Source organism: Methanosarcina sp., from assembly GCF_028693135.1.
Classification (GTDB): Archaea; Halobacteriota; Methanosarcinia; order Methanosarcinales; family Methanosarcinaceae; genus Methanosarcina.
In genome coordinates this window covers 115,344-173,014 of the sequence record NZ_JAQUVZ010000001.1, presented here as the reverse complement: position 1 = coordinate 173,014, position 57,671 = coordinate 115,344, and the positions used below count along the sequence as shown (strand labels likewise).

The 57,671-nt window shown below is 40.7% G+C and carries 41 protein-coding genes (2 of these 41 cut by a window edge); 20 read left to right on the top strand and 21 right to left on the bottom strand.

Translation table 11 applies throughout. From position 1 onward, the window contains the following. From PHF18_RS00635 to PHF18_RS00615, 5 genes are all read right to left on the bottom strand, one after another. Positions 1–635, bottom strand: the 5' portion of a protein-coding gene (locus tag PHF18_RS00635) for a nucleotide sugar dehydrogenase (protein ID WP_300097127.1). It extends 793 nt beyond the left edge of the window; 635 of the gene's 1,428 nt are visible here — the first part of the coding sequence; the start codon lies at positions 633–635; its stop codon lies beyond the left edge, outside the window. 42 nt (positions 636–677) lie between these two features. Further along, on the bottom strand, positions 678–1,616 hold the full coding sequence (locus tag PHF18_RS00630; protein WP_300097298.1) for a UDP-N-acetylglucosamine 3-dehydrogenase: 939 nt from the start codon (positions 1,614–1,616) through the stop codon (positions 678–680). 47 nt (positions 1,617–1,663) lie between these two features. Continuing rightward, on the bottom strand, positions 1,664–2,746 hold the full coding sequence (locus PHF18_RS00625; protein WP_300097125.1) for a DegT/DnrJ/EryC1/StrS aminotransferase family protein: 1,083 nt from the start codon (positions 2,744–2,746) through the stop codon (positions 1,664–1,666). A gap of 81 nt (positions 2,747–2,827) precedes the next feature. Beyond that, entirely contained in the window at positions 2,828–3,496 is a 669-nt protein-coding gene (locus tag PHF18_RS00620) for an acyltransferase (protein WP_300097123.1), read from the bottom strand. Between the two features lie 892 nt (positions 3,497–4,388). Next, positions 4,389–4,538, bottom strand: a complete 150-nt coding sequence (locus PHF18_RS00615; protein ID WP_300097122.1) for a hypothetical protein — start codon at positions 4,536–4,538, stop codon at positions 4,389–4,391. A 1-nt stretch (position 4,539) separates the two neighbouring features. On the opposite strand from PHF18_RS00615, the gene PHF18_RS00610 reads away from it, so the two are divergent. After that, positions 4,540–4,737: a hypothetical protein gene (locus PHF18_RS00610; RefSeq protein WP_300097120.1), complete on the top strand. Its 198-nt coding sequence runs from the start codon at positions 4,540–4,542 to the stop codon at positions 4,735–4,737. Positions 4,738–4,897: 160 nt separating this feature from the next. On the opposite strand, the gene PHF18_RS00605 is transcribed toward PHF18_RS00610, so the two are convergent. The 3 genes from PHF18_RS00605 to PHF18_RS00595 all read right to left on the bottom strand — a co-directional run bounded on the left by PHF18_RS00605 (position 4,898) and on the right by PHF18_RS00595 (position 6,903). Further along, entirely contained in the window at positions 4,898–5,764 is an 867-nt protein-coding gene (locus PHF18_RS00605) for a CPBP family intramembrane glutamic endopeptidase (protein WP_300097118.1), read from the bottom strand. 2 nt (positions 5,765–5,766) lie between these two features. Beyond that, positions 5,767–6,654: a DUF1616 domain-containing protein gene (locus tag PHF18_RS00600; RefSeq protein WP_300097116.1), complete on the bottom strand. Its 888-nt coding sequence runs from the start codon at positions 6,652–6,654 to the stop codon at positions 5,767–5,769. Between the two features lie 81 nt (positions 6,655–6,735). Continuing rightward, positions 6,736–6,903: a hypothetical protein gene (locus tag PHF18_RS00595; RefSeq protein ID WP_300097115.1), complete on the bottom strand. Its 168-nt coding sequence runs from the start codon at positions 6,901–6,903 to the stop codon at positions 6,736–6,738. Between the two features lie 689 nt (positions 6,904–7,592). Here PHF18_RS00595 and PHF18_RS00590 point away from each other — a divergent pair. From PHF18_RS00590 to PHF18_RS00580, 3 genes are all read left to right on the top strand, one after another. After that, on the top strand, positions 7,593–8,492 hold the full coding sequence (locus PHF18_RS00590; RefSeq protein ID WP_300097113.1) for a glycosyltransferase family 2 protein: 900 nt from the start codon (positions 7,593–7,595) through the stop codon (positions 8,490–8,492). A 21-nt stretch (positions 8,493–8,513) separates the two neighbouring features. After that, positions 8,514–9,533 (top strand): glycosyltransferase family 2 protein, encoded by a 1,020-nt coding sequence (locus PHF18_RS00585; protein WP_300097112.1) that lies wholly within the window; start codon positions 8,514–8,516, stop codon positions 9,531–9,533. 263 nt (positions 9,534–9,796) lie between these two features. Then, positions 9,797–11,818: a hypothetical protein gene (locus PHF18_RS00580; protein ID WP_300097110.1), complete on the top strand. Its 2,022-nt coding sequence runs from the start codon at positions 9,797–9,799 to the stop codon at positions 11,816–11,818. Positions 11,819–12,213: 395 nt separating this feature from the next. On the opposite strand, the gene PHF18_RS00575 is transcribed toward PHF18_RS00580, so the two are convergent. Continuing rightward, positions 12,214–13,419 carry a glycosyltransferase gene (locus tag PHF18_RS00575; RefSeq protein WP_300097108.1) on the bottom strand — a complete coding sequence of 402 codons (1,206 nt, stop codon included), beginning with the start codon at positions 13,417–13,419 and terminating at the stop codon, positions 12,214–12,216. Positions 13,420–13,620: 201 nt separating this feature from the next. Here PHF18_RS00575 and PHF18_RS00570 point away from each other — a divergent pair, with 201 nt between their 5' ends. The 3 genes from PHF18_RS00570 (at position 13,621) to PHF18_RS00560 (ending at position 21,030) form a co-directional block, all read left to right on the top strand. Continuing rightward, a complete protein-coding gene (locus PHF18_RS00570; protein ID WP_300097106.1) occupies positions 13,621–14,805 on the top strand; it encodes a glycosyltransferase family 4 protein in 1,185 nt (394 codons plus the stop codon). A gap of 937 nt (positions 14,806–15,742) precedes the next feature. Continuing rightward, positions 15,743–18,706, top strand: a complete 2,964-nt coding sequence (locus tag PHF18_RS00565) for a disaggregatase related repeat-containing protein (RefSeq protein WP_300097104.1) — start codon at positions 15,743–15,745, stop codon at positions 18,704–18,706. An 851-nt stretch (positions 18,707–19,557) separates the two neighbouring features. Next, entirely contained in the window at positions 19,558–21,030 is a 1,473-nt protein-coding gene (locus tag PHF18_RS00560) for a flippase (protein ID WP_300097102.1), read from the top strand. Positions 21,031–21,097: 67 nt separating this feature from the next. On the opposite strand, the gene PHF18_RS00555 is transcribed toward PHF18_RS00560, so the two are convergent. Next, positions 21,098–22,282, bottom strand: a complete 1,185-nt coding sequence (locus tag PHF18_RS00555; protein ID WP_300097100.1) for a hypothetical protein — start codon at positions 22,280–22,282, stop codon at positions 21,098–21,100. Positions 22,283–22,786: 504 nt separating this feature from the next. Next, entirely contained in the window at positions 22,787–23,737 is a 951-nt protein-coding gene (locus PHF18_RS00550) for an NAD-dependent epimerase/dehydratase family protein (RefSeq protein ID WP_300097098.1), read from the bottom strand. A gap of 409 nt (positions 23,738–24,146) precedes the next feature. On the opposite strand from PHF18_RS00550, the gene galU reads away from it, so the two are divergent. Then, positions 24,147–25,046 carry a UTP--glucose-1-phosphate uridylyltransferase GalU gene (galU, locus tag PHF18_RS00545; protein ID WP_300097096.1) on the top strand — a complete coding sequence of 300 codons (900 nt, stop codon included), beginning with the start codon at positions 24,147–24,149 and terminating at the stop codon, positions 25,044–25,046. A 131-nt stretch (positions 25,047–25,177) separates the two neighbouring features. Here the strand turns inward: galU and PHF18_RS00540 are convergent, their stop codons facing one another. Next, positions 25,178–26,461, bottom strand: coding sequence for a UDP-glucose/GDP-mannose dehydrogenase family protein (locus PHF18_RS00540; protein WP_300097094.1), 1,284 nt, complete (start codon positions 26,459–26,461; stop codon positions 25,178–25,180). A gap of 250 nt (positions 26,462–26,711) precedes the next feature. Between PHF18_RS00540 and PHF18_RS00535 the strand changes: the two genes are divergently transcribed. The 6 genes from PHF18_RS00535 (at position 26,712) to PHF18_RS00510 (ending at position 32,978) form a co-directional block, all read left to right on the top strand. Continuing rightward, positions 26,712–26,993, top strand: a complete 282-nt coding sequence (locus tag PHF18_RS00535; protein WP_300097296.1) for a hypothetical protein — start codon at positions 26,712–26,714, stop codon at positions 26,991–26,993. A 601-nt stretch (positions 26,994–27,594) separates the two neighbouring features. Next, positions 27,595–28,668 (top strand): DUF354 domain-containing protein, encoded by a 1,074-nt coding sequence (locus PHF18_RS00530; RefSeq protein WP_300097093.1) that lies wholly within the window; start codon positions 27,595–27,597, stop codon positions 28,666–28,668. Continuing rightward, the gene (locus tag PHF18_RS00525) at positions 28,652–29,701 is read left to right on the top strand and encodes a polysaccharide deacetylase family protein (protein ID WP_300097091.1); all 1,050 of its coding nucleotides are present in this window, start codon (positions 28,652–28,654) and stop codon (positions 29,699–29,701) included. Before PHF18_RS00530 ends, PHF18_RS00525 begins: the two co-directional genes overlap by 17 nt. Next, a complete protein-coding gene (locus PHF18_RS00520) occupies positions 29,661–30,626 on the top strand; it encodes a glycosyltransferase family 2 protein (RefSeq protein ID WP_300097089.1) in 966 nt (321 codons plus the stop codon). Before PHF18_RS00525 ends, PHF18_RS00520 begins: the two co-directional genes overlap by 41 nt. 36 nt (positions 30,627–30,662) lie before the next feature. After that, positions 30,663–31,877: a glycosyltransferase family 4 protein gene (locus tag PHF18_RS00515; RefSeq protein WP_300097088.1), complete on the top strand. Its 1,215-nt coding sequence runs from the start codon at positions 30,663–30,665 to the stop codon at positions 31,875–31,877. 93 nt (positions 31,878–31,970) lie between these two features. Further along, positions 31,971–32,978, top strand: coding sequence for a GNAT family N-acetyltransferase (locus PHF18_RS00510; protein WP_300097086.1), 1,008 nt, complete (start codon positions 31,971–31,973; stop codon positions 32,976–32,978). 269 nt (positions 32,979–33,247) lie between these two features. Here PHF18_RS00510 and PHF18_RS00505 read toward each other — a convergent pair whose 3' ends face one another. The 3 genes from PHF18_RS00505 to PHF18_RS00495 form a co-directional block, all read right to left on the bottom strand. After that, positions 33,248–34,708 (bottom strand): lipopolysaccharide biosynthesis protein, encoded by a 1,461-nt coding sequence (locus tag PHF18_RS00505; RefSeq protein WP_300097084.1) that lies wholly within the window; start codon positions 34,706–34,708, stop codon positions 33,248–33,250. 92 nt (positions 34,709–34,800) lie between these two features. Continuing rightward, the gene (locus PHF18_RS00500; protein ID WP_300097082.1) at positions 34,801–36,738 is read right to left on the bottom strand and encodes a hypothetical protein; all 1,938 of its coding nucleotides are present in this window, start codon (positions 36,736–36,738) and stop codon (positions 34,801–34,803) included. Between the two features lie 660 nt (positions 36,739–37,398). Continuing rightward, complete coding sequence (locus tag PHF18_RS00495) at positions 37,399–37,542, bottom strand: hypothetical protein (protein ID WP_300097080.1); 144 nt, start codon at positions 37,540–37,542, stop codon at positions 37,399–37,401. 842 nt (positions 37,543–38,384) lie between these two features. Between PHF18_RS00495 and PHF18_RS00490 the strand changes: the two genes are divergently transcribed. Continuing rightward, positions 38,385–39,926 (top strand): glycosyltransferase, encoded by a 1,542-nt coding sequence (locus tag PHF18_RS00490; protein WP_300097078.1) that lies wholly within the window; start codon positions 38,385–38,387, stop codon positions 39,924–39,926. Between the two features lie 658 nt (positions 39,927–40,584). Here PHF18_RS00490 and PHF18_RS00485 read toward each other — a convergent pair. From PHF18_RS00485 to PHF18_RS00475, 3 genes are all read right to left on the bottom strand, one after another. Next, complete coding sequence (locus PHF18_RS00485) at positions 40,585–42,681, bottom strand: disaggregatase related repeat-containing protein (protein ID WP_300097076.1); 2,097 nt, start codon at positions 42,679–42,681, stop codon at positions 40,585–40,587. Between the two features lie 498 nt (positions 42,682–43,179). Beyond that, complete coding sequence (locus tag PHF18_RS00480) at positions 43,180–44,790, bottom strand: right-handed parallel beta-helix repeat-containing protein (RefSeq protein ID WP_300097074.1); 1,611 nt, start codon at positions 44,788–44,790, stop codon at positions 43,180–43,182. Positions 44,791–45,799: 1,009 nt separating this feature from the next. Further along, positions 45,800–47,530 (bottom strand): disaggregatase related repeat-containing protein, encoded by a 1,731-nt coding sequence (locus PHF18_RS00475; RefSeq protein WP_300097072.1) that lies wholly within the window; start codon positions 47,528–47,530, stop codon positions 45,800–45,802. 2,135 nt (positions 47,531–49,665) lie between these two features. Here PHF18_RS00475 and PHF18_RS00470 point away from each other — a divergent pair. The 3 genes from PHF18_RS00470 to PHF18_RS00460 all read left to right on the top strand — a co-directional run bounded on the left by PHF18_RS00470 (position 49,666) and on the right by PHF18_RS00460 (position 53,819). Then, positions 49,666–50,571, top strand: a complete 906-nt coding sequence (locus PHF18_RS00470) for a polysaccharide deacetylase family protein (protein ID WP_300097070.1) — start codon at positions 49,666–49,668, stop codon at positions 50,569–50,571. Positions 50,572–51,868: 1,297 nt separating this feature from the next. Further along, a complete protein-coding gene (locus tag PHF18_RS00465) occupies positions 51,869–52,021 on the top strand; it encodes a hypothetical protein (RefSeq protein ID WP_300097068.1) in 153 nt (50 codons plus the stop codon). Then, complete coding sequence (locus PHF18_RS00460) at positions 52,014–53,819, top strand: hypothetical protein (protein WP_300097066.1); 1,806 nt, start codon at positions 52,014–52,016, stop codon at positions 53,817–53,819. The genes PHF18_RS00465 and PHF18_RS00460 overlap by 8 nt, the downstream gene beginning before the upstream one ends. Before the next feature lie 395 nt (positions 53,820–54,214). Here the strand turns inward: PHF18_RS00460 and PHF18_RS00455 are convergent, their stop codons facing one another. Both PHF18_RS00455 and PHF18_RS00450 read right to left on the bottom strand, forming a co-directional pair. Next, positions 54,215–54,784, bottom strand: a complete 570-nt coding sequence (locus tag PHF18_RS00455) for a metal-dependent hydrolase (RefSeq protein WP_300097064.1) — start codon at positions 54,782–54,784, stop codon at positions 54,215–54,217. 158 nt (positions 54,785–54,942) lie between these two features. After that, positions 54,943–55,647: a (5-formylfuran-3-yl)methyl phosphate synthase gene (locus PHF18_RS00450; RefSeq protein ID WP_300097062.1), complete on the bottom strand. Its 705-nt coding sequence runs from the start codon at positions 55,645–55,647 to the stop codon at positions 54,943–54,945. Between the two features lie 114 nt (positions 55,648–55,761). On the opposite strand from PHF18_RS00450, the gene PHF18_RS00445 reads away from it, so the two are divergent. After that, positions 55,762–56,499, top strand: coding sequence for a HisA/HisF-related TIM barrel protein (locus PHF18_RS00445; RefSeq protein WP_300097060.1), 738 nt, complete (start codon positions 55,762–55,764; stop codon positions 56,497–56,499). A gap of 139 nt (positions 56,500–56,638) precedes the next feature. Beyond that, on the top strand, positions 56,639–56,935 hold the full coding sequence (locus PHF18_RS00440; protein ID WP_300097058.1) for a hypothetical protein: 297 nt from the start codon (positions 56,639–56,641) through the stop codon (positions 56,933–56,935). A gap of 209 nt (positions 56,936–57,144) precedes the next feature. Here the strand turns inward: PHF18_RS00440 and tmk are convergent, their stop codons facing one another. Further along, positions 57,145–57,671: the 3' portion of a dTMP kinase gene (gene tmk, locus PHF18_RS00435; RefSeq protein ID WP_300097056.1), read on the bottom strand. The gene runs 91 nt beyond the window's last position; 527 of the gene's 618 nt are visible here — the last part of the coding sequence; the start codon falls outside the window, past its right edge; it ends in the stop codon at positions 57,145–57,147.

Here is a 57,671-nt window from a genome sequence, read left to right as displayed (position 1 = left end):
GGGGAGTAAAGCTCAACAGCCCTTTTTGTGCTTGCCTCATTAATTCCGCCTACTATCCGGTCGTGTTCTCTGATGTTTCTCAAAAGCCTGCCTACCATTACCCTTTCAGGGGCATGGGCAAGGGCAAAATCTTCGCCTGCTTTCAGACCGGACTCTTCCTCAAGGATCTGTTTTGCCATTCTTTCAGTTGTTCCCGGAGTGATTGTGGATTCGAGGACTACAAGCATACCCGGCCTCAGGTATTTTCCTGCGTTTTTGATCCCCTCTATGAGTGCGCTGAAATCGGGTATCAGGTCTCTGGGATTTGCAAAAGGAGTCTGAATTGCAAGTGTAACTGCATCAAGTTCGGAGATCCTTGAGAAATCGGGGGTACACTCGAACTTGCCTGCTTTTACGACCTTTTCAATGAGTTCTTCAAGGCCTGGCTCTTCCCCTTTGAGCGGGCTTTCTCCCCTGTTGAGCATATCAATCTTGTAGCCTGAGCTTTTTGAGTTGCGCTGGAAGCCCAGTACTTTATCAAAACAGGGAGCATCTGCGAATAAGACGGCTGCAGGGATTCCTACATAACCCATGCCAAGTACTCCTATTTTTTTGATAGGGCCGCGTTCCTTTAGAAGTTTTTCCAATTTGCTCATGCTTTATCACTTTCCAGTATTGTTTTTAGGATATTCTTCCATTTATTGCTCTACTTCAATTAGTCTCTCTTCTTCGTAGGACCTGATGGCTGCCATTGCTACTTCAAGGGCATGTTTACCATCTTCACCACAGGGATTAGGTTCTTTACCTGTCTTAACGCAGTCTATAAAGTAAACGAGCTCATTTTTCAGGGGCTCGCTTGGCTCGACTTTGGCTTTTCTGATCCAGCCATTGTCATGAAGTTCAACTGTCTGGTCTATGTAGTCCAGGTAGGCTACACCCTTAATTCCTATTGCTGTCAGTTGTCTTACCTTATGAGGGGTAAGCCAATTTGTTTCTACAACGCCTGCAAAATTATGGTCCATACGCAGGATAATTGAGGCATGGTCTTCAAAAGAGTGGATATCTGCACCAGCAATGGCGTAAACACCCCTGATCTTTTTGCCGTAAAGGTATGAAATGACGTCTATATCGTGAACCCCGATATCCAGAATTACTCCAACGTCCCTTATCCTTGGGTTGTAAGGTCCAACTCTCCTGGTAGAGATGGATACTATCTTGCCAAGGGTGCCCGAATCTATGATTTCTTTGAGCCTTATGACGGCAGGGTTGAAGCGTTCGATGTGCCCTACCATGAGCACCTTATCTGCTTTCTTTGCGGCTTTAATCATCAGGTCCGCGTTTTCAACCGTGTCTGCAACTGGTTTTTCTACAAGGACATGAAGACCCGCTTCCAGGGCATCAAGAACCACCTGTTTATGCAGTTTTGTGGGCACAACAACGCTTACTGCATCGAGGCCTTCGGCAAACATTTTTTTATAATCCGTAAAGGCTTTCGTTTTAAACTGAGTGGCCATGGCTTCGACTCTGGTCTGGTCGACATCCGATATTCCGGCAAGCTCCACGCCCTCCATCTCACTGTAGATTCGGACGTGGTTCTGGCCCATGGCGCCTGTGCCTATTACTCCTACTCTGATCAAGGTTTCACTTCCTGTTTCTGAGAATGCGATTACTGTCCGGGAATTACTCAATCGTTTGCATAAAATTCTCTGGTTGCCTTAACTATCTTCTGCACATCGTCTCTGGATAAAGCCGGATGTACAGGGAGGGAAAGAACCTCTTCTGCTGCTTTCTCCGAGACCGGCAGGGAATCTTTGTACCCCAGTTCCATATAATAGGGCTGTTTGTGGATGGGTATTGGGTAGTGTATCCCGGTTCCGATTTCATTTTCCTTCAGGAAAGTTGCCAGTTCGTCCCTCTTTTGAGCTCTGATTGTGTACTGGTGGAAAACGTGGGTATAACCAGGTTTTGTTATCGCAGGTACAATTTCTGAAATGCCTTTGAGTCCGGCTGAAAGCATGGCCGCATTTTTCTGCCTTGCAGCAGTAAACCCGCCCAGTTTTTCGAGCTGAACAAGCCCTATTGCAGCTGCAATGTCAGTCATGCGCAGGTTAAAACCCAGCATTTCATGCAGGTAGCGAACTTTTGAGCCGTGAGCCCTGATCATCTTTGATTTTTCTGCGATTTCCTTGTCGTTTGTTGTAATCATCCCGCCTTCACTTGTAGTCATGTTTTTAGTCGGGTAGAAGCTGAATGCTCCGGTCCCGAAACTGCCAACTTTTTTTCCGAGGCATTCTGCGCCATGGGCCTGGCAGGCATCTTCAATCACGACAAGCTTGTGGTCTTCAGCGATTTCCATTATGGCTTTCATATCTGCAGAGTGTCCGTAAAGGTGGACAGGCATAATGGCTTTCGTTTTTGAAGTAATCTTTTCCTGGATCTTTTCGGGATCTATATTATATGTATCCGGTTCAATATCTGCAAAAACAGGTTTTGCCCCGGTGTAAAGAATGCTATTTGCAGTGGCAATAAAGGTGAAGGGGCTTGTAATCACTTCGTCTTCTTTTCCAATGCCGTGGGCAAGAAGCGCGACATGCAAGGCGGCAGTGCCGGAGTTTACAGCAGCTGAATACTCGCAGCCTGTGTACTCAGAATAAGCAAGCTCAAACTCTTCGACTTTTGGTCCCTGTGCAATCATGCCTGAACTCAGGACCTTCGTCACTGCATCAATCTCTTCCTTGCCCATCAGGGGCTTGGCGATTGGGATCATTTTTGGACCTCTTATAATAATATCAATAAAATTTTATATTACTTTACTTTGATTTTTTGATAGATTTATATTCGGTTTAGTTCATATCCGGTTTAATTCTTTAAGATCTTCTGGAAGTTCTCGTATTCTGGCAGGTACACCGACCGCCAGCTTCCATGGGGGCACATCTTTTGTCACAAGAGCTCCTCCGGCAACCATTGCTCCCTCCCCGATTTCCACTCCCGGAAGCAGGGTCGCGTTAGCGCCTATTGATGCTCCTTTTCTCAAAACAGGGCCTTTAAGTTCGTATTTTTTTCGGATAGGGTATTTATCATTGGCAAGAACAGCACATGGTCCGATAAATACATTGTCTTCGATAACCACATTCGTTGGGATATAGACGTTTCCTTGAATACTGACATTGTTTCCTATCTTCACATTTCCATCTACGATAACGTTCGTTCCGATAAGTACGTTGTCTCCAATTTGTGTGTTTTCCCTTATCATTACATTATGTCCGGTCTTGAAGTTTTTTCCGGTTTTTACGCTGGAAAAAATTGTAGACCCTGCTCTTATAATCGAGTTTGGACCTATACTGCAACCCGGAAAATCAAAGTCCTCTATCTCCATATCCTGTTTGAGAATCTCCATAAGGACTCTGTGTTCTGGATACCCCAGTATTACATTCTCCAGAATTGCCGTATCCTTTCCGATTACAGAGGTACCGTAAACTTTAGATGAACTGTGGATTTTGAATTCTTTTGAGTTCATATTCTTCCCCCCGTTTTTCTTCTGTACTTTATAACTCATTCGGAGTGCTTCGAATCAAATTAATGCAACACTCTTCTTATTTTTAACTGCATTTGGGTTTTCCTGTCCACGGATTACCCGGAAAATTTATTATTCTGAGCTGGACAAGATGACGATTTTGGCTTTTCGTTATTCCCTCTACTCACTCCCTATAAGTTTCTAACTGTGTTTAATTTCTTAGCTGAATATACCTTATAATTATTTAAGCGATTTGGTTTATTGTCTATCTACTATTTTTTCCTTATTTCTTCTGCTAAATTTTCCTTTTATTTTAGTGTCTCGTCAAAGGTAAAATATCGTATAAAATCGGTTACAACTATTCAGAATTGTTCAATCCTTGAAGACTGCCACGACACTAGTATATTTGCATTAATCGTCGCATTTAAGCCTCTTAAATCCCTTTATCGTCTTTAATTATATCGACTTTATCCTGTTGTTTTCATCCTGTTGTTTTTATCCTATTGTTTTTATCCTGTTGTTTTTATCCTGTTGTTTTTATCCTGTTATCTTCTCCTGTTATCTTCTCCTGTTATAATGCCATTATCCTGATGCAGCCATTATTAGTGATAAATAGTCCTCACCGTAAAAATCTACACTCCTCAAACCAGTTCAGGTGCATTAAATTGGTGTTTAAAGGTGTAATTAATTCGTGAGTTTACCATATTATAGTTCTAATTTTTATATGGAAGTTCATCTTCTTAAAAATATTGGGTACATCAACCTTAGAGCCATAGGCCTGATCTGTCCCGTCCCCAATCTTTATTATATTATTAACCTTTTTCTCTTACTCTATGGACCGGGACTTTCAGGGTTTTCAAGATCTATAGCCATCTTTTCGGTTGTTTTTTTCAGATCATAGAGCTTTAATTCCGAAAATTAAAAGGAGGAGGATTTTTATACCAGATTGCACATTTGTCTTTCTGAGATCTGAATCAACTAGAGGAGTTTTGACTACGCTTACAAGTTTAATTTCATCAACTTCAGCTTCTTCGGGTGCGCTCACAATGATGACTACACTAGGGGTTCCTGAAGGTGCATCAGTAGCCGTAGCAACTTTGCTTTTACTGTTACTTCTTCGAGACTTCCTTCCTCTGTCAAAGAACTGGGGAGATTCTGTGAAAACGTCTCTGAATATGGGAATTCTTCCACTTCTGTTTGCTTTCGGTGCAGTTATTCTTTACAAGCTTGTAGATCTCTTTTAATGTCTGGAAAGCCCTTTTAAGCCTTGAATACAACAGCCCCGAGGAAACAATCTTTTTTTTAAAAGCCTCATTAAAGAAATTTTCCTTATCCATTTTTTAAAAAAGTTTTCCTGCTTTTTTTTCTGCCGGTTTACTTTCATATTTTTTTAAAAAAATGAATTTAGAAAAGATGGGGGAGGACTCCAAAGAGGAAGACGTTTATGAAGCCGTGGATCATTGCGACCAGAGGGAGGCTTCGGGTTTTGTAGAACATATATCCTATGATAAAACCTACTAATAAGGCGTAGAATACTTCCCCTATGTTTCCATACCCAGAATGCATTAATCCGAACAGGACGCTTGTGATTATCAGTCCTCCCCGGCTCCCGAGAAGCACTTCGAGCCGGTTCTGCAGAACAGACCTGAAGATTAGCTCTTCAATAAGACCTACTAAAAAGACCATCAGAAAAGTAAGCGTCAGAAGGTTTGGAATTGAAAGGTCGGGGATGAGGTAGTTTGTCTTTATTATGAGGTATTCCCCTACTGCAAGCAGGAGCCCCATAATTATCGCGAGCGGAATATAGAGGGCTATCTTTTTGAAGGTTACTCCAAGCTGTTCTCGGGTAAACCCCTGGTTGGTGAGTGCAATGGTTACTGGAATTGTAAGGAGCCCGTAGATAAAGACAAACGAGTAAAGGGTTTCTTCATAAAATGCCGGCATTGAAAGGTTTACAAGTCTCAGGATTGGTAGCAGGATAAGGGCCTGGTAAGTCTTCTGGATATCCTCGTTTTTTATATACAACATGGAAAGGGAAAGCCCAAGAAGGACGGCTGCATGTACCTCCATAGCTGCTATAACCCTTCCGGAAAATATCATAAATTCCGCAAAGGCAATGGCTACAATCGGTATGATCAGGTAAAGTCCCGCGTTTCTTAATTCCGGCTGGGACGTCGCCCGATTGTCAGGAATATGCATTTCCCGGTACTCTGGGGTTTGTATCTCTATATGTTCAGGGTTTTGCATCTCCTTATTCTCATATGTTTCCATCTTCAGGCCTCCCTGGTAACGTTTATCCAGAGGCGCAGGTCTCTGTAAGGCACATCCTCTTCAGGCTCGTTGAAAAGCAGGAACTCAAGCTCCAGATTCTCTCCTTCAAAAGAGGGGGTTATCTCAAGGGGCTCTTCCAGGGTTGTGTTGTCTTCAAGTTTTATATGTTTCAGGTTTTCAGGCAACTGCAGGGATTTGTTTTCGAGCCTGACATCCATTGTATAGTTTACGGCTCTGTTTTCATGGTTTGCGATCCCTATAATGACTGTTCCACTTTCTCCCTGCACATACTCTGTAGTATAGTTATCAGCTGTTCCCTCAGGTCCGAGGATATAGAATTCTGTAAATGGCTCCTGTTCGTGGGGAACAATGGCTACATAAGCTACAGTTCCTACTAAGGCCAGAATGGAAAGTGCCAGAAAAATCCTTAGCGTCTTTTCCGTTGACGACTCGGTTTTTCCCAGAACCTCAACTAACAGGGAACTGGCAGAAGCCTTCAAAGAGATCCCAAAGGTTTTGTCTTCTGGAAGCTGCATCCTGCGGACATATGCTGCTGCGCACGCAAGGATAATAAACACAGAGAGGCTTACAAGTAGAGGCCCTTCCCGGATCCCGAATGATGTATTACTAAGTACAAGTCCTATAAGAGGTACAATTGCAACACTTATTCCAACAGAAAGTGCCGCCCTTTCAATTCCCTCAAGCCCGGTCTTTGTTGGAAATAGCATGGCTATAAGAGCATACCCTGGTAGAAATAATACCAGTGGCAAGCCAAGGACTGTACGAATAAAACTCTCACTGAGTACAGGAATCAGTACAAAAATATCCGTAAGAACTACAAGGCCTACCACAAACAGCAGGTCAGATGGAAACTTCTGGTTCCCGGCCATATGACTCCTCATAATATGATTTTAATTTTTTTCTGGCTTTCCAGTTTTATCCTTTTTGTATCCAAGGTTAATCTGTCTATTTCACATCTCTCTTGAGGGAGTTTTCAGAAAAACCTTTCCGGCTGTTTTTCTGGCCGGTCTTTTATAACCTTCTGCTGCGAAGAGTTGAGAACTGGAAGGTTGGGGATTGGCCCTACTTTCAATTCCGGAGCCTTTTTTTCTATTTAGTAAAATAGGCTTTTTTTCCATTTAGTAAAGCTTATGTCTCTTCATCATCTCTCTTTTTTTTCAATAGTCCTTTTAACTCAACCTACTCAAATTACTCTTTTGTATAAAATATCTTTCCCTTTCTCTGCATGTTATTATAAAAATGTATTTCTTCTTTATGCCCTCCTTGAGGAATTTTATAGCTCAGATTAATATTCTGCACTTTTTTTGAAAAGGTTTTCTGAATCAGCTTATTCTTTTTCTTTCTGTTAATGTGTCTCACAAGAAAATCTCTAGATTTCGAAATCTGTATAAATTTTTCTTTTCCTGCTGTGATTCTTATTATTTATATCGGAGCTTTTTTAGCTCTTTTCCTGGCGAACGGGATTTTTAAGTGGGCGGATTTATTTTTCGTTATCGGACGGACTGCTAAATTATTTTTCGTGCCTAAATGTTTATATAGTTCATATCTTAAAACAAATACACGTCTGATTCAAAACTATGACTTACTTGCAGGGCATCTTTCCTTTCCCTAAAAGGAACACAATAAACCCCCAAATGATGCGCTGTAGATCTATGTTACATATGATCCATAGAAACCCTTTAAAATTTATGGAGCGATGACTCTGAAAAATGTATTCAATGTATTTGAAAATCTCGCCGTTTTCTCTATAGAAAGGCGCTTCATGAAGATTTTTGATTCTTTTCATCAAAGAGGTAGATGATAGCACATGACCATTACTATTGCAGCCATGCCTGCGTATAACGAAGCCCATTCCATTGCAGAGGTTATCAAAGGCTGCAGAAAATACGTAGACAGGGTGGTGGTCGTGGACGATGGGAGTACAGACGATACTGTCGATATCGCTGAATCCCTTGGTGCCTACGTAGTCCGCCACGAAATTAACAGAGGATATGGAGCAGCCCTTCGAAATTGTTTTGAAACCGCCCGCAACCTCGGCGCAGGTGCTATGGTCATAATCGATTCCGATGGGCAGCACGATCCTTCCGAAATCCCCCAGCTTCTTGAGCCTCTAAAACAGGGATTTGACCTTGTTATTGGCTCAAGGTTCGTCAACGGCAACGGAAAAAATGTCCCTATTTACCGTAAGTTTGGAATGAAAGTACTTGATGTTGCAACTTACATAGCAGGCGGTCTCAATGTCACTGATTCCCAGAGTGGTTTCCGGGCATATGGCAGAAAAGCTATTGATCATATAAATCTGAACGGCACTGATATGTCTGCAGGTTCCGAAATTCTTATTCAGGCAAGAGACCATAAACTGAAATTTACGGAAGTCGAAATTCACTGCAGGTATGATATTGAGGATTGTTCCAGTGAACATCCTTTCATACATGGTCCCAGGGTCCTGTTTCAGATCCTTAAAGATATGGAGTACAGGCGCCCCCTGTACTATTTTGCCGTTCCTGGCCTGATTATGACCTCTATAGGCTTTCTTATGGGACTGACATTTTTGCAGGATTACATTCTGGGAGGATACCTGCGTTTCGGGCCAACGCTCCTTATGGTAATGCTGACAATTATAGGGGCTTTTATGATATTTACAGGAATCATACTGCATTCCATTTCAAGAATGATATTTCTAAATGAACAGATTCGAAAACAATAACTGTAAAAATGGAGTCATTTTATGGAATATCCTTTTGTTTCGGTTGTAGTAGGTATACGTAACGAAGAAAAATTCATTGAAGAATGCATTGAGTCTCTTCTTCATCTCGATTATCCTCAGGATTCTTATGAGATTATTATCGTCGACGGCATGTCCACTGATAAAACACAGGACCTCGTACAGAAATACCCTGTCAGGCTCCTTCTTAATGAACGAAAAAATGTTGCAGCAGCAAGGAACCTCGGGGTGGAAAACGCCCGGGGTGATCTTGTCGCATTTACGGATGGGGACTGTCAGGTCGATCCCAGGTGGTTGAAAACACTTGTCAGTGAAATGATGAATGCCCCGGAAGATGTGGCATGTGTTGGCGGCCCGAACTTAATATTTGACACTGATCCTGTGTTTGGCAGGGTTGTAGGGCATGCCCAGGAAACCTTTCTGGGTTCCGGGGGTTCGGCCCAATCTAAAAATTCCACAAAGAAACATTATGTCAGTTCCCTCCCGAATTGCAATGCGATGTACAAAAAAAATACAATCCGGGAAGCCGGGTATTTTGACGAGCGGTTTGTAGTGGGCCAGGATGGGGACCTCAATTACAGAATAAGCAGAATCGGGCATAAATTCCTGTATATTCCAGAAGCAAAAGTGCTTCACCACAGAAGGGGGACCCTTAAGTCATTTTCCGTACGAATGTTCAAGTATGGTATGTGGATGGGTGAGCTGTTCAAAAAACACGGCGAATTCGTTCGCTGGTATGCCTTTTTGCCTTCGATTGCCATCCTTTTTGCGGTATTTTCACTTATTGTTTCTCTTGTATATCCAGCTCCGATAATCGTTTTACTAATACTTATGTCCTTATATTTCGTTCTGGTCTTTGTTACCTCTATTCAGGTAATATATAAGATGAAATCAAATTACGGCCTCATCGCGCTGTTCGTGATCCCTGTGCAGCACGTTACTTATGGGCTGGGTTTTTTGTACAGTTTTGCAAATTCCCTTCTCCTTTCAAAAACCAGGTCTCTTTCGGGGAATAATGCTTAATAATTTATCCGGTTACCGTAGCCATAGTTGCCGGTACGCAAATGTAATAAATGGTTCGAGATATTGAACCTGGCTTGAAGTACGTTGGAGCAAAAAATTCTTAACCAATATAGACCTCTCTGTAAATCCTATTGGTTTCAAACAAAAAAATCTAAACCTTTTATTTCAGGTCCAATCCTGTAATCCTGTTAGGAGTCAATTCTGAATCCTTTATTTCAAATTTAATACATAAAGTTGTGATCGTTTAAGGTTATGGAGATAGTATGTTCGGATTGAGCGAAGAGGCGGGACTCACGTACACGGGTAATAGCCGTTTAATGAAGGTAATTTCCTTCCTGTTCCCAATAGCAATAATTCTCGCCGTTATATTCACTTTTGTATGGATGTTTGCAACCGAAAAGCCAGGTTATGCAATTCGTGGATTGTTTACAGGAATTCCTGCAGTACTCTCCTGCCTCTTTGTATTGTACATTTACAAAAAAGATGTAAGTCTGCATGATATAGACAGTTTCCCGTCTATAAACATAAAGATCCTTACGTACCTGTTTGGCATATTCTATTCTGGTTCAATAGTCATGCTTCTGCTATCTCAGGGAGACCGGCCCTGGTACTATTTCGTATTTATTCTGGGGATGTACCTTTCTGTTTTCCTGCAAATTTTCTCTAAAGAGGTCAGGCCGTCCCTTATCCTTCTGGAATCTTTTTTAATCATGGTAAACCTTACTTACAGTGTTACCTTCAATTATGATTTTTACTTCGGGACCACTGACATTCTGCCTCATATTTTCCTTTCGGAATTCACTGCAGTAACTGGACAGACCATTTCAACTGCCTTAAGTGACTATGCATTTTTCCCCTTATATCATATACTTGTTGCAGAAGCTGCCGTAATTCTGAACCTCAGCGCAAAAACTTCACTTTTCCTGATAACCGCGCCAATTTATGCAGTAACAGTAATTTTTCTTTACTATCTATTTAATCACATTACACACAACAGACAAATCTCTCTGCTCTCCTGCCTGCTTTATTCTTCAAGTTATATTGTGCTATATTACAGTGCAAACGTTATCACACGCACAATGGCATTCGTAGCGTTTATTCTGCTGCTATATCTGGTTTACAGTGTCAACTTCAAAGAGGATAAATTCTCTTTTAAAGCTCTTTCAGTAATTGTTTTGGTTTTCTTGACCCTGGTCCATAACGTTTCCATACTCCAGTTCGTGTTATTACTCGTCATACTCTTTGCCTCGGAGTATGTTATAGGGTCTGAAAACTATATCAGTAAACCTTTCTTTCTACTGTTAAATGTTACTTATACTGCTTACTGGTTCTTTGCAGCCTATCTGTTTATGCAGAGAGGGTTGACTCCTCGTTTGCAGAGCCATTTCTGGGACACTATAGTTTTAACTGCCGGAGGTTCTGACATACTTGCGGAAAGCTTGACAGGTCTGCTAGGCCTTCTGGATAAATCTGTCTTTTTATTTTTTGCCCTTATCGGAATAGGCTTTCTTCTGAAAAACTACAGGAAAAACTATGCTTCAGTTTTCGGGTTATTTGCTCTGTTAACCCTTCTTTTCTATGTCCCCAACCCTCTCAATACTATCTGGCAGTTTAAGGTCCTGTTCAGGGTTGACCGGTTTATGCTTTTCGTCAGTCCCTTCATGGCTTTCGCAATGGGATATGGAATTTATATATTCTGGAACTATGTGGATAAATATGGCCCTAAAAAGTTCAATACAGTGGCCCTTATAATTCTGCTGTTCTCCACTTTTGTCTTCATCTCGTCAGTCTATAGCATTTCGGATTCAGACATGCTTGGCCAGAGTGCAAAGCATGAATATTTCACTGCTAATGAACTGAGTGGTTTCGAACATGTTTATAAGTACATTCCTGAGGGTTCTGCCGTTTATTCCGATTACTTTACTACAAGGTTCTTTTATCTCCCGTCAATTCCTGAGGACTCTTCGGGAATGAACCTCTCAATTTACGATAATTACCGAATCGATAATGTAAACGAATTATCCAGTTACAAAGGCTATGTAGTATTCAGGACTCAGGAGTTTCTAAGGAGCGGTTTGTACTTTGGCAGCGATGAAAGTAGCACTAAGGAATCTGACAATTATTTCTTTAGGAATACTCCAGAAAACGTAATTGATCTTGAGGCCAATCTTACAAACGCAAATAAAATCTATTCAAACCCGGCAGCGGACATCTTTGCTCCCGTTTCGGCGTTAAGCAAACCTCTTAGAAGTTCTAATCTTAACAACACACTTACAGGCATTTAAATGCCTGTATTTTAGCTTTTTTTGAAATAAGAAAGTTCCATTATCTGAAAGATTGTAAAAGCTAAGATGTTAAAGCTGAAAGATTGTAAAAGCTAAGATGTTAAAGCTGAAAGATTGTAAAAGCTGAAAGATTGTAAAAGCTGAAAGATTGTAAAAGCTGAAAGATTGTTAAAGCTGAAAGATTGTTAAAGCTGAAAGATTGTTAAAGCTGAAATATTGTAAAAGCTGAAAGATTGTAAAAATAGTATGAGATTTTCAGGAGATCAAGCTAAGACAGCCTGGGTATAATTTCGGTGGATCAAAAGAGCAACTTAGAACCTTTTCTACCTGTAAAATGAATTTATCGATGAAGCAGAGTTCTGGTAAAGCAGAGTTCTCTGCTTTTTCCCACAGGTTTATTTTGAGGGCTTCGATAGAAGCTCTGAGTATATGTCTACAGTCTTCTTTGCATGGGCTTCCCAGGTGAGTCCTCGCTGGATTATACTTTTGCGCCCGAATTTTCCCATCATTTCTCTTCTGCTTTCGTCTTCAAGTAACTTATTAATCTTTTCTGACAGTTCGGCAGGGTTTTTTGCAGGAACCAGATAGCCTGTTTCTCCCTCAACCATCAGTTCCGGAATCCCTCCAACATCAGTTGCTACGACAGGGACTTCACAGGACAGAGCTTCAAGCACTACATTTGGTCTTCCCTCTGAGAGAGAAGGCAGTACCAGCATATCTGATGCTGAAATCCAGAGGGGAATATCCTCATGGTTTACAGGTCCCGTAAATTTGATGGAGCCGGCAATTTTGAGTTCTTCTGCCCTTTTTTCCAGACTTTTTCTAAGCCCGTCGTCCCTGCCTACCATATAGAGGTCCGTGTTCTTATCCACAAAACTTTTTGCAGCTTCAATAAGGTAATCCACGCCTTTTATTTTTCTCAGGGCACCTATAAACAGGACAATTTTCTTTTCCTGAGGCAGGTGTAAAATAGCTCTTGCCTGTCCTTTTCCTGCAGGCTTGAATATCTCCGTATCAACGCCGTTAGGGACCACATGTACTTTACTTTCGTCTATCCCGAGATTCACGATATGGACTTTGAGGTCTTCACTGACAGACAGGACTTTATCTGCAAAATTCATGGCTTCTATAATCTGCCTTGAAGTATAGGTCCCTTCATAGGCAATCTTTCTTTCGATCGTCCCAAGAGCACTTATTACCAGGGGAACTTTCCATTTCTTTGCAAGCTTCATCATCCCGTATCCATCAGGATATGAAAAATGTGCATGGATCAGGTCAGGTTCTGGTTTTATGTTTTTTATGGCGTACCTGGTAACGAAATGGGCATACGAAACGCCGGTTATGGGGTAAAAATACTTTTTGGGAATAGCATAGATATAACGCGGATAGTGAAGGTCATATTTTTCGGTGTGCTCAATTCCGGGCAATTTAGAAAAATTATGGTACGGAAAGGCAGAAAAAGGAAGCACGAAAGCTTTTGGAGAAATAACCGTCACGTCTACTCCCTGGTCTGCGATTGAATCTATGCTCTGCTTTATAAATGTTCCAAGTTGAGGGTAATACCTGTTAGGAAACTCCTGACATACTTCCAGTACTCTCATAATCTTTTTCCTTTTTCGATTCGGATGCCTCAAAAACACTCAAAGGAGAGAGTTTCTCCTATAAATATCTCTCTGCAAAATGAATGAATTTATCTTTCCGAACATAAATTTCAAACCTACTCTTCCAGACCTATGAAAATTAATGAATGGAGTCGTGGGATAAACTAATTAACTACTTTTGCTATTCAGATAACGGCAACCATGGTTAAAAAAGTAAGTAAAATTTTCCTGGTCTATTACAGTTCTTTCACTACAAAATCAGGTTCGAATATACACATCCTCGAACTCTTAAGAAATTTGAAAAAATACACGGATGTAGTTTTGTTCGCACCAGGCCAGAAAGGTGTAGATCATAGCTTTTCCGGAATAAAGTATGTGCCTGTGATAGATAATAAGTACCTTGTACAGCCCTCCTACGAGTTCATGCTATCCTTTTATCTTCTGTACTCATGCATAACAAACAGGCCGGAAATACTGTATCTCCGTCAAAACTCTTTTCCGTTCTTCCCCATTGCCCTATGCAAAATTCTAGGGATTCCTTCGATAGTTGAAGTTAACGGATTGGTTATGGATGAGCTTAAGGTAAACCCGGACTCGAAATCTTTTGCATACAGGGTTTTTTCCTTTCTGGCGCTCCGTTCTGAGAGGTTCAATTACAGATACTGTGACAGGATAGTTTCCGTGACTGATAAACTAAAAGATGAACTTGTGAGGCTATATTCGGTTCCTGCAGAAAAAGTTCTTGTAATTAACAACGGAGCAAATACCGATCTTTTCAAACCCATGGATCAAAAACAGGCAAGAGTCAAACTCAAGCTCGACGATTCAAAGAAGTATGTGTGTTTTGTAGGACACCTTGCAGCCTGGCAGGGAGTTGAGTTTCTGATCTATTCCTCTCCTTTTATCCTGGAAAAATTCCCTGATGTTCGTTTCCTTGTAGTTGGGGATGGGGTCATGAGGGACAAACTGCTGAAAATCGCCTCGGAGATGGGGCTTTCGGATAAATTCACTTTTACCGGAAGAGTTCCCTATGAGAATGTTCCTGTATATGTTAACGCAGCTGATGTTTGTGTTGCTCCTTTTATAATGGAACGAAACTCAAAGATAGGGCTCTCTGCCTTGAAAACATATGAATACCTTGCATGTGGAAAACCTATTGTGGCGAGCAGTATTCCGGGGGTTAAAGACCTGATAGATCTTTCTGGAGGCGGAATTTCAGTACCTCCTGAGAACCCTCGAGAACTCGCCAATGCCGTAGTGGAGTTAATCTCCGATCAAAAGGCTATGGATGCGATGGGTAAACAGGGCCGTAAATATGTCGTCGAGAATCATAGCTGGGATGGAGTTGCAAGAACGATTCTTGATATATGTCACGAAATTGTTTGATGCGGTCTATTTGTTTGATGTGGTCTATTTGTTCGACGCGGTCTATTTGTTTGATACGCTTTTTTGATTTCACGGAGCTTCTCTGTGATTTCACCATATGCCTGATTTTTCTTCTGGCCTTATCTTTCTTCTCTATTCGTTATTTGAATTAATCATGATTTGGCTCTCATTCCACTCTTACTTTCGTGTGGTTTTATTCCCGGTTTTTATTAGTTTTCGGTTGTTTTTTATTTTTGATTTGCGGCTTATGTTATTGATTTATTGCTTCAAGATCTTATTTGTTTTTATGGATTTTACATCTGTTCTTCTCGCGGCAAAGAATACCTCTTTAAGTTGATTGATCTAATCTTCTCTCAAAAATTTTCCTCTCTAAAATCTCAAAGGTTTAAATGCTAACGTCACTCTTTTTTTTCATAATTTTAAATAACACGCCTCTATCTATTGATCCGTCATTGTCCATAAATTTAAACTGTGTGTTCGATCAGTCTCTAAATGTCTAAAAAAATTTACAAACTCCGCGCAAATACTTTTATATTATAACGATCTAATTTACAATGCCGACTATAGAAATTTACTTAGTAATTTAAAAAAAATTTATTTCCAATGTTTATGCGGGGGGGAAATTCGTGTATATTGGAGGTAAATTCCCTTTAAAACGAGGAATTTCACTCTGAATCCAGTATTCGGCTCATCTAATAGGGTTCAATTGCCTATGGTCTGATTTTTTTTCCAGGGCTTATTCTATAGTCTTGAACATTTAGAGAGTGGATACTATCAACAAAATCTTGTCGGAGAGGTTTACAACATGTTATATAATTTTATTAAAAAATTGATTAACAGTGTAAATATTATTTTTAACACTCCGGCAAATTGGAGTGGATTTCTATCCTGTAAACATATAAAACAATTATTTAATGATCGACCCCAGGTGATAGCAATGCTAAAACGAAAATTGGGAGTCCTCTTCCTTATAGGGTGCTTTATAGTTTCAAGTGTTTCTATGGCTTCATGCCAGACTTCTGCACCTATTATTTATGTTTCTGGAGATGGGAGTGGGGACTATAACTGTGACGGAAAAGACGACCATGTACAGATAAACCAGGCCCTTAAATTGGTGGCAGAAAATTCTGCTTATACAACTGTCCACCTCAAAGGGCCTTTCACATATGTTATTGACGATTCTCTCCTGATTGGAAGCAACACTATTCTTGAAGGAGATTCAGATGCTGTGCTCAAGCTGGTTGATCACGCTGGTTGGGCTACTATGGTACCCCTTATCAAGCAGATGAGCAGTTCAGGGATTTCCGATGTTACGATAAGAGGTTTCGAAGTTGATGTCAATCACGATGGCAATGCTGAGCTTGCCAAGGGTAGAGGCTACTACAATGTAGTTTATTTCCTCTATTCCAGCGATATAACGGTTCATGATATGTATATGCATGATGGACACGGGGACGGGCTCAGAATGAGAAATAGTAAGAATATCAAATTTTATAACAACACCGTCTATAAACTCGGACATGATGGCCTGTTTGCAATCGAATGCTCGAATGTAGAAGCCTGGAACAACACTGTAACCTGCAGGACTAACAGTGCTCTGAGGGTCTGGAACTCAAATAATGTAAAGTTCCATGATAACTTCATTGATTCATTTTATGACTGGAGTGCAGGCGGCCCGGGTATTCAGGTTGAGAGGTCAAAAGGTGATATGAATAATATCGAGATCTATGATAATGTAATTACAAACACCTACGGACCAGGCATCTGGCTTATCGGAACTGCGGGAGCATATGATAAAAGTTTGTCAAGCGTATATATTCACCACAATATCTTCTCTGGTTCCGGAACCAATCCGAGCATCGAGTGGGTTGGTGGGGTTTTGAGTAGTGGGTTCCATAATGTCCTGGTTGAAAATAACGTCTTTGATGGAGTTCATAACGCGGCGGTTGTAAATATGTATTCGACGGATACCAATGCCGGTCCCTCAGGAACAGGATTCACAACCACTGTCCGTAATAACATAATCGTAAACACAGTCCAGCGCACGAAAAACGCTGCAGGAACCGGATACGGTGTGATTAACCGCCTTACCAGTTCCCACACCATTGTACTGGAAAATAACTGTCTTTACAACAACATAGCCGGGAACTATAAAAATGTTAAATCGACAACAGATATCTATGTAGATCCTCTCTTTGCAGACAAGAGTTCATATGATTACCATCTCAAATCAGTAGCAGGTCGTTGTAATGGGGACACATGGGTAAAGGATAGCATGAGTTCTCTATGCATTGATGCCGGATCCGCTTCCTCTGATTACTCAAATGAGCCGGAAGACAACGGAAATATAGTCAACATTGGAAGATATGGAAACACTATATATGCATCCAAATCCGGAACACCAATTAATCAGGCTCCTGTGATGAATTCCATCCCGGATGTTACTGTTGATGCTGGAAAAAGCCTGACCTTTACAGTAAGCGCATCGGATGCAGACGGAGATAGCCTTGTATACTCTGCTTCAGGCATTCCCGCAGGTGCTACTTTTGACAGCAAGTCAGGAGTTTTCAGCTGGATTCCGGCTGCCGGACAGGGGGGAATGTACGGTATAACTTTCGAAGTAAGCGATGGCAAACTGAAAGATTCGGCTACAACAGCTGTAAGCGTTGTCAATCAATTAACCTCATCGGCCGTAGTAGGAGTATCCTACGACAACCGTCTGCGTGAAGCTTCACCTTCCTCAGTTTTCCAGAGTTCTCCCTATATTGATGTAGGTGGAATGAGTACTGGCAGGTATAGGGATTTAATTCAATTTGACCTGAGCGAGGACACCGGTTCTACCGAAGTCAGTGATGCGATCCTTTCTCTCTACTGGTATTATCCTGCAGCGAGCACAAGACCGGAAGATACTGTGATCGAGGTTTACAGGCCGGCTTCTTCCTGGGACCCAGGCTATGTGAGCTGGACTAAAAGGAACAGCGGGACTGCGTGGAAAAATGCCGGAGGCGACTGGTACGATAAAAATGGGGTTTTTCAGGGCAGCACTCCATATGCTACAATTACCCTTAAAGGCAGTACCCTTCCTGACAACAGGTACTATGAATTGGATGTAACCGATCTCGTAAAAGAGTACACGAGTGGAAAGTATGAGAACACCGGTTTTCTGATAAAAGCCCGTAGTGAAAGCAACAATTACATTGCATTTTACAGCAGTGACTACGGAACCGAAAGTAAGAAGCCAAATCTTAAAATAACAACGAAAGAGCCTACAGTTACTGTACAAGCAGTTACACCTGTAGTGACTGTAAATGTAACTGTTGCTGGTGCAGAGGATAACCGCCTGCGTGAAGCTTCACCTTCCTCAGTTTTCCAGAGTTCGCCCTATATTGATGTAGGTGGAATGAGTACTGGCAGGTATAGGGATTTAATGCAATTTGACCTGAGCGAGTACACCGGTTCTACCGAAGTCAGTGATGCGACCCTTTCTCTCTACTGGTATTATCCTGCAGTGAGCACAAGACCGGAGGATACTGTGATCGAGATTTACAGGCCTGCTTCTTCCTGGAATCCAGGCTATGTAAGCTGGTATCAGAAAAACAACGGGATTGCATGGAAAAATGCCGGAGGAGACTGGTATGATAAAAATGGGGTTTTTCAGGGCAGCACTCCATATGCTACAATTACCCTTAAAGGCAGTACCCTTCCTGACAACAGGTACTATGAATTGGATGTAACCGATCTCGTAAAAGAGTACACGAGTGGAAAGTACGAGGACACCGGTTTTCTGATAAAAGCCCGCACAGAAAGCAATAACTATATAGCTTTCTATAGCAGCGATGTCGGGGACATAAGCCAGGTTCCAAAACTTCAACTTGTATACTCAGCTAAAAGTTCAGTATAACAACTGAAAGCTCAATAAAGCTAAAAGTTCAGTATAACAACTGAAAGCTCAATAAAGCTAAAAGCTCAATAAAGCTAAAAGCTCAGTAAATCTAAAAGTTTAGACGCCCTTTAAGGAGGTACTCCGAAATTCTGGACAGCAGGAAATGTTAATTTCCCAATCCGGTTTTCGGAATATCCTCCTTCTTTTTATATCCTCTCATGTTTCTGTCTTAAAGTTTACTTATTATGACTATTTTTATATGTCCCATTCTTACTCTCTGTACGTTCTTCTTTAATTTTCATTCGATCATTTTATACTTGTTAATAATTCTCTTTTTGAAAGTTTTGCTTGCCTTCATTATGAACTACTCTTAAACTATTCTCAAAATTTATTTAAATACAAAGGCTTTTATCCTTTGTAGAAATCTCTTCATGGGGTTAGAAGGAGCCCGATTTCTCCAGAAGAGAACGTTATTCACATAACCTAAAAGTTAACGGCGAAAATATCTTTAGATTCCCCGTTCTCGAATTCAGAATTATTCCCTCATTAAAGGTGTTTCTATGAATTCAAATTATTGTGCCCTTATTATAAGAATAAAGTTAACGCTGAGAATAAATTTAAAATATTTGGACTCTGTCTCTTGCAATTAAAAGTGCATTTACTGATTATTGTTCAATCCCCCCATATTCTCGAAAAACAATCAATATATATGCCAACGCCTGTGCCGGATAATCAATTGTTTTCAAAAAGATTTATATGTTATGCATAATTAGTGATCTGAATCGAGGCTACGAAATAGATTTTCGCGCGACTACTTCATAAGCTCCTTTAATTATAAACGGAAAAGAGACAGTTCTTTTTAAGGTGGTATGATGTCATATCAAAAATTTGCAAGGGACGTTGGCTTTATCGGGATGGTTCAGATACTTACAAGCCTTAGTACCTTCTTTTTACTTCCTATTATCACAAAAACCCTTGGAGCATATGATTACGGACTCTGGGCACAGATCAATATTACAGTATCTTTAATCTCTTCTCTTGCACTGATGGGGCTTTCGATGAGTTTCGTCAGATTTTTATCTTCCGAAACCGATAAGAAAATAATAAGGGAAGCAGTATATTCGATCCTTTTTTTTGTTACAGTATCAGGTTTTCTTGCTTCATTCCTGTTATACATATTTGCAGAACCACTTGCAACTTTCGGTTTTAATGACCCGGAAGCAACCTATTTTGTTCAGGCAGGTTCCCTTTTAATTCTTCTGAACGTAATAGAGTCTGTATCCCTTTTTTATTTCAGGATTTTCAGACAAATTAAGAAATTCTCTTACTTTACTCTTGTTGAAACCTTTGGAAAACTGTTATTTATACTGGTTTTCCTTAAAATGGGGTACGGGCTTCTTGGAGTAATAACCGCCACGTTAATGATTCAGGGTCTGATTTTTTTAATTGCCCTTATTACCATAATTTCACAGATCGGGTTTGTTATCCCGCGGTTTACTTACATCAGAGAGTACCTGAAGTTTTCTCTGCCGTTGACTCCAAACGCCCTTATTAGATGGGTTACGGAATCAAGTGACAGGTATATGATTGCTTTTTTTCTTGGTCTCGGCAGTGTTGGTGTCTATTCTGCGGCGTGTTCAATTGGGAACCTTATCCAGCTTTTTGTAAGCCCTCTTCAGCTGATTCTCCTTCCTGAGCTTTCAAAGCTGTTTGATGAGAATAGGATGGATGAGGTAAGAATCTACATGTCGCATTCTCTCAGGTATTTCCTTATTATCTCCATCCCCTCAGTTTTTGGACTTTCAGCCCTTGCGAAGCCTTTACTTGGGGTTCTTACTACCCAGGATTTTGTTTCTGGCTGGTTTGTAATCCCTATCATTGCTTTTGCCGGGCTTCTGGCAGGAATATTCCAGATTTTTGTCAACACAATGTTCCTTATAAAAGATACGAAGTCTACTACCTATATTAATATCCTTGCCGCTGTCTCAAACGTGCTAATAAATCTCATTCTCATACCCTCAGTCGGCATTATCGGGGCTGCTATTTCAACTCTTGTCGCCTACTTTATGATGGCTGTACTTTGCATGAGAATGTCCCTTAAACATTTTAAACTTGATTTTTATTTTATGGACATTGCAAAAAGTGTTTTGGCATCAATGGCTATGTATTTCTTTGTTTCCAGCCTGGCTATCTCAGGTATACTTGAGCTTTTCGAAGCAATGGGGGCAGGCACGGTTATTTATGTGATTGTGATGTTGCTGGCGGGCGGTTTTACTGACCATGAAATGTCTTTAATAAAAAGATATTTGCTCAGGGCAAAGGTGAGCCCGAACAGCAAATAATCAGGCATGTATTCTCTCGGTATTGAATTAATCTAGATTAGCTGTTTAGTCTCAGCTTTTGAATAAATCATAAGTCTGTTATTCCCAGTGCTCGCAGGAATTTTTTTACATCTATTTTCGCCATATCCGTGCTATCCTTTAAAAACGGCTTTATATCTCTTTTATCATAGATAGCAAAATGGGTTTCATCTGATTCTGTAACATTCCTTAAAAAAGTCTTGATATAGTTCCTTCGCATTATCAGGTTTTTTATTTCATGTTTCATATACAGGTAATGGATCTTTTTGTTTTTCATCTGCACCTGGGGGCTTACTTTTTTTCCCAGAGCGTCCAGGTACTGGGTGTACTGCAGATTAACTCCGGATAGGTTACCTACCCTATGCCACATCATTGAACGAAGGTTTATCTCCATAAGCTTATATTTTTTGTCACGGTAATCGTATTTAAACTCCGGCTGTGCGATTCCCTGAATATCCATACCATTCAGGAGGGTTCTACCCTGTAAGAGCACTTCTTCAGGTGCCTCATTTGAAGCAGCTGAAAATACTCCGAAATTATCAGGATACTGAGATAATTTTTTTCCGGTCCATTCGTTCAGGGTCCGTCCTTTCTTGTCTCTGTACCCTACATAAGCATATATACAGTCCCCATCCCCCGGAATAATTTCCGAAGCCAGAAACTTGATTCCAGAATCCAGATATTTTTCGATTTTCTTATTTAATTTCTTTAGATCTCCAGGCTTACCTATCTTCAGGTTTCTGAAGATCTTTATTTTCAGGTCTTCCCTTTTGTTTGGCTTCAGGAGAACTGGAAACTGGAGAGTTTTGATATTTTCCAGATCTTCTTTTTTCTGGAGAAGTATTGTTTTAGGATATGGGACACCAAGCTTTTCACAGTAAGAATACTGGACATACTTGTCCAGGCAGGCAAGCAGGTTTTCATGGTTAAAGGGCAAAAAACAGAATGAGTGGATTTCAGTATAAATGGTATTCAAATTTTCAAGCTGCAGGTCATTAGTGGGAAATATAATTATTTTTTCATACTCCTGATGGAGCTTTTCAATCTCTCTGCGAAGGCTATCCGGGGTTCCATCAATAAGCACAAACTTCTTTATTTTATTACTGTATGAGGCAAGTTCTCTGGAACATCCGAAAAGAATGATTTCTTCTATTTTTTTCTCGTGCAACTCCTTAATTATCGAATATCCGTTGACGTATCCCCCCAGAACGAGCGCACAGTCATTCTTTTTCATATCACATACTCCTTAATACTTAGTTGCGAACTTTTAAGTCCTCCCCTTTCTACAATGTTAACTTCCAATGTATTTAAACACTGTTGTTAACGGCGTTTACATTTTGAGTATCTGGCTCTTTTTTCGAATTGAACCCTTTAGATCTTATTTTCTCGGAATCTGTAACTTTCTCCCCTCAATTGCGGTTACAGACTCGGACTAAGGAATTAAGGCGTACGAGAATCGGAAAATTAGCTATGTGTCCTTTGAAATTGAAGGCTTAAGTGTATATACTGGGGGTTCATAATCCCTCAGCAGGAAACCCCTGAGTTTAGCTCAGGGGTAGTTGACGTGGATTGCCCTCCAAATCTAAAGAGTTAACGGGCTTTCCGGTTTTCGAGTGACCAATACAATGTCTAATTGATGCATATAATGTTTAATATTAACGAAAAAAATTAGAGGGAAGTTGATGTTTATACTTCCTGGTTGAAGACCAATAGGGTTTACGCTTCCTCTTCTAAATTCTCAGTTTCCGGAAAGCAGTGTCCTTACAGTATCTCTGACGCTTTTCTCCGAGGTATAGGCGGGTCTCCATCCCATGGCTTTTAATTTCTCAATCCCGAGTCTCATTCTCGGTACATCGCCTTTCCAGCCTCTGCTTCCTCCGGTATATGTAAACTCTACGTCAGAAAGCCCCATCTCTTCTGCAACGACTTTTCCTATCCCTGTGGCACTGATAGTGTCTTCGGATCCTATATTGAAAATATTTACTTCTTCTTTGCTTTTTTCTATTGCAAAAAGGATCGCTTGAACACATTCCGATATATGGAGGTAGGATTTTTCCTGCTTTCCGTCCCCAAGAATCTCGAGTCTGCAGGGATTTTCCTTCAGCTTCCTTATGAAATCAACGGTAATTCCATGAGTGCTGCGGGGGCCGACGATGTTTGCGAACCTGAAAATCCAGGCCTGCATATCAAAGGTGTGAGTATATGAAGTTATCAGGGCCTCACAGGCGAGTTTGGAGGCGCCATAAAGGGAGATAGGGATAAGTGGTCCATAGTCCTCAGGAGTAGGTATAATGCTCGCTTCCCCGTAGACTGTGGAGGTTGAGGTGAAGGCTATTTTCCTGGTGCCGGTTTTCCTCATTGCTTCCAGCAGGTTGTAGGTGGCCAGGATGTTCTGGTCGAAATGGACTTTCGTATCTGAAGCCCCCAGCTTGACGTCCGGATTTGCAGCCACATGGAAGACGAAGTCGATTCCTTTGCAGGCGCTTTCAATTGCTTCAGTGTCGAGCAGGTCTCCTTTCATCAGGGTGAAATCAGGGTTTTCAAGATGGTGTTCTATAAATTCCATCTTGCCGGAACTCAGGTTGTCAAAAATGATTACCTGGTTTCCTTTTTCCAAAAGGCGGTCTACAAGATTGCTCCCTATGAAGCCGGCTCCGCCAGTTACAAGTATTTTATTTTTTACGGGCATGGAAATCTTCCAATAATCTCTCTTTAACTTATAAATATCTTTATTTCAGTCGAATGCCCCGCTAGCTTGCTGTGAGGATGGAAAACTTCCCCGGTAATCGTTAATGATAATATGATTTATCACTTCCATTTTTTTGTTTATTGACTTCTGCTCGAACTAAACCGTATAGTGCTATTGTTTCCTTTAATGAAATTTGGAGCTGTGGCGCGAACATACCCTTTGCTTGCGGCGGAGTGGCCAGCGCAACTTTTATTTGTTCCTCAAATATTTTCCTTCAATTCTTAGCAAATGATTTTATGACGAGCCCTAATCTCTCTAGGGAAAAATTAATGATAATTGCAGTGTAAAGTAAACAACACATATCTGAAATTGCTCAAATGAAATTTTTCCTTTATCCGGAGTGTTAATCTTGAAAGTAAAGAAAGCAGTCATCCCGGCTGCAGGTCTCGGGACCCGTTTCCTACCTGCCACCAAGTCCATGCCAAAGGAAATGCTCCCGATCATCGACACGCCCGTCATCCAGTACGTCGTGGAGGAGGCTATAGCCTCGGGGATCGAGGACATAATCATCATCACTGGGAGGGGCAAAAGGGCTATTGAAGATTACTTCGACGACTCTCCCGAACTGGAGATGCACCTTGCGAAAAAACACCAGACAGACATGCTGAAGCTGGTGAGGGACATCTCTTCTCTTGTGGATATCCACTACATCCGCCAGAAAGAGCCCAATGGCCTGGGAGATGCAGTCCTCAGGGCAGAGAAACATATCGGAAATGAACCTTTTGCGGTGCTTCTCGGAGATGACATTATCGTTAATGATAAGCCTTGCACTGCCCAGCTTATCGAGAACTTTGAAAAATACGGAAGGTCAACAATCGCAGTCGAAGAGGTGCCTTACGAAAAACTGAGTAGCTACGGGATTATAAAGGGCAAGCCTATTGATGATTCCCTGTACGTGCTTGAGGATATAGTGGAAAAACCCTCTCCTGAAGCCGCTCCTTCCAATATCGGGGCAATCGGACGCTATGTCTTCACTCCTGAAATTTTTGACTGCATAAAGGAAGCTGGAGCCGGTGTTGGGAGTGAGATCCAGCTCACTGATGGCATCAGGCTTCTGAACAGGTCTCAGATGATCTATGCTTGCAGGTTCAAAGGAAAAAGGTTTGACACCGGAGATCGGCTTGGGTACGTAAAGTCCATAGTGGACTTTGCCCTTAAGAATGAAAACCTTAGAGATGATGTACTTGAGTATCTGTGGGAAATCATGGCAGTTGAAAAGGCTCCTGCGGAACAGAACGAACAAAGGTGATTATTCATAGTAAAGACTATAAAAAAATATGGTAATAAAAGAAGTATCAAGTAAGTGAGATTAAAGAATATCTAGCCAAATGACTATCTAATAAATGGATTATAAATGGGGGAGGTAGTTTCTGCTGATTTTCACCAGCAGAGTCCCTCATAATCCACCTTTTTCGCTTTAATTACCCGTCTTCCGTCAATGATTATCTTTCCTTTCATGTCCTGGAATTCGGAATCGAGATTCCTGAACTCATCCCATTCAGTCATCACCAGACAGGCATCTGCATCTTTAAGCGTATCTGAGGCCTTATCAAGGTATTCGATTGTGGGAAAGACGCGCTTCATGTTCTCTGTTGCCATAGGGTCATAAGCCGAAACTCTGGCTCCAAGCCTGAGGAGTTCAGCAATCACAGGAATTGCTCTGGATTCTCTTATGTCGTCTGTTTCATTTTTGAAGGCAAGTCCAAGGACTGCGATCTTTTTACCTGCAGGGTCCCCTATTTTCCTCTGGAGAATTTCAGTCATAAGAAGGGGTTGCTTTTCATTTACAGCTATCACGGACTCAAGGAGTACAGGAGAGTATCCTATTGCTTTTGCTTTTCCTATCAGTGCTTTTACGTCCTTTGGGAAACATGACCCACCAAAGCCTGCCCCGGAATTTAAAAACTTTGGGGAAATCCTGAAGTCCTTTCCTACGGCTTCCATGACCTCATAGGTATCGATGCCCAGCTTTTTGCAAATATTTCCTATCTCATTGGCGAAGGAGATCTTGGTTGCAAGTAGGGAGTTATTTGTATATTTGATCATTTCCGCGGTTGCCGGACTTGTACGTGTGATCTCACATTCAAAGGTCCTGTAGAGGTCGGAAACCAGATCTCCTGATCTTCTGTCGATCGCCCCAACAACTATTTTGTCAGGGTGCATGAAATCCTGGACTGCCTTTCCTTCCCTGAGGAACTCTGGATTCATTGCAACCCCAAAATCTTTTCCGGCAGTCTTTCCTGATGCTTCTTCAAGGACCGGGAGGACAAATTTTTCTGTCGTTTCGGGCACGACGGTGCTTTTTACTACCACCACATGGTAGCCTTCTTTCTTTGCCAGGGCTGCGCCGATACTTGCTGCTGCTGCCCTGACTATTGAAAGGTCTATACTCCCATCTTCTGCCGAAGGTGTTCCAACACAGATAAAGGAAATATCCGTTTCATTGACCGCAAATTCATAATCAGTAGTTGCGATGAGTTTTTTTCCTGCATATTTTTGCAAAAGCTCTCCAAGCCCCTCTTCATAGATGGGGGAAATGCCTGCGTTTATCTGCTCCGTTTTTTTCCTGTCAATATCTACACAGATGATTTCGTGTCCTGCCTCTGCAAAACAGGCTGCAGTGACTGAACCCACATACCCTGAACCTATAACCGAAACTTTCATAATTTGAACCTCTTTCTCGGGAATTGAAAAGGTAATCAATCCCAAGTCTTATTTATTTTTTGATAGGTTGTATCTCTTTACAATTCCTGATCTTTGAAATTTCCTGTTTTCAGGTTTTCCTATACTTATTCTTTTCGTACTTGTTTGAATATTTATATAGTTTGACAGTTTATAGGTTTCTATAGTTAGAATTTAGTACATGTTATGACAATACCGTTACTGACAAGTTGGGGGATTTATAGTGCTTTCAATGCTGATGCTGGGTACAGAAGATCTTGTTCTGGGAAATAATTTTCCTGGTTCAGGCATCTGTTTTGTTTACACGGACTTTGGAGTTCCTGAATTCTACCGGATAACGGTTCTGGGCTTAATCGTTCTTCTGGGGATAAAGGAAATGCTTCTGGTTTCCCTAAAAGAAGACTCTTTTTCAATAGATTCTATTGATATGGGGATATACCCACTGTTGATATGTTTTGTTACCAATTTCCTCTTTGCATGCTTAGAAATTATTTTTACAGGGTTCGTGCCCTAAACTCCCTGATTTTTTTCTTTTTAATATATTTTTCTTCGTTCTTTTGGGGAGTTTGTCCTGTGAAATGGTGGGGAGTAATAATAGGTTACTAATAGGTTCTTTTTTTCTTTTTTGAGGCTGAATAAATCTGAATTTTCCGTGTTTTTAAATTATACTTATCTTAGTTCAGAATCTTAGTTTCCAAAACTATTTATCTCTGAACTATTTATCTTCTAATCATAATAGTATTTGTTAATGATCATATCATACTAAAAAATTTAAGTTTTAGGTGGCGCTATAATGGGGTGGGCTCTAGCCGAGGGGGGCAGAGTTGCCTACATCCTGTTGTCAGTTAAGGGGAAATTTAAGGGACGTTTTATCTAACAGTAGGGTTCGGAAAAAAGGGACTTAGGAAGAACCAGGGTCTATCGGACTGCTTCTCTAATGGATGAAGTAGAAAGATCCCTGATTTATCGAAAGTATCTTGCCTGATCTGTTTTCGGATTTGGCATTTAAAATCGTTTCTTACCTTCCTTTATACCGTTGCCTTCCCGTGATATAAGCTGTCCTTTTCTTCAATTAACGGAATTATGATTGGGGAAGCAGTTAGGGAGTGAAAATCTTGAGGGTAATTGTTGATATAGGGCATCCAGCCCACGTTCATTTTTTTAAAAACACTATCTGGAATCTTGAAAAAAAAGGACACCAGGTTATGGTTGTCTCAAGGGATAAAGACGTTGTAATAGAGTTATTAGATGCCTATAAAATCCCACATACCGTTTTAAGTCAGGTCAAACAGGGCAAAATTCACCTGTTTGAAGAGCTGTTCATAAGAGAGTCTAAACTTTATAATCTCGCCCGCCAGTTTAATCCAGACCTCATTATGGGCATTCTTTCTCCTGCTGTTGCCCATGTTGCGTGGGCACTGGGGAAACAATCCATAATTTTTAATGACACTGAACATGCAGAAATAGCTCAGAAAATGACCTATCCTTTCTGTGATATAATCTGCACGCCCACATCCTTTAAAAAAGACGCAGGAAAAAAGCAGATCAAGTACAGCGGCTATCATGAATTGGCATATCTTCATCCAGCTTATTTTTCCCCGAATCCTGAGGTTTTACGGGAACTTGGCGTGGAGGTAGGCGAACCGTTCGTAATCCTGCGCTTTATTTCATGGGGCGCACACCATGATGTGGGACAGCATGGAATCGATAATAAGCTAGCACTTATTAAAGAGCTCGAAAAATTCGGGAAGGTCTTCATTTCTTCAGAAGGAAATCTGGCAGAAGAATTTGACCGGTACAGAATCCGGGTGCCTTCCGAAAAAATCCATGACCTTCTTTATTATGCCACACTATGTGTGGGCGAGGGAGCTACCATGGCTGTTGAAAGCGCAATTCTCGGAACTCCTGCTATCTATGTTTCCTCCCTTGCGGGAACGATGGGAAACTTTTCGGAACTCGAAGAGAAATACGGTTTGCTCTTCAATTACACCGATTCTGAAGCTGCCCTGACAAAGGCTGTGGAACTTCTCAAGGACCCTGAACTTAAGAAGACCTGGGCTAACAAGAGAGCTGCCCTACTCAGGGATAAAATTAACGTAACCGAATTCATGGTAGGGCTCATAGAGGGCATTCCTAAAAAAAAGGGTAGTTTTTCCGTATCTGCGGTTTCGGATGAGAGCTATGCATGATTTACTGAAGCAAAACGCAAAAATCTGGGATATTTTTTCCCGAAAAGAAGAGTATTTAGCCGAAAAGCTAGATAAACACGGGCGTTTTCTTTTCTCTGAGAAAGGACTCAGAAACGCCTCTGAGCCTGAGGTCTCCAGATACCTGGTAGAACACGGGCTGGAAGTTGAATTTCCGGAAAACAAAACCTTTGCTGTGTGTTTGACTCATGATATGGATGATATTTATCCTCCCCTTTCCCACAGCCTTTTTTCCTCCGCTCATTGCCTGAAAGATCTGGATTTCCGGGGTTTAGCTGCTCAGTTTCTCTGGAAATCACGAGGGCCTGAGCACTCGCCTTACCTTAACTTTTCCGAAATCATGGATCTTGAGGAAGGGTTTGGAGCAAAGTCCTCTTTTTATTTCCTTGCTAGCAGAGAAGACCCCAAAAGATTCAGATATGATATAGAGGATGTAGAAAGCTCTCTGGGGGAAGTTCCCGATAGAGGGTGGGAAGCTGGCCTTCATGGGGGATATTATTCATACGATGACCCTGAAGCGCTGACACGTGAGAAAAAAAGGCTGGAAGCTGTTCTGGGCAAAAAAGTCATAGGTTTTCGTAATCATTATCTCAGGTTCAAAACTCCGGAATCCTGGGAACTGCTTGCAGATGCCGGTTTCAGCTATGATTCCACTTTCGGGTACAGTGAATCAGTTGGTTTCAGGAACGGTATGTGTCATCCTTTCAGGCCATATAATCTGAACGAAGACCGGGAGATCGGCATTCTGGAAATCCCGCTTACTGTAATGGATGTAGCTCTTTTCAAAACTTCCAGGTCTTTTGAGGAAGCCTGGAGATGCACAAAGGATCTGATAGATACAACAGCAAGGTTCAATGGGGTCATTACCTTGCTGTGGCATAACTTCGTTTTCGGGTGCAGTTTTAGAAAAGACTGGATTAAACTCTATGAAAAGGCTCTGCAGTATTGCTCTGAAAAAGGGGCATGGATGACAAGTGGAGAAGAGATTTACAGGTGGTGGGATAATAAATTCTGATTCGAATGGTAAGTACCTGTTAATAACACCTGCAAGGAATGAAGAGGCAAATCTTCCTGATGTATCTGGTTCTGTAACAGGGCAGAAGGTAACACCTGCACTATGGCTCATAGTGGACGATGGGAGTACGGATGAAACTCCCCTCATTCTCGAAGGGCTGAAGGCACAATACTCCTGGATTCAGAGCATAAGGCTTCCTCCAAGGCCAAGGGATATAACCTTTCACTATAGCTACGTCTGCAAACAGGGATTTGATCATGCACTGGGTTACTGTAAGGAAAATGGTATTGAGTATGAATACATAGGTCTTCTTGATGCTGATACCATCCTAGAGGAAAACTATTTTGGAAAGCTAATGAATGAATTTGAAAAAGATTCCTCTCTTGGGATTGCAAGCGGAGGAGTTTACTATGACGTTGGTGATAAATTATCACGAGAAGTCACAGATAAAAATCTGCCCCGTGGCACAGGAAGGCTCTGGAGAAAATCCTGTTTCCTCGAGACTGAGGGTTATTCGGTAGAACCCTCCCCGGATTCTATTTCCAATATTAAGGCCCTTCTTCGGGGCTGGAAGCTCAAGCAGTACGCAGATGTAGTTGAAATCCAGACACGAAAGACTAGTGCAGGGGAGGGGCTCTGGAAAGGATATGTAAAAAACGGCTGGATGGCTTATTATATGGATAAAAATCTGCCTGTAGTTCTGTTAAATACGCTTTATCGTTCTTTGAAGTCTCCCTATTACACAGGAATTGCATACCTCTATGGATATCTCAATTCAACCATTAAGAGGGAGAAAAAGATCCCGGATATGGAAATAAGGGCTTACTACAGAAGTTTAAAACTCGGAATGCTGTTATCCAGAGTCTCAGGATATTTAAGCCGTAACTCTACAGATGCCTCGCAGGAGGAGCGACAAACACTTTAAATTCTTTTAAAAGTGTTCCTTATTGAAGGTGATAATATGAAGATGCTCTTTCTGGACATAGTGTGGCCCCTTTACCTGGCTGATGGTTCGCTTATCCACAGGCATGAGCTTGTAAATAACCTGGCAAAGCTGGACAATGAAATTCATATCTTCACTACTGAAAGCTCTAATCTCTCGCATCCGGATAATATCCGCTGCCATTATATACGCTCTGGAAGCCTTCTTTCCCTCACAATCAATTATTTCCGGAGCTCTGGAGGGCTGGTCGGTTCCGAAACCTTTGATGTACTGTATACCAGAAATCCAAATTTCGGCTTTCTTGCCGGGCTCTTTTGCAAAAGCAGGTGCAAAAATCTTGTGTATGAATTAAATGGAATCCCAGAGGACGAAAATAACCTTATTAGAAACAGGTGCAATGAAGAAAAAGCCTTAAGAGAGGGAAAAATGGTAAATTTATCCAGGTTTTTTTCTTCTGCAAAAGCAAAGTTAAAGATTCTGGTTCTAAAAAAAGCTCTTGGGTTTTCAGATAAGGTAATCGCAGTAACTCCAGGAATAAAAGCGAACCTTGAGAGTTCTTACAATATTCCAGGAGAAAAAATAACTGTAGTATCCAACGGAGCAAATACTTCCCTGTTCAAACCTCTTGAGCAGGATGCCTGCAGGAAAGAGCTTGGTCTGGAACTGGAAACCCCTTATATTTGTTTTGTGGGAAACCTTGCTCCCTGGCAGGGAGTAGAATATCTGGTTAAGGCAGCTCCTTCTATACTTTCCAGATTTCCTGAGTGTCGTTTTCTTATTGTCGGGGAGGGGGTTATGAAAAATGAGCTTCTCAAATTCTCAAGAGAACTCGGGGTTGCAGATAGGTTTGTTTTCACAGGCGTGGTTCCCTACGACCGCGTACCTGTGTACATCAATGCAAGTGATATCTGTGCCGCTCCCTTTATCCTGGCCAGAAACGCAAAAATAGGGCTCTCCCCTTTGAAACTATACGAGTATATGGCTTGCGGAAAGCCTGTCGTTGCAAGTGCGATTAGCGGGGTTGTCGATGTACTTGAAGCGTCGGGAGGGGGAATTCCCGTTCCTCCAGAAAACCCGGAAGCTCTGGCAGAAGCGATCTCAAAGCTGCTTGAAAATCAGGAATTGAAGATGAAACTGGGCTCAAAAGGTTTAAGTCATGTTACTGAAAATTACAGCTGGTACAGTGTTGCGAAACAGGTAGACGGAGTCTGCAAATCAGGACTTAAAGGCTGAAAGCCTGGAATCCGTCTTCCTACTATTGAGATTTACTGAGAATTATTATAATTTATCTAAAATAAGAATTATTGTCTTTACATGGGGCTTAAAATGGATGAAATTGAAGTCAGAGAATTAATGCCGTCTGAATACAAAGAATGGGATCTGCTTGTCGAAAAAGCTCAACCTGGTACGCTCTTTCACACAAGTGACTGGTTGGGAATCTGCAGGGATGTCCTTTCAAGAAACTTAAAGATTTATGGTTGTTTCAGAAATGGTGAGCTTGTGGGTGGATGCCCCCTTTTCATTAAGAACATTAAAGGTATGCTGAAAATAGGGACTTCAACCTGTAATATGACTGATTATTGCGGGCCCCTTGTAAAAGAGGGAGCCAGCTCTAAAGCTAGCAAACGCATTCAGGAAACTCACGAAATTCTTGATGCTCTTATTGAATTCCTTTGCAAGCAGGGATTCGATAGCCTTCATCTCACGCTTTCCCCTGGATTTGAGGATGTAAGGCCTTTTACCTGGAAAGGATGGGATTCCAGTGTGCGCTATACGCATCATTTGAACCTTAAAGAAAACGTAGATGGCAATATCTCAAGGAAAATCCGGAGGGAACTTAAAAGTGCAGACGAGGCAGGACTCAAAACGAGAATCTCAAATGACCCTGAAACCTATTACAGCTTGCTTTCCCTGGTCTATGAGAAACAGCACCTTGAACCTCCTCTGCCAAGGGAATTTTTTGAAAGGGTATTCAAATTGATCCAGGAGAAAGACATTGGGTACATGTTTGTCTCAGAAACCCCTGAAGGAGAAGCCGTTGCAGCTCATCTGAACCTTTATGGTAAGAAATGCACGGTTACCTGGACCTCAGCTCTGAATCCTGAATTTGGTCGAATGGGTCCCAATGCACTTCTGTATTACAATGAGTTTCTTGACCTGAAGTCCAGAAATTTTGAATATATGAACGTAATGGCAGCAAATATTCCAAGATTTACGGATTTCATCATGGGGTTTTCCCCGGAACTTGTCCCTTACTATACAGTAACCCTGCGCAGCAAAAAGTATTCCCTTATGAGAACTTTATACCAAATTACGCATGAAGATACTGAATAATGGAAGAAACAGGAATACTTTCTTACTGAAAGGAATAATTTCTTACTGAAAGGAATAATTTCTTCCCGAAAACCGGGGTCAGTTAAAAAAGCCGAAATCGGGATCTTTTCCCGAAATCGGAATTTAATTACTTTTTTACAGAAATCTCTACCCCCTGTTCTTGCAGGCTTATGAAAATTATTCTTTTCTCTAAAGTTCTGGTAGAGGCTTTTAAGGCGGTTAACTTCTACTGGATTTTGTTTTCCGATAAGCAGGTTCACTTCTTCCTTTCAGTTCCTATTTCTTACTTTTACCATAAAAGTTGAGAACATTTTTTTGAACATCGGATCTTCATGAAGGGTTATTGCATAATAGATAACCGTCATGACCACGGCTGCAAATATTATTATGTAAAAGTTTGTAGAAATTAATTTTATCAGAATTAATGGGATAGAAACGACGAAACCTATTATTGTATATTTTATAAGAATTTCTATGCTGTTTCTCTTGCTAATTCCAGCAAGACCCAGTAGGTATGCATTGTTCCAGAGCCAGAACACAATTCCTGTAAAGCTATACAGGGCAAGAGCAAACTCCGGGCTTCCATAAGTTCCCCCGATGACCAGGGCTACTACTCTTGAGCCCAGTAAAGTTATACTGAAGATAAGCCAGACGGTCTGTTTCTCAAATACATTATATAGGGTTGAGATAGGCGAAGAAAGAAAGACTAAGAACATCCATGGCACAAGGATTTTTACATATGTACCTGAAATGTGCCAGCCTTCCCCGAAAGCAAATGTGAAGATTTGCTCTCCGATAAGTATCAGGAGTATCATAGGGAAGATTCCTATTGAGATGAGTTTTTTATAAACTTCCTCAACTATGACCTTCAGGTCTCCTGTTCCATTCCCATTCTTAACCTCACTTACTTTTTGGAAAAAGACCTGTCCTATAGCGCTGCCAATGATTCCCATAGGCATGTTTACAACCTGATTTGCAAGTGAAAAATATCCTACAACTGATGTACTGTAAAAGTATGCAAGTAAAAAAGCAGGGACCTGTGGAGAAATAGTGTTTGCGATCGCCGACCAGGAACTGAATAATGGGAATTTTTTGTACTGAATGGCCATTTCTTTCATTCTTTTTATTGATATTTTTTTGAAAACTTGAATATCTTTTTTTATGCCCCTGAGCATTACAATGTCTGCAAATATATATCCTGCAATGAATCCTCCTACCAGGCCGAATGGGGTAACACTCCATTTCGCAAGTCCTATTTGAAATGCCTTTGATGTTAAGGTGTTTGAGACTCTGGACCCTGCAATTACCCCAAAACGGGTTTTTCTTGAAAGCCAGTAATTTTGCACAAAAAACATACCGTTAAGGAATATTATTAGTGGAATGAGGGGCAAATACCTTGAAATCCCTGGAGTATTGAAAATATGATCAACATTATCTGGAAGAAGCAAAATCAATACGCCTGTTATTAAAGATGTAAAAGTTACCAGTACAGCACACACGGCGGTGATATTTGCAGCATCTTCCTCTGTCTTTGGTAGCATTATTGCAAATTGATACGAAAATGTAGAAACAATTACAAGTATGCCTGAGATTGACATAAAAAGCTGAAAAATCCCAAAATCATCTGGATTATAAATTCTTGTGATTATGGGTATGAGAAGTATACTCAGAACCTGTGCAGTAACACTTCCGGATATAAGCTTTAGTACGTTTGTGATAAAGTTTGACATGGGGGTTCCAACTATTAAATATATTAATCCAGTTTTTGCCGTAAATAGGGGCTTTCACTCAGGTGATTTATATAATAGTTTCCAATGAAGTTTTATTTTTTTGCTTCCTTTTTTTCTTTAAGGTAAGCAAATACTTCTGCATTGTCATATACCAGTGCATATTCCGGAGCCTCGAAGCTGTTGAAGAACTCTGCTGGCAATGGCTGGATTATGCTTACCCCGAATCTGTTCGGGTCATTTATGGATATTGGTTCCCCCAGGGTTGATTTTCTCAACAATACCATACCATCGCCACTTATTTCTCTCGTTTCGATCTGGTTTGTATTGAAGTATGTTGCGTTACTTGTATCATATCCCTGATCCCTGTAAAAAAGACAGCTGTCGTAGGGAGAATCCATCAGAATGTTTCCTGAGTGCACTGTAGATAATGTTTCCACAGCCTGGATTTCAATGTTCTTGAACTGGTTTCTTACGGTTGTCTCTTTTCCTACAAGTGGATTGTCTTTATTAATACCCGGTGTGGTAACCATTACAAATGAGAAGAATAACATTATGATAAAAATTGTAGAAATTTTTGCCTTTTTAGAGTTAAACAGGCTTGTTAACTTCAATATGTATGAGGCAGCTACCAGTACCAGAAACACTGCTATTAGCGGGAACCACCTGCTTGTAAGGAAATTTCTCATGCCCATTAAAGGAATTCCATAAGCAAAACTATACAGAATTACAACTACCAGAGCAATTGAGAACTTATCTATTTTTTTGGCGTCCCTGCGGGAAAACCATGCAAGAACTCCTCCTATTGCGAAGAACGGCAGGGCAAGGTAGCTTATGTGAAGAAGCAGTACTTCCAGTGAGTCCTGATTGGCTGTAGCCCCCGCGATAAGCTCTTCACTTGAGTAGCTGGATCCAATCTGAAGTACTTCCATAAGAGGTTTGACGATCATCTCAAAAAAGGAGGTCTCTGGAGTGACATATGTAAACATCCAGTAGGTTTGCAGGCAAATCACAAAAAAGAGGATATAATTAAAACCGGCTGCTGCAGAGGGTAAACTCTCATACAGGAAGTTGTGCAGGTATTTCCCTACTAAAATTGAAACTAAAGCAAGAAAAACCACAAAAGTAGTTAACTGGTGGGTCAGCACCATCAGAACCGTAGTCATGAGAACAAGTCCTGTCATCACCAGGCTCGGCTTTTCGCTAAATATTACATAGAGGATAATTATAAAATAGCAAAGAACCAGGGACCCCGGGGTTATATTTGTAATCCCGCTGACAATATTGTGATTATTCAAATTTATCAATAAAGCTGCAAGCAAGCCCATCTGAGGGCCTTCGAGTTTTTTTCCTATAAGGTAAATCCCTGCAGTGATGAAAATATTGGCAAATCCTATAGAATAAAAAATTCCGTCTTTGACATCCAGTCCACCCATAAGCTGGGTTATCGAGATGAAAATGTGAGCAAGAGGATAATATAAATATTTACTGCTAATATCTATCGGAGGAATGACCCCCGTCTCAGTAATCATTTTTGCCATGCCTGCATGAAAGTAAGCGTCATAGCCCATGAGGCTTGGGAAATTATAATAGATTCCGGCTCTTATAAGGATTGAAAGAAGGAATATCTGCAGTAGTATTGAGGTTACCCTGTCTCCTTCTCTTACATACAGGATTTCCGAAGCAATGATCCCTGCGAGTATGCATATCAGTATAAAATAAGATATCGGCCTGTAATACATGTTCATGCTATATATGAGCACACTTATCAGGAATACAAAATAAAAGGAAAGGTTGAGTACATTCTTTAACCTGTCTTTTTCTGAGGAAATGGGCGCTTCACTTTTAAATTTTTTTCTAAATATGTAATAGATTGAGCAAGCAGAAAGCACAGTAATTCCTATGTCCGCCTGTTTTAAATTGATCAGGTAATACAAAGAAACAATAAACACACCTAAATTGAATCCCATAACACTGAGAATCATGTCAAGATTTCTAGTAAATCTCTCTTTATGCCCTTTTACAGATTCCATATGACCCCTACATAATAACTTTCTTTAGTATTATATAGTTTCCCAACAAAGTCTTTTTCTTTTATAAGTCCAAACTGTTCTTTTATCAGGCTGTTATTTTTTACCTTTTTTTTTAAAGCCTTACTAGCTGTTTTTCTCTCCTAACTCCTTTCTTTTTTTAATTTCTCTCTTTTACCTTTTCTTAAATCCCAGCATTGTCCTTAACTGCCGGATTCTTTTTTTCACCAGTTGCAGATCTAGGCTTCTGAGTCAACGATCGCTTTTAACTTCAGGACCGCAGGATTAGACTTCTCTATATTATCTCGATTTGTCTAATCTCCTGCAAAAAAGGCAGGATTATTTGACACAGATTCTCAAAAAATCAATTCCTGTAAAGAAAGACCTCGAGTTCGTACTGCTTTTTCAGATCGGTTTCAATTCGTTTTTTTCCATATTGTTCCTTGTATGAAAGCCTTCCAGAATACAGGTAAGTTAAATCTCAAACTCTTTTTTCCCCAATTGACGGCATATGTCTTCCTCATTATGTCGTCTCCCTCTAAGTTACTAAATATTATTAGAATATAAGTTTTAGCCTTACCTCAATATTTTTTGTCAGTATACTCTGACTACGTGAATATATTGAACTTAGCTGTCTTATTTTTTGCGCGATGTTGCCCATTTTTATATTTTACTTAAAATCCCTCTTAAATAAAAAACCCAATGAACTTCTTTATGCTCTTTTAGATCATGGCTATACAGGTGTGCTTTTTTACCACTTAATTTTATGTTCCTGCAGATCTCTTCTTTCCTTATTGCCGGAAGCATAAATAAGCTCTATGTGGATGTATTATTTTCCTTAATGGCTACTGCTTAAATTTAAGGGGCTTTTCCAACGTTTATTTTGCTCCATATTTTCTTCCGGCAATAACCATATCATTTTTCACAATGTACTATTGTCTTTTATGGTATTTTTTTTCTTATCTACTCGCGCAGGTCGGTTAAATTCTTCCATTTATCGGTCCCTGAGAGTTATGCTATGAAATGTAAATGGGTAAGGGTATACAACAAGGTTTATTATCTTGAATTTTAACTAATTTTTATATAGTTTTTTTCCAGGCCGTGGTGCCTTCATACTAATTATCTCTTGAGTAGCATATGCAAATTTTTGAAAAACTGAACGGGGTTTTCATTTGCTGTTTGAGTGTAAACTTATATTTCTAATCCCACAGGATAATGTATATCATCGAGTATAACACACAAAGCTTATTGATTCTGTTTTTTTTCTATACTCCAAATTTATATTTTGTGTTTCTTAATTTTTGATATTTTTCTTTTTTCTGACAACATTACGCCGCTACAATGCTTTTTGTGGAAATCTACTGTATTAGTTATTAAAAGTTGTCAAACCTGGGGTATATACCAGTAACTCTCTTTTCAACAAAGGAATTGTTACTTTAAGTTATTAATATTTTAACAGATTATTTTCAGTCAGATGTTAACTTTATATATATTTCCATCCAATTATCTTTTGAATGATATCCTTTAATATTTTTGCATTTATACATATACCGGGGGTTATAGTATAACACATATTCATAGGGGGTGGAGAGGGTTTGTATTCAGCCCTTACACTTTGTTTTAATTCTCTAATTTCCGACCCAATCAGTATGGTTTCATCGCCGTCTCAACTTTCCGATAGGTCACCCAGGCATGAGTTTACTGTCTTGATTCCAGCTCAAAACGAGGAGGCCTCCATAGGCAGCAAGGTTCTGCTTGCGGCAAGCTATGCAGACCGAGTACTTGTGCTTGACAAAGGTTCTACTGACCGAACTATGGAAGTGGCAGCTCTGGGGGGGGCAAGAGTCGTTCCCCTGGCTGGAGGAGAGGAAGCATTGCTCAAAGTCCTTTACAGGGCGTCCCTTGATTCAGAGCTTGTGGTTCTTATCTATCCTGATTGCATGCAGGATATAGATCTGCTGTCTCATGTTCTCGAGCCGCTCAGGCAGGGCTTTGACCTGTCGGTAGGTTCCTGGCCCTGCCGGGTTTCCTGCGAACAGGAGACAGTCATGCTTCTGAACGGGAAAAACACCTTCAAAGAAAAAATAGGCTTTCTTTCCGTGACCTCAAGATCGCTTCAGAATATTAGCTCAGGCAAAGAGCATATGTCTTTGAAATCCCTGCTTTCTGCTGCGAAAACCCAAAAACTTAAGGTTAACTACCTGAGCTTTGATGTTGATCCTGCATTTCGGAAGCTTGAGAGCACCCGTATAGGAGTTGTAGTACCTGCTTATAATGAAGAACTGCTTATAGGCGAAACCCTGAGAGGGATTCCAGAGTATGTGGATCGGATCTATGTTATCGATGACTGTAGTACTGACCGGACTGGAGAAATTATAAAAAAGTTCGGAGATCCTAGAATCGTTTATCTGCGCCACGAAGTAAACAAAGGCGTCGGGGCAGGGATAATTAACGGGTACAAGCTTGCTCTAAAAGATGAAATGGATATTGTAGCAGTTATGGCCGGGGATAACCAGATGGACCCTGCCCAACTTCCGAGATTGATCTTTCCGATTATCGAGGGATGGGCTGACTATACAAAGGGTAACCGGCTTCTCTCCGACAATTTCATGACAGGGATGAGCAAGTGGAGGGCTTTTGGAAACCTTTTGCTGAGTTTTCTTACTAAAATCGGGAGTGGATACTGGCAGATCATGGACCCCCAGAACGGATATACAGCCATTTCCAGGCAGGCCCTTGAAGTTATTGATCTGGACTCCGTTTATCCTTATTACGGCTACTGTAATGACCTGCTGATCAAGCTTAACGCCTTTGGTATGAGGGTCATGGACGTAGTAATCCCTGCCCGTTACGGCAGAGAGAAGTCATCCATAAGGTACAGCAAGTATATCCGTAAGATTTCACCCATGCTTTTCAGGGGTTTCCTCTGGAGGCTAAGGATCAAATATACAGTTCTGGATTTCCATCCTCTGGTTCTGTTCTATTTCCTTGGGATGCTTTCCCTACCTGTGAGTGTTATCTTTGGTCTCTGGGGACTTTTCCAGATCCTGCTTCAAAACCCGCTACCATCCTATTACCCACTGCTTTGTTTCCTCGTACTGGGGGCTGGACTTCAGATGCTCCTTTTCGGAATGCTCTTTGATATGCAGGTTGAAAAGAAAAAGAATGAAAAAGTAGGACTTGCTCGTTGAGGTCCTAAAATTTTTCTTCATGATTTTTCTTGGAATGTATGTCCCTTACAAAAATAATAAGAGCCCACTTGTTTAACTCTTGGGGCGCAGAGGCACAGCATGAAGTTCCCTTCCTCGGAGGACAACATTCCTACAGGTAGGGTATTTCGCTTCGGGCTCTTTTTATCGGACTTTTTTATCAAGATTTCCTGGTAAAAGCTGTTTTTATCCAGTCTATTTTATCCAGCTTCCGGCAAAAATGCCAATTATTCCTATCCATAATTTCTGTAATTAAAGTCTGGGACAATTCAGGTTTGAATGAGCTTTCAAGCATTTTTTATACGTATTCAACGCTGTGTCATTTTTAACAACTATTCAATGCCTGTTTTATAAATCGAATCTTTCGGGAAACTCCATCCAGGCAGAGGCCATAAAAAAGTTTGAGGATACCCCCACGTCTGGCCTTCGAGGATCGGAAAAAAGAGCCTGAAGCAAGGGTAAATACTCTGGTATCTCTTCGTTTTTGATGCCCGTAAATACAGGCAAGAACAAGAAGGCAGCTGAACAACAGTGTATGACCTATTATATGCCTGTTTGCAAAGGTCGATGCGAATATTACTTCTCTTATTTTTTATCTATTATAAGCTGCGATGATAGCTTTGCTGATTTTCTGATTGTATTACTTGCCTGTGTATTCTATAGTAAGTTTTGGTCTCTGGTCTTTGTTTTGCCATTCCGAACTGTAGAATGCAATATAGTTACTGTCTTCCACTCTGGCTTTTATAAGGAATCCGGTATTTTCATACTTCCCGCTGGTATATTCCTGAACGAGCTCTGTTACGTCTATCTCATAATACCTGTTTTCCGGAAGGTCACTGCCCTTGATGGTCATTGTCGCATATGGGGTGCTGCCCTGAGAAACACCATTTTTATCGTACCAGTCGCCCCCTGGATTCTGCCAGAGGGTTTCTGTTTCTTTTACTTCCCAGGTAACATGTTCGTCACACCATTTTTCCGGCCTGTATACTTCCAGAATAGTGTCTTTAGGCCTGGTTTCTTCCGGGTAATACCAGAATAAAGAAAGGGTTGCCCTCTCAATACTGTCTGTTTCATCCATCTGGTTCAGGTCAAACAATATGACTTCCCTGTATTTTCCACCCTCTTGTCTTTCTCCCACATCCATATATTCGGTTTCTCTATATGCAATGTTAGGAGATTCTTCTTTCAATCTGTTGTCTGAGACAACCGAAGGTAAGGCGATTTTAAGATTTTCGTCATTTAATATACCCGAAGTAAAACTCAAATAGATATTTTTCACAAATCTTACCATTTTTGAGATCGCTTTTTTAATCTTTGATTCAAGACCTTCTTCCTGTCCCATATCGATGTCTTGCTCATCGATCTCATAAGGCATTCCTTGTGGGCCTACTTCTAGAGCATCTGCACATGGTAGGTTTTTCACTGAAGATCCGTTTTTGTCCAGCTGTTCGATAAGTGCAGGATCAGCCTCTGTATCCGATGTAGAGCTGGCATTCATGTAGTTTCCACCAGCATTGTTTAAGAGACAGTTTTTTTGAAGGACGAACGAATGGGTGTTTTTCAATTTATTATAAAAAGCATAACCTTCTCCGGCTGCAGGACTATATTGGGTATTAATTATTATATTATTTCGTGCAATGGTTGTATAGCCTGACCCTGAAGATGAAAACTCGTTTGTTACCTCTTTATGGGCAATTGCTGCTCCGTAGCATCCGTCGAATAAGTTGTTTTCTATCAGGGTATCATAAAATCCGTTGAGGACGATACCTCCTGCCCAGTCGGCACCGGGATTAATACCAGTTTTGTAAAATTTATTATTGTGAATGTATACATTTTTTGCAGAGTCTTTTGAATATGCGGACCCATAACCTGTAATCCAGATTCCTGCGGTATTTGTTTCATATAGCAGGTTGTTGTAGATTTCGATATCATTCATTACTGTTGACGAACCTGCCTTCTGGATTTCAATTCCAGCTCCACCTTCTCCCTCGGAACTGATTATGTTGTTATAGAATTTGATCTGATTCCCATTATATACTCTGAGGCCGCTGTTTGTTCTGCACGTTATTTTGTTGTTCCATGCTTCTACATTTGAAGAATATATAATATAAAGAGCGTCATGCCCTAGTTTATATATTGTGTTGTTGTAAAACTGAACATTGGAACCGTCCACTACTTTCAGCCCATCTCCGTGGCTGTCATGCATATACATGTCATAAACCTGAATATTTTTGTAGTTGAGGATATGGATCAGGTTGTAGTACCCTTTTCCTCTGCCTTTTTCTTTATTTCCATCATGGTTCCCGTCAATTTCAAAACCTTTTATGATAATATTCTGAATTCCCGAGCGGTCTATCTGGGTAATCAGGGGTTTCTCTTCTGGCCAGTCTGCTTTATCTTTAAGTTTTATCACAGCTGTAGAATCCCCTTCCAGAACGGTATCGCTTCCGATGAAAATACTGTCCGAGATAACGTATGTATTAGGGCCTTTCAAATGAACAGTCGTAAGCTCCGGATGTTCTGCAACATATGCGAGAGCTTTATTAATCTCTACCTGGTCATCGGTTCCATCACAGTTGAAATCTCCACTCCCGTCAGTATTTACATAAACCGTCGTTTCGGACGGGGCATTTGAGAGGGCAATAGTTGCACTTGAGACCAGAATAATAAGAATTAAGATCAGGATTCCCTTTTTCTTTTTATTTCCCTGTCTATATATCCATTGATTTTCGTTCATTTTGTACCCCCAATACATCTAATCATAACTCTCTAAGCTTAAAAAAAGTTATCTGTCGATGTTTGCAAAAAATTTTGCAGGGAAGATTTGAATCATTCTCATAGCATGGTGCCTAAAGAGCTTTATTCTTTAATCAAGTACCTTTTTATCTCTCCCAAATTATTGGAGTTTAATGTCTGGAAACAGTAAATCTTTGATGTTAGTAGAAAAACCTTTCTTGAGCCTCGTCTTATGTTTTCACTGCAGAAAGTTCAAATTCCAGAGCACTTTATTTTAGTTTTAATTATTTAGTGTGACTTGCCAGGATTTAATTGTCAGGTGTGATAAATATCTATAATTATAAGCTTTCAAAAAAAAGTTTCAGTTAGGTTTGCATGGATCTGGAGCAGATTTAACTGCATAACTTAAAAGCAAATACTTGAAATTTCAAGTTAAAATCTCCTTCCTGGGGCCGGATAAATTAACATTTTTTAATTGGGAACACACCTGAAGAAAGCATTAAATCTTAATTTTAAAGTAGAATAGGAGGAAGGCCCTCAGGAGTATCCTGAAAATCCTCCACTCAGGTGAAAATATCTGGTTCCACCAGGCCACATATCCGGGCATTACCCCTGACTTTGATGCTTCTTCAGTATTTCCATATCTTCCGATATTGATCCTTTTCCCATTATCTTCGGGCTCATTTGAGTAGTCCGAGGAGGAATAACCTGCATCAATACACGGAGAGCTTTTAATGTCCTTTACCCATGTTTCCCCATTCCATCTGCCGCCTGATGATCTAAGATGATAATCATTTTCTTTCTTATTTGCGAAAAGAGGGTTTGCATAAATATCGCTCGTTGATGCGGCGTTTCTATAGTTTCCTGCCACGTTATTGTAAAAACAGTTGTTTTCCAGTACAAGGCTATGGGTTTCGGGGAGGTAATTGACAACACCAAATCCTGTCCCGATTGACTTGCTCTTGCGCCGTTCCGTATTTGTAATGATGTTATTACGGACAATAGTTGTGTACCCCGTACCTTTAGGTGTGATGTCTATGGAGCGGTCTGTCGGGTACATCAGGACGACAGCAGCATGATACGTGCCGTCAAACACGTTATTCTCAATCAGGGTATTGTTAAACCCACTGGTTACAATACCTCCTACCCAGTCAATACTTGGGTTCGTGCCTGTTTTATAAAATGTATTGTGATAAATATGAACATTCTGCGCTTCTTTCAGAGGGTAGGTGCCATAGCCCAACAGCCAGATGCCAGGTCCGTAAGTCTTGTGGATGGTATTGTTATATACTTCTATATCATCCATGACGGCTGCAGATTTCTGGATCTGAATACCCGGACCGCCTGCGCTCCAGTGATAAAAGGAATCAATAGTATTGTCATGGAATTTTACATGATTCGAATCCCATACTCTAAGCCCGCTGTTAGTCCTGCAAGTTATCGTATTATTCCAGGCTTCCAGATATTGAGACTGGATCCCGTAAAGGCCATCGTGACCGAGCTTATATACTATATTGTCGTAAAACTGAATATTGGAACTGTTTTCAACCTTCAATCCGTCTCCATGACTGTCATGCATATACATATCATGAACCTGAATGTTCGTTGAGTTAACGAAATGGATCAGATTGTAGTATCCGGCGCCTTTCTTTTTTTCTGCATTGCCGTCATGATTTCCGTCTATCTCAAAACCCTTTATAGTAATATTGCTGGTCCCTGCACTATCCATATGCGTTATCAGGGGCTTAACCACCGGCCAGTCTGCTTTGTCTTTAAGTTTTACCACAGCTGTAGGGTCACCTTCCAGAATGGTATCGGTTCCGATGAAAATACTGTCCGAGATAACGTATGTATTAGGGCCTTTCAAATGAACGGTTGTAAACTCCGGGTGTTCTGCGACGTATGCAAGGGCTTGATTGATCTCTATCTGGTCGTCGGTCCCATTACAGTTAAAGTTCCCTTTCCCATCTCCAGCCACATAAACCGTCATGCCTGACGGCGCGATAGAAAGGGTGGTTGTTACTATTACAATCAGGAAGATGAAGACTGTAATGTAAACTCCCTTTTTTTTTCTGTTCCCCCGTCTGTTTATAAGATCTTTTCCGTTCATTTTTTACCCCTGTACCTGAGATCTAAATCCTCCAAACTTGAAACAAATTTATCGCTGGAAGGTATAGTCACCGGAGTTTTTTAAAAAATCTGATATCCTCAGTGATCTCACAGGTTTAATCTTTGCCCCATTAAAAAATACTTTTTACATGCTTTCGGCTTTTCTTGAACGCATATAAGGTCCAACATCAGATACTAATCATTGATTGCGGCAGTGTACAAAAAGCTTATGTGCTTAAATATATTCAAATTGTATCGCGTGTAAATATTGAAGAAACAAAGTCTTCTGAATAATAATCTTTTTAGTTAGCCGAGCATATTTGAAAATAAATTCCGGTGCAGTTATCAGATTTATGTTTTTAACAGCAACATACAGTATTTTTGGAAATATATGCACTATTAAATTATTTATTTGCTCTAAAACCGGAGTTAATATGCTCGATATTATTTTATCTCGACTTCTGCATAAAATTATCTACTCTGAATTTTTTGGTGGTCCCTGATTAATTGGTTGGTATTATTCCAAAATGACCTCAAATGACATCTCAAGCTCTTTCTTTTTACCCATGGCCTCAAATGACATCTCACGTTCTTTCTTTTCACGCGCCGCTCTCCACTTGAACCCACCCGCGTACCGGAAATATACACGAACTCAGTAGCTGTGCTGGGGCTCGAATTTCAAAATATCAACCATGTAGCAGGGGACAACCAATTTTTTTGTGCTCCCTGTTTAAGTGGTTGGTATTAGTCCTAAATAGCTTTTAGTGGCATCTAGCGGTCTTTTTTCATTTGCAGTTCCCCACTTGAGCTTGCTGCCTACAGCAGATTAACACGAAAGCATTACCTATGCTGGGGTTTCTAATGCCAGAAAACTATGTAGTAAGGGGCAACCAATTCTTCATTATGATAAAAATAAGTTGGAAGAGCTCAAAGGTCGGAGGGTACGGAGGTCTTTTTATTATCTCCGCACTTCCAGACTCGCTGAGTTATTTTTCCTGGAATTTGAGCTGTTAAGCTACAGCTTTTTCTTCTATATTCAGAATTGGACGCTTGTTTTCATCTTCGATCTCGCTGCTGTAGAATGCTACATAATCCGCATTTTCGCTACGGGTTTTAATCAGGAAGCCTGTGTTTTCGTACTCGTCGCTGACGTACTCTTTTACGAGATCGGTTACGTTCAGCTCATAGTACCTGTTGTCCGGTATATCGGTTCCGTTCAGGGTTATCGTAGCGTACGGTGCGTCTCCCTGAGAGACATTATTCATGTCGAACCAGTCTCCTCCGGGTTGTGTCCAGAGCACACCATTATCCCTGCTGTTCCAGGTCACATTTTCCTGATTCCAGGTTTTTGCGGGCCTGTATATCTCCACAACCGCATCTTCTGGTCTTTCCCGTCCGTCAGGATAATACCAGTAGAGGGAAAGGGTTGCATTGCTAATATTTTCAGCATTGTTATACTCACTCAGGTCAAACAGGAGCAGATCTCTATACTTTCCTACTCCAGGCCTGCCTCCTATGTCAATATACACCTTATCCTGGTAGACTGTATCAGGAGATGCTTCCCTTAGGCGGTTGTCTATAACAATGCCTGTTGCATTTGATACTTTCTCAGCTTTGACTTCCTGTTCAGAAGCAGTTTCTGTTCCAGCAGAGGCAGTTTCTGTTACAGTATTGTCGTTAACTATAGTCCGGTCATTGGTCGTTGCAACTTCGGTTTCTTTTGTCTCTGTCCCAGCAGAGGCCGTCTCTGTTACAGTATTATCGTTAACTGTAGTCCGGTCATTGGTCATTGGAACTTCGGTTTCTCTTGTCTCTGTTCCAGCAGAGGCCGTCTCTGTTACAGTATTGTCGTTAACTGTAGTCTGGTCATTGGTCGTTGGAACTTCGGTTTCTTTTGTCTCTGTTCCAGCAGAGGCCGTCTCTGTTACAGTATTGTCGTTAACTGTAGTCTGGTCATTGGTCGTTGCAACTTCGGTTTCTTTTATCTCTGTTCCAGCAGTTAAAGAATTGCCAATAGAGCCATATCCATACCCTTTCGCTACCCAATTCTCAACACTGTGATCAGATGGTCCTAATATGTTTGTGCCTGAGCCTACCTCAATGTAAGGGGACACGTTCCACATAACGTTATCATAAACGTTAATTGATCCTTTTGCATTCCAATTTCCAACGCCTGCGCTGCTGCTTGATCCTTTGTAATCATGCATAATGTTGTGATGGACATTCACATTTGTCAGTGTATTTTCCAGTTCAACACAGCACCAGCCAGACCCGGCACTACCTGTGAAGGTATTATGGTCTACTTCAATATTTGCACAGTTGTCTACCCTGACCCCTGTGTTGGTCTGAACCTCAACATAGCAGTTATACATTCTGGAATCCCTGGTGCCGGACAAAAATGCCACGCCATCGTGTCCTGAGGACTTCATTCTGCAATTATATACCTCTATTCCAGAACTGTCACCGATTCTGACACCGTCACCATACAGATAGCGGGTGAATAAAATGTCATGTACTTTGCTATTAGTCGAAGACGTGAGTTTTATGCAGTTTCGATAGTCTCCATGTCCTCCGTCACTCGGTCCAGTTGCTTCACTTTTGAATTGAAGGTTAGATACTTCAACGTTAGAAACTTCTAACCCAAATACATATGCAGGTGACCCCTCGGAGTTACAAACTGAACTAGTAGCAAAGATTATTGTACTGTCGCCTGCACCTTTTAGTATTACATTAGATTTCAAAATTATAGGTGCATTTATCTTATAAGTTCCAGCACCAAGGAGAACATATCCCGGGTTACTTGATGTTGCACCTGATGCTGCAGAATTTATTGCATTATTAATTGCAGTCTGGGCATCTGATCCAGATGGAGCATTTACAGTTATTGTATTCTGTGCGCCTAACACAGCGGGTACGGTTGTTAAAATAAGGCATATTACTAGGAATAGGGTTCCTATCTGTCTTCTTAGCATCGTATCACCTTTGGGTTGGATTTGGAATTTGAGTAAATCCAAAAAATTTGTAGGGTTATAGTATATTTTTTCCCAAAGCACATACGGCCGTTAAACTAAGACACATTATCAGGAATAGGGGTCCGATCTGTCTTTTTAGCATCGTATCGCCTCTGATTGGATTTAGAATTTGAGTAAACTCAAAAAACCCAGGATAATCGTATACTTTTTCCCAGATATTTCTCAAAATTCCATATTACGTATTCGTAATTTTTTCCTAAACTATCTAATTAGACCGAGTTTATCTCAAACATCTAATTATGTCGGGTCTATACGGTAATTCAAAAATTTTAATTACGTCTTCGTAATATTTTTGAACCTTTTCAATTTGGTTCTCTGCGTTTTTGTGGGGCGGACACGGTGCAGAGGATTTTCCACTCTTCATTTTCACTGTATGAGTGGATGGTTTTTCTGAGGTTGTCGGACGTTAGAAGCTCTGGCTCTGAATTTTTATTCAAAATTTGTTATAACTACAGGTTATTTCTCCTTTCTGAAAAATATTTCCTGTTCTTATAAGCCATGGCTTTTAGCCCGGTCAACTCATCTGCGAAACTTTTGTTTACTTATGTAATACTGAGTTATCTTTGGAGGTTATGTAGTTCTATTATAAATTATTTTTGTTATTTTTTTTATATATTTTTATAATGTTTTCGGGACACTTTATATTCTTGTACGCATCTCTAGATGAATAAAAGCAGTTTTTATAGAACAAGTTACCTGAATTTTCAGGGTTGAACCTTTATGATTGATGATTGTGATAGTTCACTCATCCTGTTTTTCTATATCTATGAACTTTTGAGATTCGCATCAAGTTCTCTTTACAATCCATGGGATCTATTTATAAAAATCTTATATTGTTATCTTTTTGACTGAATTATTTGGCAGCAGTGTTTGGGATAAATTATTTGCAGTTTTCTTTTCTTTTTTCTCTGGCGAAATACGAGGTGATTCTAATGCTATTTTCTCATCCGGGCTGGATTTATGAAACGCCTGCATCCTGCCAGCCTCACACGCGGAAAGGTAACCATTATAACTTATTTTTGCTTTAACTAAATCTGCGGCGAAATAATATAGGCAATATTTTGGAATGATTAAATAACTTTCACTATCAAGCTGAATGATTTATCTTCAACTAAATTATTCTTTGCCTAAGTTATTTCGATACAAATACTAAGTGTTACTAAGGGTTTTTTATTGCCCTACAGGCCCGAAACCTGGAACGTATATTGCGGGCAATTAGTCTGATTTTTACTCTAAAAAACAGGTTTAAATGCGATCATTCTCATGGAATTATTCCTTATTCTTGGCCTCATAGCGGGAGCAGAATATTTTCTCCCGAATACCTTTTCCATAAAATCAGCTTTCTTGCTGCCAGCTTCTTTAAAACCAGTACTTTATACCGTTTTATTATAGCTCTGCATAAGTAAACTCTCTCTAAAAACCATCTTCCAAAAAAACGTCATTCTGTTTACTTATGGGAAATCCAAATTTCTTTTTTCCAGGAAAAAAATTTAATTAATAAAGTTATTTGCTTTATTTCGAGTCCCAACATTTCAGTGAGTGCTCAACTAGTTGATTTATGGGAATATATTTTATTTAATTCTATTTAATTCTATTTATCTGTATCCTCTTTGTAAAATTTATTTATCTTGTTTTCGCCGTTAAAGTCCCTTTTACTTAATTGAGTATTTTTTAACTCTTTTTTTCTTCTGGTGTATCAAAAAATCTTTTATACTCTTGGGGTGTTAGTTTATGTAGGGAGGCTTTCTAAGAGGGAGTAACATAGTTGCGAAATTTTCCTTCTTAATGAAACTTTCAGTCTAGTTTCACGATATTTGGAAATACATCTCGGAGTGAGGGGTTTAATGACCGGTAGTCTTTCAGTTACGGTAGATCTTGAAGATTGGTATCATATTCCTTCTGTCTGCAGTTCTCCATTTTCGGTTTACAGGAACGTAGATGAATTCTTCAAGAATTGGACCGGTAGGTATGATTTCTTGAGTGAGCCCACAAAAAGGGTTCTGGATCTTCTTGATGAATTCAACATAAATGCTACTTTCTTTGTCGTTGCAGACACCATTGAGCACTATCCCGGATTAGTAGAGTCAATTGCAGATAGGGGGCACGAGCTAGCCTGCCATGGGCTAAATCATGCCTGTAAAATCGACCCTGCTACAAAAAAACAGTTAATGAGTGTGGAGGATTTTGAGCAAAGAACTCTGGTTGCAAAGAAAATGCTTGAAAAAATCAGTGGAGAAAAGCTGGTTGGCTACAGGGCACCAAATGCCCTGGTAGGCGGGTGGATGGTTGATTCCCTCGAAAAGCTGGGATTTAAGTATGATTCATCTGTTTCAGTAAATTCCTTTTACAACAAAACTGATTCAGCTCTTAGTACGGTTTCGTCCTTCCCCTATTATCCTGTGAAGACTGATCTTGAAGCAGGCAGTGACCGGAACTTTATTGAGTTCCCATGGGCTTATTGTCAACATGGATTTAAATTTCCTGCATCAGGGGGTCCTATGCTTCGATTCCTTGGATCATCATTTATACTGGATGGGCTTATGCAGAGCCTTAAAAGAGGGCACACCATTTTTTATTTCCATCCACTGGATATCTCCTGTGCCAGATTCCCATCTCTTGGCAATAACAGGCCTTTTTACTGGTGCATAAAAGGGAGGCTTGTTGAACAGAGGGTTAGGCATATCCTTAGCAAACTGAGAGACGTTGATAAAACATGCTTGAGGGATTATTCAGGAGTATCATGTGTTTGAAAGGGAACTTCCTGATGCTCAGCAGAAAAGTCAGGCAGGATTTTGCTGTTTTCTGAATAGATCTTTCTGAATACATCATCATACAAAGGTACATAGCCAGGAAATCTAAAGGCGTCAGGATTCTTAAAGAAACTGAACTCCTGCCCTTTAAATATTATTTTCGGATGCCTGTTTTCTTTCTTCGAATATCTTTCAGCTTGCCGCAGGGTGCGCGAGGGCAACTTTTCCCACGTCATTTACAAAAAATTAATTCTATTGGGCAACAATTCAACCCCCTTCCCATAGATGTTTTTTCAATTTCCACGCATTCGTTTTTTCTTATAATTTCTTTGGGAATTCAAATGTGTATTTTTGAAATGTCCCACACTTTTCGACCTCTTGTCTCCATTGAAAACTTCCAACTTTCATTTCTGAAGATTCAGTTGAGACAATAATTGCATATTTTGGAGTAATTCCCAAAAAAACGATGGTGTGAAAATGGTTCTTTCCTGGAGAACACCTGCGGAAAGTTATACTCAAAGCATTTTTATATAAATATGAGGAATATATATATCTACTAAATTAATGTGTAACAAAAATAACTAATTTCCCACTATGTAGGATCTAACACATAATCTCTATAACAAGACGCCATAAAATGGTTTTTATTATGGGGACGGTGGAAACCATATAAATACCACTCGGTGGACTAATTCAATATGTGATGACGTTAAAAATGAACTAAACAGGGTTGGAACTTGATTCATTTTTATGATATTTGCATAACATCCATAACAATCGCCTGACATTTCTAATCTCTTATATGCTTCGGTCAAAAATAATGGTAATATGTTCAAATATATATATTATATGTCAAAGTTCTATGTCAAAGTTCGAAAGCCTTTAATTCCTGGGGATTTTTACTTTATGTTAACTACTCCAAGCTAAAAGCATAGAGTTTTCGCTTCAAATTCTTTGCTTAATTGCTAACAGGGCAGAACACTATAGGCGGGTTGATAACAGCCTTTACTACCTAACCGGTGCTTTTCCTCCCAGAAAAGGGCCTGAGATGGCAGATAATGGGAAAATGAGGTCTGATTTAATGATCACGGATCGCAAAACGAATGCTGGTGCAGTTAATGGAATTCCTCTCCAATCTAAAGCAAAGGGGTTTCCGTCCTTACAATCTGTGAACATCAATTCTCTTGAAAACCAGAATCTCAACTTGTGTATCAGGCACAACAATTAATTATTTGTTGAGCAATTGGGTACACGGAATTTAAAAAGGAGAAACAGGGATACGAAATTTTTATATAAAATGAACTTTTTAGAACGGAAGTTTACCTGCCGCAAGCTGCCTGTTAAAGCAGACTCTATGGGAGTAGAGGCACTGTTTCAGGAAAGTTCTTATATAAAGGTGCGGAAACTGGACTCTGTAACTTTCCGGAAGGATGGGGGACATATTGTCTAAACTCAACAATAATATCTTAAATTTGATATCAGTGTTTTCTCTGTTACTACTTGTTTACAATCTCTTTGTTCTCAGGGAAATCCAGCCTGAAGGATACGTAGTTAATATCTATGAACAGCTTCCTTTCCATTTTTATCTGATCTTGCTCTTATGTTACCTTTCTTCCTGCTTTCTGCTTCTTGCATATAAAAGGATTAATGCAGTCTTCACACTGATACTTGTTCATATTATTGTATTGATAATCCCGTATATGCTTGGTTATGCTTCAGTGGGCAGAGGAGATGAATTTTCATACCTGGTTCTTGCAGGAAATGCAGGGATTTTCGGTTCTCCAGGTTTTTCTGTCCTTTCAGATCTCTCTCCGACCGGCCCTCTACTGGTCTCAGCTCTGGCTCTGGTCTCAGGAATGAAGACACAGGCACTATCTTACTTTTTACCGGTTTTCTTTTCGATTATATTTATTACCGGCATGTTTCTGTTCTACCGGGGCTTTATGAACCGGGAAAAGCTGGTCTCGATAACTTTTCTCTCTTCGGTTATTCCATATTTCGGGCATTTCCAGGTATCAACGGTTCCCTACTACCTCACTTTCTGCCTTGTTCCTATCTATCTCCTTTTGCTGTGGAATACAATCTCTGATAAAAACAAGAAGATGATGGTTGTTTGTCTGCTCTTTATGGTACCTTTGCTTCCGTTAGCTCATCCTTTTATCTTCACGTATCTGGTATGTTTCGCTCTGTTGCTCACTTTTGCAGGTAAAGCCATGCAGTCAGGGCTCCTTAGAAAAATTGTCAGTTTTAAAGACCTTACTCAAGACTCCCTTTCCATCTCTTCGGGAAGAATAGTTCCTCTATTTATCTTCCTGTCATTTACTTCGGGCAGCTTCTTGCTCTGCGCAAAGTACGCTTCAGGTTTTTTTGATATTTTTCTCCCGGTGCTTGCCTGGCGTATTGAGACTCTTACATCTGAGGGTTTTGCCACAATTCCAAGCATGGAACCCGGAATTTTCGAGTTCATGCACCTTTTCAACCTCTATTACGGCAAGTACTATATTCCGTTAATTTTTGTTGTTATCAATACAGTAATAGTATGGCAGAATCGCAAACGTTTCTGTCACCACTTTGTCCGCAGGTACCCCCGCTTTTTATTCCTGTACATAGCCTCGTTCTTCCTGGAACTGGGCTTTCTCTTAAACCCCTTCATCCCTTACCCACCGGATAGATTTGCAAACTTAAGTTTCATCATCTTTGCCCAGATTCCGCTTCTGGGGTACTCTCTCTATATTGTTCTTCTCAGGAAGGGATATACAACTGGTCTTGGCGCTACAATCCTGGTTCTGGGTCTTCTCTGGACTTTAGGGTTTTTCAGTTGTTTTAGTTCCCCGTATGCCGGTGGAATCTCGGAAGCTATCGCACAAAATGAGGTTGAAGGAATACAGTGGCTAGTAGGAGCTAAAGCATCAGACCCTTATGTTATGTCTTCTGGAGAAAAAGTGGGTTATACCTATTCAGGAAACTCTGCCGACAGTCCAGGACAATATGATGCATTTCCTGAGAGATCTACCATATCCAGGTCAGCCCCTGCAAACCGTCCTGAGGATGTAACTTTTTTGAATAATTATGGCACGAACGGACCCTTTTACCTTGTAGTAACAACTTTCTCAGAGGTGAACCTGGAAAAATCAGGACCCGATATGGGATATTCTTCAGCCGGAAACAGCTCTGAAACTCAGGACAATAAGCCTCTGTACAAGATTTATGACTCTCTTAACATAAAAATCTACAGGCATACTCCTTGAGTCTGCTTTTTTTATTTATTTTACTTTCCCGAGTTACACCACCCGAATTGCACCACCCGAATTGCGCCTCGGGAGTACGCGGTCCTTTTCGCTGCGCTCAAGAGGACTTATTTTCAGTCGAATACCCCGCTAGCTTGCTGCGGGGTGCGCCAGCGCAACTTTGATTTGTCATGCTCGACGCAGGAGAGCGACTTTCAGACAACAAAGAAGAGATAAGTTCAAAATAAAAGCGATAGAGGAATGATAAATATTAGAACTCGCAGAAAAACCCGGCGATTTTTTTTATATGCCTTATGATATGGCTTTATCCTTGCAAGGTTAGGACTGAAATACAAAAGATTTCAGCCTCTGATTCTGGAATACATAAACCGATTACTCAGGGGCTGATTTTTTCATCATTTATGTCCTTTTGCTTCCTCTTTCATTGTTTGAGAGCTGATCTTTTTTCCTTCTATTTTTGATCTTATGTAATTGGCTGTAAAAAGGAGAATAATACCCAACCCTATTATTTCCGGGATAAATACGCCTATATGAGCCGGATTGTATGAATTTGTCAGGATTTTCATGAAGTACTCAATAAAACCTCCGTAAAATGTATCTTTTGGAAACTTCCATCCCAGAAGCGGCCAGAAAAGGACGTCAGGTGAATTCCACATCTGGTCCTCAAGCAGGTGGCAGAACGATGCACCTGCAACAACAAGGGGTATCATCCAGCCTTTTCGGTCGAAGGCATAAGCTGCAACCAGTCCCAGCAGGACTCCGAAGAGGAGGGTATGGGCAAAGATTCTCCCACTTCCTATAGTTTCTGCAAGAATTATCCTGCCAAGGGGTTTGTCGATAAAGTCCGGAAGGAGAGACCCAAAAGCGATCCATTTAAAGTCTACTGGAATATTCTTTTTCGGCAATAACCGGTTCAGGGAATAGAAGATCCCCAGAGTAATGCCTATATGCCCGAGAATAAACATCAGATTAAAAAAGTTGATAACATATAATTATTTTTTGGCTGGCTTGCCTGAAAGACATGCCAGCACAGGTTTCCCCTGTTTGCAGGTTTTCCCCTTTTACAGGTTTCCCCCTTTTACAGGTTTCCGCCGTTTTTATATTCTACTGTGTACAGAACTTTTCAGATTTGGCACTCAGACACGAGTTTTTCTACTAGCTCCTGCCTGATCGTAGTCATTCGGTCTCCGCCGCATACCATACCCCGAACACCAATTATGTCGGGTCCTATCCTTTCGAGGACCGGAAGGTCTTCGAATTTCAGGGAACCAGCAATTGCACTCTCAAGCCCGTGCTCATGAGCAAGGTCAGTAAACTCTATCAGCTCTTTTTCATCCATGAATTCAAAGGTAGATTTCCCGTCCTTGATGCCAGTGTCTACCATGACAACATCTACTCCGGCCTCTGCAGCAACTGCGGGGAGTAAAATAGGAGAAATCGAATTAATGCGTTTGTAGTCCGAATATCCTGCGGCAACAACCTTTTTTGATGGGTCATAGTCTTTTACGGCTCTTGTAATCTTTGTGAGCAGCTCAAGGGCCTGTGCTTCGGTCTGGATATCGTAAAGGCCTACTTTAATGTAATCCGCTCCTGCTGCTGCTGCTCCAAGGGCTGCAAGTGCGGCAGTTCCGGGTTTGTAGTTGAAATCTCCTATTGTTGCGCTTATCGGCTGCCTGCCGTTTACAACCTCCTTAACGTCCCTGATTACCCAGGGGAAATTGGCTCCAAGGGAACCTTCTTTTGGGTTTTTGACATCTACAATGTCTGCGCCGCCTCTGGAAGCGAGAATTGCTTCCTCTCGATTTATTGGACTTACAAGCAGTTTCATAAAAAGCCTCTTATTAAGAATGAAGTTAAATATTCAATGATGTATATTACGCTTTTTTATATAAGTAATCTTATTTTATATTTTTTTATAGGATGATGCAGCTATGGAATAAGTATGTTCCGTGTAATTTTTGTAATGGATATATTTAACCGTAACGTGGTTCTTGCAAAAGGCGGAGTAAGGGAAAATTACCGCCCGGTTTCGGATTCAAGTGTGGTGTGCCGGACCTCAGCTCCCCTGGAAATAGTTGGGGCTTTACGCCCTAGAGAAGTTTACATTGCCGACCTTAACGCACTGCAGGTCAAAGGTCCTCTCGATATTAATGCGGAGATTATCCGGGAAGTTAGTTTAAAGGCGGATACAATGCTTGATTTCGGGGTCTCTTTTCTAACGGATGTTGAAAAAGCACTTTCTATTGCAGGAACTGCGGTTATAGGCACGGAGACCGGCAAGCTTGCAGTAATCAAAGACGCAGCTTTCAAAAACCCGGGACGTATCAGTGTCAGTATTGATGTTAAATATGGAAAGGTTCTGAAACTGGACCCTGAGATCCCTGAAGATCCTTTTGAAATTGTAAAGCTTCTAAACGAGCTTCCCTTAAAAGACCTGATTTTTCTCGACCTTGACAGGGTCGGCACAGCTTCTGGGTTTGACCCGGAGTTTCTGCGCAAACTGGCTGAGGGCTCATTACACGATGTACTGCTTGCAGGTGGGGTCAGATGTATGGAGGATCTTTTTGCTCTTAACAGGCTTGGTATAAAGGGCGCTCTGGTGGCAACTGCAATCCACTCAGGGTTGGTTCCTCCGGAAGTGATGAGCCGGGGACTTGAAAATCTAAAGAAAAGCAATTAATGAATTTCCGGGAAAGATTTATACTCTGCCTTATGCCTCTGATATAGAAGGCATTGAGTATCTTTATAACCCAATTGGCAGATTTATATCCAGTTCATCGGATGTCACCATCAAAACAAAGAGTTTACGAGGTTACAGTATGGCAACAAGAAAGGTAACTGAGGAGAGCATTGAAGAGCCTGTAGAGGAGCGCATTGAAGAGCCCGTAGAGGAGCGTACAGGAGAAAACAACGGAGACGGGTATACTGAAATTAAGATGGGGGGCGGCTGGTACATGACCATCTCTCTGGCGCACAGCGACCGTTTTGAAAAGGAGTATGTAGAGCTCGCAAAAGAGCGTGGGGGAGTGAAAAAGTCCCGCTTCAATCTCAACCCCTCGCACGTCCGGATGCTGGCGGAAGCCCTGGTCAAGTTTGCGGATGATAACAAGCTCTAACCGGGCTTTCACTTTCTTTTTTTATTTTTTTATTTATTTTCGAGGTTTATTTCTCGAATTTAATCGTCTGGATCAATTTTCAGGTTAATTTCCTGCCTTACTCTTTGATTTCAATTTAAAACTTGTTTTCATAAACCCTTAGCAGAAAACCCCTGGGTCTTTAGTTCAGGGACAGTTGATGGCCAGTAGACGGCCAGTAAATCTCCAATTCAATCCCTTTGAACAAACTCGAGAATTTTTTGCACGACTGTTTTTTCCACATTTTCTGGAGAGCAAGAAGCATCAACTACTATAAACCGTCCCGGCTCTTCTGCGGCGAGTCTGAGGAAAATTTCTCTGACTCCTCGTAGAAATTCTATCTTTTCGAATTTGGTTTGTTCTCCTCGCTTCCCGCATCGCTTAACTGCGATTTCAGGTTCAATGTCAAATAGAATAGTAAGGTCCGGAACAACGGTCCAGCCTCTGTGCAGGCCTCTCACCCACTCAAGCGGGTTCTCTATGCGGTTTTTAAGGGTTATTCCCTGGTATGCATAGCGGCTGTCGGAATAACGGTCAGAAATCACGGTTTTCCCGTTTTCAAGTGCAGGTTTTACAAGCTTTGCCAGATGCTCAGCATGGTCAGCTGTAAAAAGGAATAGTTCGGCAAGCTGGTCGGTATCCGACTGGATTGCTTTTTCGACAGCATTTCCAGTAAGGGTGCCTCTTGTAGGCTCTCTGGTAAAGATAGGCTCAAAAA

Excerpts from the sequence above, each read along its gene's own strand:
- PHF18_RS00625 (WP_300097125.1), bottom strand. The coding sequence starts at position 2,746 with ATGATCCCAATCGCCAAGCCCCTGATGGGCAAGGAAGAGATTGATGCA.
- PHF18_RS00620 (WP_300097123.1), bottom strand. The coding sequence starts at position 3,496 with ATGAACTCAAAAGAATTCAAAATCCACAGTTCATCTAAAGTTTACGGT.
- PHF18_RS00610 (WP_300097120.1), top strand. The coding sequence starts at position 4,540 with ATGATGACTACACTAGGGGTTCCTGAAGGTGCATCAGTAGCCGTAGCA.
- PHF18_RS00605 (WP_300097118.1), bottom strand. The coding sequence starts at position 5,764 with ATGGAAACATATGAGAATAAGGAGATGCAAAACCCTGAACATATAGAG.
- PHF18_RS00600 (WP_300097116.1), bottom strand. The coding sequence starts at position 6,654 with ATGGCCGGGAACCAGAAGTTTCCATCTGACCTGCTGTTTGTGGTAGGC.
- PHF18_RS00595 (WP_300097115.1), bottom strand. The coding sequence starts at position 6,903 with ATGGAAAAAAAGCCTATTTTACTAAATAGAAAAAAAGGCTCCGGAATT.
- PHF18_RS00590 (WP_300097113.1), top strand. The coding sequence starts at position 7,593 with ATGACCATTACTATTGCAGCCATGCCTGCGTATAACGAAGCCCATTCC.
- PHF18_RS00585 (WP_300097112.1), top strand. The coding sequence starts at position 8,514 with ATGGAATATCCTTTTGTTTCGGTTGTAGTAGGTATACGTAACGAAGAA.
- PHF18_RS00580 (WP_300097110.1), top strand. The coding sequence starts at position 9,797 with ATGTTCGGATTGAGCGAAGAGGCGGGACTCACGTACACGGGTAATAGC.
- PHF18_RS00575 (WP_300097108.1), bottom strand. The coding sequence starts at position 13,419 with ATGAGAGTACTGGAAGTATGTCAGGAGTTTCCTAACAGGTATTACCCT.
- PHF18_RS00570 (WP_300097106.1), top strand. The coding sequence starts at position 13,621 with ATGGTTAAAAAAGTAAGTAAAATTTTCCTGGTCTATTACAGTTCTTTC.
- PHF18_RS00565 (WP_300097104.1), top strand. The coding sequence starts at position 15,743 with ATGCTAAAACGAAAATTGGGAGTCCTCTTCCTTATAGGGTGCTTTATA.
- PHF18_RS00560 (WP_300097102.1), top strand. The coding sequence starts at position 19,558 with ATGATGTCATATCAAAAATTTGCAAGGGACGTTGGCTTTATCGGGATG.
- PHF18_RS00555 (WP_300097100.1), bottom strand. The coding sequence starts at position 22,282 with ATGAAAAAGAATGACTGTGCGCTCGTTCTGGGGGGATACGTCAACGGA.
- PHF18_RS00550 (WP_300097098.1), bottom strand. The coding sequence starts at position 23,737 with ATGCCCGTAAAAAATAAAATACTTGTAACTGGCGGAGCCGGCTTCATA.
- PHF18_RS00540 (WP_300097094.1), bottom strand. The coding sequence starts at position 26,461 with ATGAAAGTTTCGGTTATAGGTTCAGGGTATGTGGGTTCAGTCACTGCA.
- PHF18_RS00535 (WP_300097296.1), top strand. The coding sequence starts at position 26,712 with ATGCTGATGCTGGGTACAGAAGATCTTGTTCTGGGAAATAATTTTCCT.
- PHF18_RS00525 (WP_300097091.1), top strand. The coding sequence starts at position 28,652 with ATGAGAGCTATGCATGATTTACTGAAGCAAAACGCAAAAATCTGGGAT.
- PHF18_RS00515 (WP_300097088.1), top strand. The coding sequence starts at position 30,663 with ATGAAGATGCTCTTTCTGGACATAGTGTGGCCCCTTTACCTGGCTGAT.
- PHF18_RS00510 (WP_300097086.1), top strand. The coding sequence starts at position 31,971 with ATGGATGAAATTGAAGTCAGAGAATTAATGCCGTCTGAATACAAAGAA.
- PHF18_RS00505 (WP_300097084.1), bottom strand. The coding sequence starts at position 34,708 with ATGTCAAACTTTATCACAAACGTACTAAAGCTTATATCCGGAAGTGTT.
- PHF18_RS00500 (WP_300097082.1), bottom strand. The coding sequence starts at position 36,738 with ATGGAATCTGTAAAAGGGCATAAAGAGAGATTTACTAGAAATCTTGAC.
- PHF18_RS00495 (WP_300097080.1), bottom strand. The coding sequence starts at position 37,542 with ATGCTTCCGGCAATAAGGAAAGAAGAGATCTGCAGGAACATAAAATTA.
- PHF18_RS00490 (WP_300097078.1), top strand. The coding sequence starts at position 38,385 with ATGGTTTCATCGCCGTCTCAACTTTCCGATAGGTCACCCAGGCATGAG.
- PHF18_RS00485 (WP_300097076.1), bottom strand. The coding sequence starts at position 42,681 with ATGAACGAAAATCAATGGATATATAGACAGGGAAATAAAAAGAAAAAG.
- PHF18_RS00480 (WP_300097074.1), bottom strand. The coding sequence starts at position 44,790 with ATGAACGGAAAAGATCTTATAAACAGACGGGGGAACAGAAAAAAAAAG.
- PHF18_RS00470 (WP_300097070.1), top strand. The coding sequence starts at position 49,666 with ATGACCGGTAGTCTTTCAGTTACGGTAGATCTTGAAGATTGGTATCAT.
- PHF18_RS00465 (WP_300097068.1), top strand. The coding sequence starts at position 51,869 with ATGAACTTTTTAGAACGGAAGTTTACCTGCCGCAAGCTGCCTGTTAAA.
- PHF18_RS00455 (WP_300097064.1), bottom strand. The coding sequence starts at position 54,784 with ATGTTTATTCTCGGGCATATAGGCATTACTCTGGGGATCTTCTATTCC.
- PHF18_RS00450 (WP_300097062.1), bottom strand. The coding sequence starts at position 55,647 with ATGAAACTGCTTGTAAGTCCAATAAATCGAGAGGAAGCAATTCTCGCT.
- PHF18_RS00445 (WP_300097060.1), top strand. The coding sequence starts at position 55,762 with ATGTTCCGTGTAATTTTTGTAATGGATATATTTAACCGTAACGTGGTT.
- PHF18_RS00440 (WP_300097058.1), top strand. The coding sequence starts at position 56,639 with ATGGCAACAAGAAAGGTAACTGAGGAGAGCATTGAAGAGCCTGTAGAG.